The following is a 55,443-nucleotide window of genomic DNA, read 5'->3' on the forward strand; positions in this document are numbered from 1 at the left end:
ATCTACATCCATACCTAAGATATTGATTATTTCATCTCCTACTTTTATAAATAAAGTTGAAAAGAGTTTTTTCAGTTTTTCTATAACATTTATTTGTTCTAGTTTTTTAGGGTTATTATTGCTATCTAAACTAGAAAAATAAACTATTTGAATTAGAGTTCTATCTTCATATGTCCATCTATTTCTATCTTCCTGTGTATTACTTATAATGTAAATAAAAAAAGAAGGTCTTATTATACCTTCATTTAAATCTTCAATACATGCTGGATATTGAAATTCATCATATATTTTTTTTGATATTGTTGTAAGCAGTTCCTTCATACATTCACCTACTATCCAAGTTCATTTAACAAACTTGCCATCCAATTGTCTAATTCTTCTAAAATCATGGGTTCTGAAGCTTGCAATCCCTTTTCAATGAAATGTTGTCCAAGTATAAATTTATACTCCTTAGTAGAATCATCATAAATAATATAGCCATTATTAATTTTTTTACCATTATCCATGTCAACTAATATTTCAATTGAGTTACTATCTAAAACTTTGCTAACTATATTGACGTCTTTTCCATAATATAACGCAAATTTTTTAATATTTTCTTCTACTATATCATTTAGTTTTCTTAATTCTAATATTTTTTCTTCAAAACTTATTTTTCTTAAATGTGTTTTTAAATCTTCTTCCCATAACTTTAGATCTTCTGTTTGAAAAAAATCGTACATAAAATTTAACTCCTCTTTTTAATCTAAGTTAAACTTTCTTATAAACATTCAATTTAACCACCTCCCTATAAAATAAATCTCTAGCATTATAATAAACAGTATTACTAGAAATTTAATGTAAAAATAAAAGCACCTGCTTTTTGCTAAGTGCTTTTGTTTTTTTATAATCTTTTACAATACTATAATAACACAGATTTTATGGCTTTTTGTCTTATCTTAGTCTCACTTTTGTCTTATCTATTTTAATATGCCAATTAACCTAGCCATATGGCTTACTAAATTATCTTTCTTCCTATAAGCTGTAGCTCTAGACATATTAAAAATAATAGATATCTCTTCTACAGATTTATTATCCCCATATTTATATCTTAAAAGTTTTCTATCATCTTCTTCTAATAAATTTATATTGTAGTCAATATCTCCTATAATCACTTCTATTTCTCTTATTCTAGTATGTAACTTTAATATCTTTTGCTTTTTATATACTAATTCCTTTTCTAATTTTTCTATAGCTCTTATTGCTTCTTTTTCTGCATAGCTTGTACTATCAAATGAATTTTGTACCTTTTCTCCATAACTTATACTTTTAATTCCACCTTCTAAAGTAATATTAGTATTTTGAATATCTTCTTCTATATCTTCTTTTTGTTTCCATAGAATCACTACTTGATTTTTAAATTTTTCTATAGTTTTTATATGATAATAATATCTGCATAATATTTTTTCAGTTCTTTTTAAAATTTCCTTATCCATAAATTATTCCCCCTTACCTGTAATATTGATTATTTCATTAAAAATCCTTTGTAATTGTAATTTAGATTTCAATTTCATCCCTCCATATAAACTTAAAAATATAAGTAAGTTTCAAAACTATAGTAAACTTTAAGTTGACTAAATTGTTAAAAAACTCCCTCCTAAATGAAATTTTCATATACTTTCAATAATTTATCTTTATCTCCATTTATATAATTCAATCAAGTAAACTTCCCGTTGTCCTCATATTTTTTATTATAGTCAACTTTTAGTTGACAGTCAACATTTTTAAGTGTTTTATTTAAAAATAATATTCGTTAAGTTGACACCAATTTTAAAAAGTAAACATTTAGTTTATAATATATACTAAATAGGTGGTGATATTATGGATGAATTAAAAGATAAGCTAAAAGAAGAAAGATTAAATAAGGGATTAAGTCAACCTGAATTAGCAAAGATAATGAATGTCTCAAAGCAAACCATATCTAACTGGGAAAATGGTAATAGAATACCAGATGTATTAACATTAAAAAAATTAGCAGACTTTTTTAATGTTTCTACAGATTATCTTCTTTGCAGAACTGATCAACCACAAGGAATAATACAAAAAGCCACTATAAATGGAAATGAAATTGAATTAGAATTAGATAGAACAGTTTTTCCTAATGGATTAACTTATAAAGAAATATTAGAAAAATTAGAAGCTCTTGAAAAACTTGAAAAGGCTGGTTTTAAATTTAATCCTGATACATATAATGAATAACTAAAAATGGTACTATACTAAAATAGCATAGTGCCATTTTTTTATTTTTAAATCTTTATACTTTTAAATTTCATATGGAATGTAATTATATAAAAAATATTTTAACATTTTTTATAATTATGTTATAATTAAATTAGTTACAGAACATATGTTCGAGTATAATTGAAGGAGATGTATTATATGGATCTAAATGGCATATTCTCCATAAAGATAAATGGTTCTATTGTATACATAAATAATTCATTAAATGCAAATAAAAGTTCTTCTAACAAATCTGAAGATATTAAATCAAATAAAGATACCAATAAATAGTTATTTGTAAAAATATAAATCCTATCTAGTTATAATTTTATTTAACCAGATAGGATTTAAAATTATTTTTAACACCTAATATAAAACATTTCGATCTTCCTATTCCCCCATTTTACTACATTTAAATGAGGTTATATTCTATTTTCTTTTAGTAACTTCTATAAATTATGATACCATGTATTGTAATTTGACACCATTAGCTTCATAAATATGTTACTCTAATTAACGAAATAGCATATCCTAATATGATAATTTCCTCCTAATAATAAATTATTTCAATAATCTATATGGAATTTACTTCAATATTATTATATAATATATTATGTTTTAAGTATTTATAGAAGGGAAAGGGATAATTACCTATGACTTTGTATGATGAAACCAATATAAATATAATAAAAGAAGATTTAAGATATTTGAAATTATTAAGCACTAAATATCCTACCATTTCTTCTGCTAGTGCAGAAATTATAAATTTACAGGCTATTTTAAATTTACCAAAGGGGACAGAACACTTTATAAGCGATATTCATGGAGAATATGAATCCTTTACTCATATGCTTAAAAATGCTTCTGGCGTAATAAAAAGAAAATTAGATGATATATTTGGTACATCCCTTATGGAAAAAGATAAGGCTAGCCTAGCTACTTTAATTTACTATCCAGAAGAAAAATTAGAAATACTAAAAGAAGAAGAACAAGATTTAGAAGAATGGTATAAAGTTACTTTGTATAGATTAATTCAAGTATGCAAATCTGTATCTTCAAAATATACACGCTCTAAAGTTAGAAAGGCGTTGCCTAAAGATTTTGCATATATTATTGAAGAATTACTAAATGAACAAGCAGATAGAATTAATAAACAAGAATATTATACTGGAATTATTAATACTATAATAGATATCGAATGTGCTAATTCCTTTATAATTGCTTTATCAAAAGTAATTCAAAGACTTGTAGTTGATAGACTTCACATTATTGGTGATATTTATGATAGAGGTCCTGGTGCTGAAATAATTATGGATGCCCTTATGGATCACCATTCTATTGATATTCAGTGGGGTAACCATGATATCCTATGGATGGGAGCAGCTTCTGGTTCAAAGACTTGTGTAGCTAATGTACTAAGAATATGTTTAAGATATGCAAACTTAGCTACTGTTGAAGATGGATATGGTATAAACCTTTTACCTTTAGCTAGCTTTGCTATGGGTACATACGCTAATGATCCTTGTAGTGGTTTTATACCTAGAACTTTAGATAAAAAGTTAAGTGATTCAGATATGTCTTTATTTGCAAAAATGCATAAGGCTATATCAATTATACAATTTAAATTAGAAGGACAAAAAATATTAAGACATCCTGAATTCAAAATGGATTATATGCTTCTTTTAGATAAAATAAATTTCGAAAAGAACACTGTAATAGTTAATGGCAAAGAATATAAATTAAATGATACTAATTTTCCTACAATAGATCCAAAAAATCCATTTAAATTAACCAAAGAAGAAGATGCTATTATTAGTAAAATTACAAACTCATTTATAAATAGTGAAAAACTTCAAAAGCATATTAGATTTATGTACAGCAAAGGAAGCTTGTATTTAGTTTATAATTCAAATTTACTTTTCCATGGCTGTATACCATTAACTGAGGATGGCTCCTTCAAAGCACTGCAAATAGAAGGAACTAGCTATAAAGGGAAATCACTTTTAGATATTTTTGAACGCTATGCAAGAGAAGCTTACTTCTATAAAAATGACTTAACTATAAAAAATTATGCTATGGATATGATGTGGTATCTATGGTGTGGACCTTATTCTCCTTTATTCGGAAAAGAAAGAATAACTACATTTGAAAGATACTTCATTGATGAAAAAGAAACTCATAAAGAAAATAGAAATGCTTATTATAAATTAAGAGATGAAGAAGAACTTTCTAATAGGATATTTGAAGAATTTAATTTAGATTCTCAAACCTCTCACATAATAAATGGACATATACCAGTGAAAACAAAAGATGGCGAAAGCCCTATAAAAGCTAATGGTAAGCTACTAGTTATAGATGGCGGATTCTGTAGAGCTTATCAACCTGAAACTGGAATTGCAGGATATACCTTAATTTATAATTCATATGGTTTTTTACTATCATCTCATGAGCCTTTTGAATCAACAAAAAAAGCCATAGAAGAAGAACAAGATATTCTTTCCTCAACAGTTATATTAGAACATGTTGCTACAAGACAAAGAGTAGAGGATACAGATATAGGAAAAGAATTAAAAACACAAATTAAAGATTTAGAAAAATTACTTGTAGCTTATAGAAAAGGCTTAATTGATGAAAGAGAAAATGTTTAAAAAAAGTGCATCTGCACTTTTTTTAAACTCTTTTTAAATATTCTTCTGGTATATACTGAATTAAACGGCTTTCCCTTTTGCCACCTTCCCTTGAATATGTTAAAAACACTTCCTTTTTCCCTCTAGTCAATCCTACATAAAAAACTCTTTTTTCCTCACTTAAATCTTCATTCTTAATGGCATTATAGGTTGGAAAAATATAATCTTGGAGCCCTGCTAAAAACACATAGTCAAATTCTCCACCCTTTCCCTGATGTATTGTTATAATTGGAATTCTAGCATGCTTTTTTAGCATTCTATCAATTTCTGAATTTGATAAAGCGGTTGTCTTTAAAAATTCTGATAAAGCATATTTAGTTGATAAGCTACTATTATCTAATTCCTTAGCTATCAAATACAATTCTCTTACATTGTTAATTCTTTTAGGTTCAGTTTTATAAACCTCTTTTATATTAGATAAAGCTACTATTTTTTCTATCAGTTCATAAGTTCTTCCTGTTTGGGCGCTCTCTGTTAATTTTAGATCTCCTTTATCTATACTATCTTTTAAGAGCTTTATATGATTAGATATATTGCTGAATTTATCCAAATACTTACTGGAAATATTTATTCTCTCCGTACTTGTATTCTTTATTTTTTCTTCTACCATTTTTATCAAAATGTCTTTGGTAGCTAATACATCGTCCATAGCGTTATGACTTGATCTTACCTCTGTTTTGAATACATTGCTTAGAGTTTCCAATTTATGATTATGTAATTTGGGGTAAAATCTTCGAGCTATGTCTAATGTATCATAGTAATCAATAAATTGTGCCTTTTCCATACTTGCTCTATTAAGTTCACTATTTAAAATCCCTATATCATATCCTACATTGTGTCCAACTAGTAAAGCGCCTTTTATAAATTCTAGAAAATCCATTAATACTCTTCTTTTTTCTTCTCCATTCTGTTTTAAAAATTCATCACTAAATCCGTGTACCAATTGGGAATCCCCTACAGACTTTGATGGGATTAAAAATCTTTCAAAGCTGTCCATTAACTCTCCTTTATAATTGATTTTAACTCCTGAAATTTGAACTATTTCATCTTCTAATATATTTACTCCTGTACTCTCTACATCGAATATGACTACATTATTATCTTCTAATTCTTTTAATAACAATCCATAAAATTCACCATATTTATGTGTACTACTATCTATAAAATCTGTAAGTCTTACTCCTATATTCCTAAAACTTTCACTTTCTATATTTTCTACAGTTTTATCTCCTATTCCACTTACAAATCTTTTTAAAATCCTTTTAAGACTATTATTATCAAATTTATTTTCTATTAACTTTAAATAGGCTAGTACATCTTTTATTTCTTGTCTTCTAAAGAATTTAAATTGATCTATTAATAAAAAACTTAATCTATCCTTAGGAGAAAGTTTTTTATTCAATTCTAAAAAAATATTACTTAAATTACTATTGATTCTATTATTACGAGTTAAAATTGCAACTTTAGATAAATCTTCTACTTCTAGTCTCTTTATTTCATTAAATATCCATTTTCCTTCTTCTTTTAAACTAGAGAAAGATTTTACTAATATCTTCTTTCCTTTATCTATACTCTTAGGACAGACTTTACCTTTATATATACTATTTACTTCTTCTCCAAAAGCTCTTTCTAGAAATCCTGAAGACGCATTTAATAATATTTCTGTAGCTCTATAATTCTCATTGAAAAAAATAATATTTGGATTAAAATTCTTTATATAATTATCTAATATTATTTCTGGCTTTGACCCTCTCCATCCATATATAGTTTGAAAATAGTCACCACACATAAGCACTGTATTCCCGGGAAATAATTTAGAGATAATATTATATTCTACTATACTTGTATCCTGTACCTCATCTATATGTATATATTTAAATGCTTTTCTCCATTTTTCTACTATATCTCTATCCTTAAAAAGTTCAAATACCTTTAGCATTAGATCATTAAAATCCAAGGCATGTCTTTCTAAAAGTGCTGAATTATACGCCTCTACTATTAAGTATCCGTAGTTTCTTATGTATTCCATCAACTCATAATCAAATCTATTATTAATAGAACATATTTCTTTCATTTTATTAAAATTATACTTAATTAAATTATTTATTATTTCTTTATAATTAGCCTCACTATATATAAAACTATTTTCCTTAACAAAATTTATAAATCCTTGCAAAGAACTAGCATTAAAATTATAATTATTAAGCTCATTTATCAGCTCCTTGCAATCCTCTTCATCATATATTATAAAATCTGAAGAAATATCTGTGTTCCTAGCTTCTGTTTTAATAATATGAAAACAAAAACTATGGAAGGTTTTAATAGTTATATTAGAAGCCTCTTTTCCTACAATAGCTTGTATCTTTTCCATCATTTCTTTGCAGCCTTTATTGGTAAAGGTTAAACAAAGTATTTCTTTCCCCTTACCCTTATCTAAACTTATAATATTACCTATTCTTAAGGATAAGGTTTTAGTTTTTCCTGTACCTGCTGGAGCAAGTAGTAAAATATTTTCTTCTAGACTATCTACAACTAATTTTTGATTTTCATTTAAACTATTATATTCTATTAAAAATTCTTCTCTATCTTTATTTAGCATATCTATAGTATCTCCCTTTTTATAATTCCTTGCATTTGGATTCATATGACAATTATACCCCATTAATATACATTTTCAAATTCAGTGTAAATCAATCCATTTGTTAGCTTTTCTTTATGTGAAAATTTATTTTTTTATAAAATATAAAATCTCCAAACCTAAATATAGGTATTGGAGATTTTATTAATTGTTATTATTATTTTCTAAATGAACTTTAAGTTCTATTTTTTCATCCTTTTCTTCATTATTTTGACTATCATTTAACTTCTTCATATCCCTATATAAAAAAGTTGCAGTTATCATTGATGATAAAACGTCAGCAATAGGACCAGCCATCCATACTCCATCTAATTTAAAAAGTGGTGGAAGTATAATTAACATTGGTATAAGAAGTATAACTTGTCTAGAAAGACTTAGAAATATAGCTATTTTAGCCTTTCCTATAGCTTGGAAATAGTTAGAACTTATTACCTGAAACCCTATTATAGGTAATACTATCATATCTATCCTTATTCCATGTGCTCCTATTGCAATGAGCTCAGCATCCTTTTTATTAAATATGCTTATTAAAAATTCAGGGAAACACTGTATTACTATAAATCCTACTGTAGCAATAGTAACTCCCGCAATTACTGCAAGTTTTAAGGTTTTTTTAACCCTATCATACTGCTTTGCCCCATAATTATATCCTATTATTGGTTGAGCACCTTGATTTATACCAAACATAGGCATAAAGAATAGCATAATTATACTATTTATAATTCCCATAGCTCCTACTGCTAGGTCTCCACCATATTTGATTAAATTATTGTTATATAAGGTTGTAACTATACTTGCTGCAAGCTGCATAAAGAAAGGTGACATTCCAATTGAAAATATAGTTTTTACAGTAGTTATGTTTAATTGTAAATTCTCTTTTTTAAATTTTAATGTACTTTTATTGCTAAAGAAATAATATAAAACCCATATTGAAGATACCGCTTGAGATATAATAGTTGCTATAGCAGCTCCTTCAACTCCCATATGAAATACAAATATAAGTATAGGATCTAAAATAGTATTAATTATAGCACCTATTAGCATAGTTGCCATAGCAATTTTAGGATTACCTTCTGAACGTATAATATTGTTCATACCAAAACCTATATTTTGAAGTATGGCTCCTCCTATTATATACTTCATATAACTTCTAGCATATGGCAAAGTCTCTGTACTAGCACCAAATATTTTTAATATCTCATCTAAAAATATTGTTCCTACTATACTTATAATTAAAGATATAATTACAGTCAATGCTAAAGCATTACCTAATATTTTTTCTGCTTCATCCTTCTTCTTCTCTCCAAGCTTTATAGAAACCATAGTAGAAGAACCTATACCTATTAGCATTCCAAATGCCATATTTATTATAGAAAGCGGAAAACCTACAGCTATACCTGATATAGCTAAAGAGCCTACACCTCTTCCTATAAATATTCTATCTACCATATTATATAATGCATTAACTAACATTCCTACAATAGCAGGTATAGAAAATTTCAATAGTAATTTTCCAATCTTCTCTTCTCCCAATTGTTTTGATCTATCCATTTCTCATCCCCCTTACTAATTTAAAAAATTACAAAGTAATTTTTTTAGTTGACAGTTGACAGAGTACAATTGACAGTTAAAGATGCTTTTCCTCCTAGAAAAGCTTTAAATAGAATTTTTTAAAATAATAAATAAAAAAGAATAAATGTGGAATTTATTAAGTTAAAATTTTTTCGTAATGACAATGGAGAAAAATTATCCTTATCTGTAACCTGTTCTCTGTGCTCTATTATCTAAAAATATTGCGAAGCAATATTTTAAAATGCGTAATCATTTCATTATATACAAAATGAAACCATTTTTCAATGATAAAAATATTTAAAATCTCATTTTATATGTTAATTTTCAGTATAACTCTCAATTTTTTCTAAAGTATTACCAATAAAATATGCAAAGCAATTACTATAACTTGTAATCACCTTGCATCACATTTATACTTCTAAACCTTGAACTTTTCTACTATTTCATTTAAACCTTGACCCATCTTAGATTGATCTTGTGCTATTTCTGCCACTTGTATCATGCCCTCAGTAGTTACCTTTACATTTTCAAGTACTATTCCAGATTGCTCAGAAACATTTTCTGCCCCTTTAGATATATTTTCAATAACTGCACTTACTTGACCTATATTTGCACTAATTTCTTCTGTCATAGCAGCTAATTCTTCTGATAACTTGCTAACATAGTCAGCATCTTTATAGTATTGTTCTCCCGCCTCAATAAATTTTTTAAACTGACTAGATATATTTTCATTCATAAATTTTAATATTTCGTTACTATTATTTGAAATATCTAGAAATGCATTCTGCACTTGAACTATGATATTTTTAATTTCCTTAACTGCATCAGCTGATTGTTCTGCAAGCTTTTTAACTTCATCTGCAACTACTGCAAATCCTTTACCATTCTCGCCCGCCCTTGCTGCCTCTATAGTTGCATTAAGTGCTAAAAGATTAGTTTGACTTGCTATATCTGATATAGTATCAGCAATAACTTTAACTTTTTCAACAATCTTTCCCTTCTCAATAGCACATAATATTCCCTGTTCTTTTTCACGGTATATCCTTTTAGTTTCACTAAATGCATCTTCACTGCTTATTTTAACTTCACTAGCTCTATTCTTGAATTCATTAGAAGTATTACTACCATCAGTTGCTTTTTTAGCAAGATCTTCAACAGCTAAGTTTATTTCCTCAACAGATGCTAATAATTCCTGCCTTGAAGCGCTTAAATTTTCATTTTCCTTTGTTATTTCTTGTATAGATTTATCTATACCTTCAAGCTGTGCTGCCATTTCTTCTGTAGCTGCCGAAAGCTCCTCACTTCCTCCATTTAAATATTTTATACTATTTAGCATTTCTTTTATTATTGTTATAAACTCTTTTTGCAACTTATTTAAGCTTTGGCTTAAATCTCCTATTTCATTTTCATATCCTAGTAAAGCTATTTCATTCTTATAATCTTCATAAAAAGCTAAATCATATTGAGACAATCTTTTTAGTATATTTGATACTGTTTTTATTGGTGTTAATATTACCTTTATTATAATTATACTAAAAGCTATTACTAGCAGAAACCCTAGCATTATAAATAAAATAATCATTCTACTAACTAATATATACTCTTTATCATTATTATTATCCTGTTGCATTGCTACATTATCATTAATTTTAACCAATGTCTCAATTTCACTTATTACTTTTTCTCCACCACTTATTAATTCTGGTATTGCTTTTATAGCCTCTTCATTATTTCCAGATTGAACATTACTTATTATTTTAACATTTATAACATTTCTCCATTCTTCCAAGTATACTTTAAATTTATTAAAAGCTAATTTTTCTTCAGTTCCCCAATCAAAAGGTATATCCTCGTATTCTTTTATGAGCCTATCATCTTTGTCTATAGTATCTTGTATTAACTTAATTAACTCACTTTGTTTTTTCTTATCTTTTTCATATATAAATAAATTTACATTAGCTCTTATTTCATGTAAATTGCTTCTCACTGTTGATATAATTTCTGTTGACTTAAGGTTATTATGATATATTAAACTTGCGTTTTTATTAATGACTCTTGTACTTTTAATTCCTATAAATCCAGCTAAACTTATAACAAATACTATAAATAATAATATTATTATAATTAACTTCTTAATTTTAACATTCTTTAACATTAATTAACCCCTCTTTTCTCTAAAAGCTTTAACTAGAATTTATTCTAATAATATAATATTCACTTTAGTAAAAATTGCCTTAGAGAAAAGATTATAAGTAAACTTCTAATTAATCTGAAATTCTTATTAAACTATTGATGCTAAAAGTAATAACTCTTCATTATCATTATATATTTTATCAAACTGTGAAATAGGAAGAGGATTTTTACCTTTACCTACTTCTATTGTATATCCTGGTCTTCTATATTCTTCTATAAACCAATCCTTATAACCTGCGTATGCAGTTATACCAGCTGCCTCTGCTAAACTATATCCACTAACTTTGGAGAATAATTCCCCAATTCTTCTTGAATCAGGTGGAGTTATACCATCATATTGCCAATATATAACTTCTCCTTGACTATGATATGCAAGAACCAATCTAAAATTATGATCTCTAGTAAATTTCACTACAGTTTGGGTTTCAGGTTCTGATTCAGGATAAGGTCCTGAATATCTAGTAGGCCCTGGTCCATAAACTCCATACATTTTTTCTGCCTCTTTTGATTTTTGCCATGAAGCATTATAATTATGATTTAAATCTACTCCCCTATTGTTAGCCTCCCAATCCTTTGAGAAATCAGTACTTCCTTTATTCCATACTATAAGTTGATCATAGTATGGATTGTCTTTACTAAGGCCATTTAACACTAAATCCACTCCATCAGGATTTACCATAGGCATTATATAAATACTGCTCCTGCTCCATATATCAGCTACATCATATCCCCTCATCTTTCTTCCCAAGGCATAGTTATTAGCAAAGTTTTCTGCGAACTTCATTAAAAGAGGCGAAGTTATCCATTCTAATGCATGATGAGCAGCATTATAAAAAACCTGATTAGGTCCAACACCAAGTTTTAAATAATATAAATTTTTTCCCAAAACACTTTTTCCTGCTACCCCAACAGTAATGAAAGGATATCTAGTTTTTAATCCTTCTATATCTCTCCTTAAAACATCGTAAGTATAATTAATATCTGTTTGTACCACATCTATACCATAAGGCACTATAATTCTTTGTCCTGGTTGAATATCAAAAGGTTCTATACCAGGATTGGCTATCAATATTTTATAAACTTGTGTATAATATTTTTTAGCTATATTATATAATGTATCTCCTGGTCTTATAGTATAAGTATCATATCCTATTAAAAGCCTTTCTAAGATTCTATAGGTATCTGGACCAATAACACCATCTGGATTTAATCCATTATTCTTTTGAAACTGTCTTACTGCATTTTCTGTTTTAGCTCCATAGACACCATCAACGGGTCCTGGATCGTAACCTATCTTTTTTAATACTGATTGTATCTCCATTACATCTGATCCTTTAGAACCTAGTTTTAAAATTCTCATAAACCCTACCAACAATAAATATATTATTATCACTAATATTTTATTTATATAATTCATATATGTGATTAAAATAGATACCGTTTTGTAACTATTTTTCAATAAAAATGTACTACAATACTTTTGTATAGTATAGTATAATAAAATTCAGCTGGAGGTATAATCATGAAAAGACGAAAAAAAAATCACAAAAAAAAACCAACCTTTTTACTAATAATATTTACAATACTCATATTTGCTATAGGCATACCAATTAAAAAATTTATTACTAATAAATATAACTTAGCAAAAAGCTCAGCAGCTTATGCTACCACAAAGAATACTCATGATGATAAGTCTACTTCACCTAATACTACTTCAAAAGAAGGTAATAACAAAGACAATAAAGTTGTAAAAAATGAAACAAATAAAAACAATATAGATACCTCTAACAATAAATCTACCAATTCTATTGTTAATACTAATACCCCTGTAAAAGATAGATCTTTTTTTAATAACTCAGTATTTCTTGGTGATTCTATAACAGAGGGTATGTCGTTTTATGAAGTTTTAGATGAATCACATGTAGTAGCTAAAAAAGGACTAACTGTCTTTAAAGCTGAAAAAGAACTTGCCAAAGTAATGAATTTAAATCCCAAAAATATTTATATATTATTGGGAAATAATGATTTATTTGAAGAAACACTTACAAGCAAGCAATTTATAACTGAATATACTAAAATGGTAAAAACATTAAGAAAAAGCTTGCCACAATCAAATATTTACATTTTATCGATTTTACCAGTTACATCAAAAGCTGAAAAAGAAAATCCTTTTCTTAATAACCATCGTATAGATGACTTTAACAATACTATTAAAAATATGGCAAAAGATCTAAACGTAACTTACATTGATATAAAACCTGTATTAAACAATAGTGAACAATTGTATGAACCAGATGGAATACATTTTAAATGTGATTTTTATAATCTACTATTAAATTATTTAATAAACTATCTAAAAAATAATTAAATTAATTATGTGAGGGAGCCTGATGTAAAATGATAAACTACTTAAAAAAAATAACTAAACCTACTTTATTATGTATGTTTTTAATCCTACTTACTGTAGGAACATTATTTGGATGTTCTTCTAAAAAGTCTGCTGCTAAAAATCCTTCTGTTAAAGAAATAAGCGAAAAAATTGAACAAGCTATTGATATATCTAATATGAAAACAGGAGATAGTGCTAAACTACAAAAGTTATATAAAATAGACTCAAAAGATCTAGAAGAGTTTGCTATTTATGCCCCTACTTCAAATATCAAAGCTGATGAATTGCTAATATTAAAAGTAAAAGATGCAAATAAATTAAATGAAATTAAAGACAAAATATCTAAAAGGGTTGAAAATCAAGGTACTAGCTTTAAAGATTATCTTCCTAATGAATATGCATTAATAGAAAAACATGTATTAAAAGTAAATGGAAACTATATTATTTTAGCAATATCAAAGGACTCTGAAAAAATCGAAAAAATATTTGATGAATCTTTTAAATAACATGTTAGGGGGAGGCCATCTTGGTTTTTAGCAGTTTAATATTTATTTTTCTTTTTTTACCTATTACAATTTTAACTTACTATATTTGCCCAAGAAACTTAAAAAACTTTGTATTACTTATAGCAAGTCTTATATTTTATGGATGGGGCGAACCACTATATATTTTCCTAATGATATTTTCTACCATCTTTAGTTATATAACTGGTTTGATTATAAATAAGTTTAGACATTGCAAGAGAATTTCTCTTGCAGTTTTTATGTTGTCTGTAGTTGTAAACTTAGGTATACTATGCTTTTTTAAATATTATGGTTTCTTAATAGATAACATAAATTCAATATTTAATTTAAATATAGTTGTAAATAAACTTCCTCTTCCTGTGGGAATATCCTTTTATACATTTCAAACTATGTCTTATATAATTGATGTGTATTTGGACAAAGTATCTGTACAGAAAAATATTATATCTTTTGGTACATATATAACTATGTTTCCTCAACTTGTAGCAGGACCTATAGTAAAGTACGGAGACATAGCTAAACAATTAGATAATAGAAAAGAAAATTTATCCTCCTTTGGAGAAGGTGTAGAAATATTTATAATAGGTTTAGCTAAAAAAGTACTTCTTGCAAATAATATAGGAGTTCTTTGGAGCAGTATAAAATCTACACCTTTAGGAGAGATTTCAATTATTTCTGCTTGGCTCGGAATAATCGGATTTACCTTCCAGATATATTTTGATTTTAGTGGCTATTCTGATATGGCAATAGGACTTGGAAAAATGTTCGGATTTGAACTAATGGAGAATTTTAACTATCCCTATATATCTAAGAGCGTAACAGAGTTTTGGCGTAGATGGCATATCTCCCTAGGTTCTTGGTTTAGAGAATATGTGTACATTCCCCTTGGCGGAAATAAAATAGGAAAACTAAAGCAATATAGAAATTTATTTATAGTTTGGTTTTTAACAGGATTTTGGCATGGGGCAAGTTGGAATTTTATATTCTGGGGACTATATTTCGGTTTCTTTGTAACAATAGAAAAAATATTTCTATTAAATTGCCTTAAAAGCAAACCTAAATTTATTAGCCATGTGTATACTCTATTAGTTATAGTAGTGGGTTGGGTTTTATTTGAATTTGATAGCATGACTGTATGTGTAAACTTTATAAAAGTTATGTTTGGCTTAGAAGATAATATGCTATTAGACAGTACTGCTATTTATTATATTTACACCAATATAGTATTATTTGTAATTCTTATAATTTGTTCTACTCCTCTACCTAAAAAAATTATTTTATATGTGAAAAGTAATTTAAAACTTTGGAGTATTATTATTATCCCTTTAATTTATTTATTATTGTTATTTATTTCTACAGCTTACTTGGTAAATGAAAGTTATAACCCTTTCTTATATTTTAAATTTTAACAACTTTAATATTTAGCTAATTCAAGCTAGAAAGAGGTGCTATCCTTTGAATAGATATGACAATATATATAAATATATCATGGCATTATTACTACTTCTGTACATAGGCATAATGATATTTTTCAGTATAATAACTCCTGATAAAACTTTTTCTCAGTCAGAAAATAGACCCCTTGAGCAAAAGCCTAAATTTTCTTTACATAGTTTAGTAAAAGGAAAATTTATTTCTAACTTTGAAAAATATATAGCTGATCAATTTCCTTTTAGAGATTTTTGGATAGGAGTAAAATCTGAAGGAGAAAGAACTTTGGGTAAAAAAGAAAATAATGAAGTTTATCTAGGAAAGGATAACTATCTTATACAAAAATTTAAAAAGCCTGAAAATGATAGTTTAAATAATAGAGTAAAAGCTATTAATTCCTTTGATCTATCAAATCCTCACATGAATAAATATTTTATGTTAGTGCCTAACTCTATAAAAATACTGGAAAATAAACTTCCTTCTTATGCTCCTAATACTGATCAGCTTGCTTACATTGATAAAATAAAAAAAGGACTAAATAAAAACATAAAATTTATAGATATATATAATACATTATACTCCAAGAAAAATGAATATATATTTTATAAAACCGATCATCATTGGACAAGTAAAGGGGCATATTATAGTTATGAAAAAACAGGTGAATATATGGGCTTTGTTCCTCATAATAATAACTATTTTAATGTAAAAAAAGTTACTGATAGCTTTTATGGTTCTCTTTATTCTAAAAGCGGATTTAGACATTTAACACCTGATAGTATAGAAATATATCTACCAAAAGAAAATGATGTTCAGTCAGTATATTATTCAGATACAAATAAAAAATTTAATTCTATTTATTTTATGGACAATCTTGATAAAAAAGATAAATATACGATTTTCCTCAATGGAAATCATCCATTAGTAAAAATAAATACTAATGTAAAAAATAATAAAAAACTACTAGTGATTAAAGATTCCTATGCAAATTGTTTTATTCCTTTTTTAATGGGACATTATAGTGAAATTTACATGGTAGATCTTAGATATTACAATGAGGACATAAATACATTAATAAAGGATAATAATATAGATAACTCCCTTATTCTTTATAATGTAAATACTTTTTTTGAAGACGAATCTATTTGTAATATCTCTCAATAACACAAAACAGATGTTATCTAACTTAGGAGTAATTATTCATTTTGTGTAACAAGTGTTTTTTTAATGAATAACTGCTCCTAAAGCATATATTGCTATATTTAAATATTTATTTCATTAAAATCTACACTTTATTTTAAGCTAATCCAAGGTCGTAATGCATAACTTACCCACTTCAATAAATCAAAGTTAGTTTCATCTCCATGCAATTTATCAATTAATTTATCAAAAAGCTTATTATCTAAATTTTTAACTATCATATCAAAGTTGCTATCATCTAATTCTTCCAATGTTCTTCTTAAAACAAGGGAATTTTTATAATTTTCTTTTAAAGGCTTAGTTAAAGTTTCATAATCATCTATTCCACATATATCATAAGCTGCATATATTCCTGTAAGTATAGCCGTGAACTGTCCAAATCCAAGTCCAGGTGATATAGTTCCAAAACAATTCCCTGCAAAATATGTAGTATCTATTTTAGGCTGATCACAAATTCCCATAATATAGTCTTTTACTTGAAATCTATCTGTTATCCTAAGCTGTTGACTGGTGTCTTTGCAAACTTGTTCATAAAATTTTTTCCACATATCATTTACATCCTTACTACTATTTTCAGGATAATCAGGATAAGCAATAACTATATGAGCCTCCTTTTCTGAAAATGGAATCAGATATGCATATCCTTTAGGAACAAAATCATAATTAAACCATGTGGTTGCCTCATCTGATTTAAAATTTCCTTCTACAGTAGCTCCTTTAAGATTAGCAAGGACATCACATTTATAGTTATTTAATCTACAAGCATAAGCCCCATCTCCAGTAGCTAATACAACATGGGTAAATTCTTTTTTCAAATCCTCATAGGTGTATTTCGAATTAAAATTTATTTTCGATTTAACTTGCTTAAATAATTGATTTTCAAATGATCTTTCATGTCTTCCTCGTATATTTGAAATTCCTAGATTTCCTTTAATAGTTCCTACTTCATTTTTAGAGTGAATAATCATCTTGCTAATATAACTAACAGGCTCTAAATGTATATCATAGTTATCTTCAAAATAACTTAAACAATTATTAATAGGCTTATTGAAAATGTTGAATATAGTTTCACAATTTACAAATCTATCTCCAACCATATTTCTGTCTTCAAAAATAGTAGGTCGAATACCATATTTCTCTAATGTTATAGCACAGGATAGCCCTGATAATCCAGCTCCCATAATTGCAACACTCATATAAACACCTCCCATTTTTTAGTATTTGTTTATATAAAAACTTTATACTAAAATTTAATTTATATTTTATCTCTTTATATAAATAACTATGTAATGATTAGAAAATAATGTTTTAGTATTTTATGTGATATCCAGTAAAATATTATTGACAAAAAATTATAAAGCAATTATAATGAACATTGTTCATATTGATTTAGGGAGGTGTTATTATTGGGAAAAATGCTTGAAAATCCAAAGGGTCTTATATTAGAAAAATCCAAAGAAATTTTATATACTGAAGGATATTCAAAATTAAGTATGCGAAATGTTGCTAAAGCCTGTGATATAGCTATTGGTACAATATATAATTATTACCCTACTAAAAAAGATCTAGTTATGGAAATGATGACTGAATACTGGCAAGAGTATTTTCGTGTGCTTGAAAAACTAATAAATTCACAGGATACCTTTTATGTAAAACTAAATAAAATTTTTAATGAACTTAGCATTTTTATTAAGACTTTCAAGGAAGTATGGTTAAAAAGCGATTTTTACGATACTCCCGACTATATAGAAACAGGATTAAAAAAACAATATATTTTTATAGAAAAGTTGATACGAAAAATTGAAGATATTTTAATAAAAGAAGCTACTAGAAAAGATTCTAAAATTCATATTAAATTTGATTCTTATGAAACAGCTAAATTTATACTTATGAACTTTATTTCAATGATTCGTATGCCCTTTTTCCAATATTCATCCTTTGAAATTTTTCTAAAAGAATTACTTAAATAAGGGCTGTCTCAAAACGAAAAAATAACACAACATATTGATTAATTTTCAAATAAAAATGTCAATATATTGTGTCTAAAATTCATTTTGAGACAGCTCTCTAAAACATCTTAAAATGAACATAGTTCATACACCTTTAATCTTTACTTTAACACAACTTATTCAATATGTAAAAACTATAATCTAAAAATCAATTACTTATTACTAAGGAGGATTATTAATATGTTAATTTATGCAATTATATCTATTAATTTAGCATTATTATTTTATACAGTGGGAGTTTGGAGTGAAAAAAAACAAGGTGAGCTAAAAAAATGGCATGTAATTATATTTTGGACTGGATTAGTATTTGATACTTTAGGGACAACCTTTATGGAGAAAATAGCTAGTGGAGGATTTAAATTTAACTTCCATGGCATCACAGGTTTGCTTGCAATAATATTAATGCTTTTACATGCAATTTGGGCCTCCTTTGTTTTAATTAAAAATAATGAAAAACTAACAACTAATTTTCATAAATTAAGTATTTTTGTATGGTGTATTTGGTTAATTCCCTTCCTATCTGGTGCAATTTTTGGTATAACAAGATAATACAACTTTAAAAAGGAGCAAAAATTTGCTCCTTAATTATTTTTTAATTCTTGAAAATTAATTTTTTCAAGTTCACTTATAAGTATCTTTTGGACATTATCTAATCTCTTATGAATAATACATTTTGAACTTCTATTTGCATTACAAAAACTATCACTTTTTAAACAGCGATTAATAGCTATAGGACCATCCACTGCTTCTATAACTTCTTTTAAATTTATATCTTTACTATTCTTTAAAAGAGCATATCCACCATTCACTCCTCTAAAAGACTTAATTATCTCGGCTTTTATTAATTTTCTTAATAATTTCAGTAAAAATCTTAGGGGTATACATCCTCTTTCAGCTATAGTCTTAGCATCTAGCTTTGCTTCTTCCCCTTCTTTTGCTAATATTAAAATAGCTCTTATAGCATAATCTGCCTCTTGAGTTATATTCATAAAATTCATCACCTTATTATTTATATTTTATATTAAATTATATCTGCATAGTCCTTTTCATATTATTATCTACACAAGTAAATGTCAACACTATTTTTTCATAGTACCCTTTTGATAGAAAACAGAACTATTATAAATTATTAAAAATAAATAGTAAATAATAAATTTATAATTCAAAGAAAATATCATAAATAAAGCGTAAACACAATATATTGTATATATAAATATGATAAAATACTATATGTGGCACTAAATGGTACTTTTATATTTATAAAAATTATTGTATACTAAATAAGTATTATTTTACAAGGGGGTACTATGCGTTGGAATTTTTTAAAGAAATAGATTCTATACACAAAATAATAAAAAGATATTATACTAAGGAATTAGAAAAAAATAAAGATTTAACAGTTTACGATTTATTTAATTGGAAGAAAGTTGATGTATTCTTAAAAGATCACAAAACAGGAAAAGTTCTAGTAGATATGAAAGATTTGGAGTTTCCTGAACATTATTCACAAAATGCATGTGACATTATAGCCTCAAAATATTTTAAAAAAGCTGGTATTCCAAATGAATGCGGATACGAAAATAGCATGAAAATGGTAGCTCACAGAATGGTAAACTTTTGGTGTGAGTCATTATCTGATGAGGGTATTTTAAAATCTAAAGATGAAAAAAATATATTTTATGATGAAATGATTTATGCTTTGCTTGCTCAAATGTATGCACCTAACTCACCACAGTGGTTTAATACTGGACTGTATACATCTTATGGTATACATGGAAATAAGCAAGGAAATTATTACTATGATAAAACTTTGCAAAAAGTTGTAGAAAGTGAAGATACTTATACAAGGACTCAAGCTTCGGCCTGTTTTATACTATCTATAGAAGATAAGCTTTTAGGATCTCACTCTATTTCGGATCAATTTGTTACTGAAACAAAACTCTTCAAAGGAGGTTCAGGAACAGGTACTAATTTTTCTTCACTAAGAGCTAAAGGAGAGCTTCTTTCTGGTGGTGGTGTCTCCTCTGGTCTAATGAGTTTCTTAAAAGGATTAGACCGAAATGCCGGAGCCATAAAATCTGGTGGGACTACAAGACGTGCAGCTAAAATGGTATGTCTTGATGTAGATCATCCTGAAATAATGGATTTTATAACTTGGAAAGCTCATGAAGAAGATAAAGTAAGAGCTCTTGGTAAAATGGGATATGACACGGATATAGATGGGGAAGCTTATGAAACTGTATCAGGCCAAAATAGTAACAATTCTATAAGATTTTCTGATGAATTTATGAAAAAAGTTAAAAATTTACATAAGAATCCAGAGGCTACTATAGAACTCACTGGTCGTGTAGATAACTCTGTGAACAAAAAAATTAAAGTGCAAAATTTATGGGATGCTTTTATTAATTCTGCTTGGCAGTGTGCTGATCCTGCTCCCCAATTTTCAGATACATTTAACGCTTGGCATACCTGTCCAGCTGGAGAAGATGGTTTATTCAATGCTAAACATAATAGAATAAATTCCACAAATCCATGTGGTGAATATGCTTTCTTAGATGATAGTTCCTGTAATTTAGCTTCTATAAATATATATAAATTTTATAATGATGAAAAAAAAGGAATAGATTTAAATGGATATCTTCATGTAATAGGTCTTGTACAATTAATTTTGGAAGCTTCTATTCATTGGGGTCAATTTCCTACTGAAGATATTGCTAGAAAAACCTATATGTTTAGAGCTACAGGTTTAGGTATAAGTAACTTAGCTTCATTACTTATGGTTATGGGCTATCCTTATAATTCAGAAGAAGCTAGAAACTTATCTTCGGCTTTAATTGGAATTTTAACAGGATACTCATACTATGTTTCCTCTTTAATGGCTAAAGAAATTGGTACCTTCCCAAAATATGAAATAAATAAAGAATATATGTTAAAAGTTATGAGAAATCATGGTAAAGTTGCTGGTGCTTTACCTAGTCTAAATGATTCTACTAAAGACCTTGAAGAAGAAGTATGTAATTATGAGGATTTACACTATAATCCCATAAAAATAAATCATAATATATTAGTAAAGGAATCTTTTCAAAATGTAAGTAACCTTGTTAAAGATTGTTGGATTATGGCTTTACAATATGGAGAAAAATTTGGATACAGAAATGCTCAAGTTTCCGTAATTGCACCTACAGGAACTATTTCCTTTGCTATGGATTGCGGGTCTACTTCCATAGAACCATTCTTTAGCCATATTGCATATAAAAAACTCTCTGGTGGTGGAATGATGACAGTACTTAATCCTGTTATTAAAGTAGCGCTTAAAAATTTAGGTTACACTAAAGAACAAATAAATGATATTTTAGAGTATGTATTAAGAAAAGAAACTATTGAAAACAATGAATTTAAATATGAAAAAATAATTGATGGAAAACTAGAAGGTGCTCCCCATCTAAAAGAAGAACATCTGCCTATATTTGATACAGCAAACAAATGCGGCAGCGGAGACAGATATATTGATCCTATGGGGCATGTATTAATGGTCGCAGCAATAACTCCTTTAATTTCTGGAGCTATATCTAAAACCGTAAATCTTCCAAGAGAAGCTACTATAGAAGACTTTAAAAATGTAATTTTAACTTCCTGGAAACTTGGTATAAAAGGAATTACTCTTTATAGAGATGGCTCAAAAGCTAGTCAACCTTTAAATACCAGCTTAAACTCAAATAAAGATTTGAAACTTGAGGATTTAACCTATGACCAGCTTTTGGCTAAAGCAAAAGAATTACAAAAGGGTATTAAATATTCTCAGAGAGATAAACCTATAGGAATAAGAAGAGGAACTACTCATCCTGCTCAAATAAGTGATGTAAAAATTTATACTACGGTAAATAGAAGAGAAAATGGTGAAATATCCGAAATATATATAACTACAGATAGAGAAGGAACTATAATTATGGGACTTTTAAATTCTCTTTCAAAAGCTTTATCCGTTATGCTGCAATATCATGTGCCACCAAAAGATATTTCACGCATGCTCAGGGGACAAAAATATGAACCTTATGGATTTGTTCAAAAACATCCTTATATAAAATATGTAAGTTCTATTTCTGATTTGATAAGTAAAATAATTGACATTGAGCTTGGTGATTACTCAACATGTCAAGTTAAACCTGAAAATTATGATTCAAATACCAATAAAATAAATATAATTTCCACTGAAGAAATTATAGAAGATCAGCTAGTTACTGATGGTTTAGATGGTGTTGAAGTTCCAGAAAATGATGAGCATAGTTATGAGCATGCTGGCTTTTGTAGTGATAAAACTGAAATAAAAGGTGAAAGAGTGTATGGTTCTACTTGTCCTACTTGTTCTAGCACTAGAATGGTACGAAATGGTACCTGCATGGTTTGTTTAGATTGCGGTTCTACTACTGGATGTAGTTAAAGCCAACACATAAGTATAAAAGTAAAAAAAGTTATCTTAATAGCAAACTTACTATTAAGATGACTTTTTTTCAACCTACAATTAAATTTAATTTATTGGTTTTGAGTTAATAAATTCTTTAGCTATTTCATCTGAATTTCCATTACCTTCTAGTATCGAAACTTCACAATAAACTCCATTTTCTTTCCAAATGTATATATATTCTTTTAATCTTTTATTTTCTTTAGATTCTTCTTCATAAAGCTCATATTTAAAAACTTCCTTACCGTCAATTTTTATTGAATTAACTTTTTTCCTTGCATCATCATAATTTTTTGAGTCTTTTCTTTGTGAAAATGATACTGCTCCAATAAGAAATAAATTATCTACTTTTGAAATGTAACTCATATTCAATTCATAATTAAACTTTTCATTTTTTATATCACAATCTTCTAAAAGTATAACTTCTGCTCTATCTATAGTTATATTTTTATTAATATTTAATGGAAATTTAGGCGTAAATCCTAATAGTTCTTTTGCTTTTTTTAAATCATCTTTATCGTATATTAATAAAGGTTCAATCTCTGTTAGAAACTCCTTCTTCACAGAATAATCTACATTTTTTATATCTTCAACATATTTTATTGACGAGGCAACTTTTCCTATATCATCTATAGAAAGTTCCAGTACATCGTCAGATTCGCCACAGCCATATTCTATGCTATACCATATTCCTTCATTTTGCCATACAAAATATTTTCTTATATTTTGGGAGCCGTTAGAGCATATACTCTTTATAGTGATATTATATCCATTTATTCCTCCTAAATTTATTTCCATTTTACTGATTTGAACTTTTGTATCTTCGCTTATCTCCTCTACATCACGTTTTAAAACTTTTTCCATGTTTTCTTTGGAAGCTTGAAAAGAAAAGAATTTATTATCAAGTACCTTATGTGCAGGTTTTTGAAAAACAATTCTTAACAGATTAGCTTTGTCAGAATTTCTCATAATATTAAACATACGTAGTGCTCTATAGTTTTCTGGAAGATAATCTGGCACCTTAAACTTAAACCCTGCAATTTCTTCTGCCTTTTTTAAATTATTATACAATTTTATTGGTGAATCAATAAGAAACTTATCTTCTTCCTGTTTTTTTATTGAATTCTTATTATTAACTGCTGTAACAATGTTATCAGTTCTAATATCTTTAGCTGTTACACCACTTGTAAATATAATACCTCCAGCTAATACACAACATATAGCTGCTGCTGCTGACATTTTATAAGACCCTTTCTTAAAATTTTTTATCATTTCTATTCTCCTTCTAATTTCACTCTTTGTTTCAAAAAAAATTGCTAATTGCGGTACTTCTCTGCTACTTGAAATCAACTTTGAAAAATTAATTAGCGTCATGCCATATTCTATGACCTCTTCTTCTCCTAAAGTTTCAAGTACATAAGCATCACAAGCGCACTCTCTTTGAAATTTCATTCTCTTTATTAAAAACCATACCACTGGATTAAACCAATGTATTAAAAGAGCAACCGTTCCAAGAAAATTATAAAGCAAATCTTTTCTTTTATAATGTATCAATTCATGTAAAAGTATATGTGATAGATTCTTATAATTATTTATGCTATACTCATATTTAGGAATATAAATCTTTGGTTTTAAAACCCCTAATATGCATGGAGTTTTAAAATTATCACAAGCATAAATAGGTATGTTTCTATTTATGCTTACTTTCTTTTTATACTCTTCTATTAGCGATACAACTTTTAACTCTGTAAGCTGCTCTAAATTTAAAGTTTTCCTTTTAAATTTCCATACAACTATTATGAAAAATAAAGTTATACTAAAAACACCTATTAACCATATACAAGAAACTATGCTCAAAGCATTAGTAATTACATTTTCCATTGTTATTTTTTCGTGCTTATAACTTATTTTTTCTGAAGATAAAACTGAAGATGACTTGTTGTCTTTTCTGGCATCATTTAAATAAACTTTTCCTTCCTTAAAAAAGTCATGAACAGCACTAGAATTACTTTTGCTTTCAGTTTTTAATATTTTATTTTCGCACTTCTTAAATAAAGAACCAAATAAATTTATATTACTTGGAATATTCACGGGTATTATAAGTCTTATCATAATTATAAGCAACAAAGCATGTTGAAGCCGCACTCCAATATGTCTATTAAATAGTTTTAGAATTAAATTTATTAATAACGCTGCAACACTTGCCGTTAGAGAAACTTGTAGAACACATAAAAATATTCTAACTAAAATATCCATATTTAATATCCTCTTACTTTCCTTCTTTCTTATTTTTAAGAAGCTGTTCTAATTCCTCAATTTCCTCTTCAGACAAAGGTTTTTCCTCTAAAAATTTTGTAAAAAGCATCCCTACAGCTCCATCATATACCTTTTGAAGAAAAGATTCATTTTCAGCTTTTATACATTTGTCTCTAGATATTAATGGATAATAATTATAGGTTCTACCTACCTTTTCAAATCCTATTGCTTCTTTTTTTAAAAGTCTAGTTATAAATGTTTTTACTGTTTGTGTTGACCAATCCATTTTACTTGTTAATGAGTTAATTATTTTTTCAGATGTTAAAGGATGCTCCTTCCAAAGAAGTTTCATTACTTCCCACTCAGCTGCTGAGATCTTGGGCATATCTTTCATATCCTATTCCTCCGTTCTAAGTTTACATATGTAGATCTACAACTATAGTTTACATTTGTAGATTTTCATTGTCAAGTTAAATTTTGTATTTTTCTATATTACTATTTTTCACTACCATATAAAAGATTTAAATCAAAAAGAAGCCTACATAGATTGAATCTACTCCAATCCATGTAGGCTTCCTTTAGTTAATATTAAATCTATATTTGAAATAAAATTTTGTTTCTTATTATCTCCAATCTGATTAAAACTATCTTCTTATATTATCCAAAACCCTGTATATGGCTATAGATAAATCTGTCCAAGTGGCATTAGCTTTTGGTCTTATCTTATTGTCCTTAACCTCTAAAATTCCTAAACCTTTAGCTATACCCATATATCCTAAGTTTTCATTTTTTATTTCTTTTGCATCATTAATCTTTAATTGGAATATATCCTTGGAGTTTGCTAATTTTTCATATCCTAAAAATTTAACTAAGGCTTTTGCCATATCTTCTCTAGTAACTTTTGAATTTATATCAAACTTGCCTTCTTTATTTTCAACTATTCCATATAATACCGCTAACTGTAAATACTTATAATTAGTATCGTTTTTAGATGTAGCAGTTTCAAACTTTAAAGCACTAGCTTCTTTTAATAGATATGGTCTATATCCTTTTGCGTTAACTAGCATTTTTATAAAATCCATTTGAGTTATTTCCTTATTAGCTTCAAAATTAACAGTATCCATAACTCCATTATAAGCAAGTATAGTTAATTCATTTTTGTAAGGACTTACTTTTATCTTTTCCATAAACTTATCTATATTTTCGTCTATTTCTTCTCCCATGTCATTTAAAATTTTTCCTGTAAAAGCGTCTAATGTAGTTAAAGGTGAATAATAAACTGAAGCAAAATTATTCCACTTGTATACTAATTTCGTTTCAAATTCTGGCTTTTTCGGATCATTGTTTTTGCTTATCTTCATATAATTAAGCTCTGGTTTATACTTACTAAATAATGTGTTCTTTCCTTCTTCTTTATTTATTAAGTTGTTAGCTTCACTAAATTTAGCATCTTCATTCCAATTAATTCTAAAGTCACATAACTCCCCTTTTACCGCATCAATTGATATATCTATATAATTGCCATCATAAGGTATACCATTAACTGTTCTTACAAAATTGAAATGATACCTTTTATCATACATATTATTGTTATCAGCTATATAATTTGTTTGCTTAGTATTTATATCCTTAAATTTTTCCGGAGCATATTTTACTATAAATTCAATAGCCTTATTATAAGCCTGCTCCCAAGTCATTGTAGTAGCTTCTTTTTCATTTTCTCTAAAGTTTTTATATAGATTAACTATATTTTCATTTAAAGCATCTATAGCTATCTGTCCACCATCATATACCTTATTTTTGTCTTGCTTCTTCTCAAAGTCTATAGACCAAGTATTTTTTGCACCAAAAATTGCCTCTCTATTTTCATTATATCTTACATTATTAATTTCATAGCCTTCTCCATATAACTCTTTTATTTTTTGCCTAGCTAATTCTACTGCTCTATCTTTACTTATTTCTTTATCTAATGGCTTATTTATTTTTATCTTGCTTAAATAATCTTTCTTTTCTTTATCAGTTAAATCTTTTTCTACTTTTTTGCCAAAAGTATCATTTATGAACTTTCCTTCTTTAGCATCCAATAATCCACCATTAGAAAATTTAGATCTATAAACTAGTTTAGTTTTATTTCCATTCTCTTCAGATTCATATTTATCCCTATAAGGAATATATAATAGTTCCAAACTCAAATCTTTTTTTATAATTTCATCAGCTTTATCTCCTGCAATTATCCCTTCGGTAGAAGGTACTTTTGCATTAGCATCCCAATTAATATAGTAGCTTATTACTTCTCCCTTAATTCCATCTACTTCAACTACCAATGAATTTTCATTATATTTTACTCCATTAATGTATCTTGAATAAGTGTAACTATAAGTGTTATCCCCTCTTTTATACATATAATCTGTATTAGATTTTACATACTTTGTTTCTTTAAATTCCTTTGGATTAATTTTCTGTAGAAAGGCTTCTGCTTTCTTTCTTCCTTCCTCTTCTGTTATTTTAGCAATATTATTTGTTTGACCTTCTATATATTCTCGTTTTGAAGCTCTTAATATTTTTCCGTCAAAGGCATTCACGAACACTTCCATAGTCGTATTACTGTTACTGTCATTCTTTCTCCAATAAATTTGCCAAAAATAATTTTTATCTTCATATGACTGTGAAAATTCTACTGAACATTCGTATTTCTTTTCATCTATAGTTACATTAAAATAATCTTTTAATATTTTTTTAGAAAGATTTTTAGCTTCATCCTTTGAGATTTTTGCTTCCTTTTCAACAGCTGCTATATTTGCATTATTTTTATTTTCAACTGGCTTAACATCGCTAGCAAAAACTGCTGAGTAATTTGTTATTGTCAAAACTGTACCCAAAACTAATGCAATTAATTTTTTACTCTTCATAAAACTCTCCCCCATCATTTAAAATAATTTCACTGTTAACTAGATATACGTAAAAGTTGTTTGGTTAGTTATAATTATCATTAAATTAAATAATTTATATAATAAACCTTTAATTATATGACATTCATATATTTTCCTAATTATTATATAAGACGATACATCTTTTGAATCCGCTTCAAAAATTTCACAACTTTCTAAAATATAAAAAACTCTGTCTGCAAGTCCAATTTTCAAACCATAATCTGAACTAAAATGCAAACAGAGCAATATGTTTAATTAACTCTTATTGAAGATTTATATTGTCAGGGAGTAATAAAAAATTTAAGTTCTTAAAACTATTTTTATATGAAATATTATTAGCTATATCCTTTGCTTCCTTTAAACTTCTTGCTTTAAATGTGAAATGTCCACCTTCTTTATTGTAAAATCCTCCTCCAATTAAATATCTAGAATTCACAGTACCTTCATTTGTTTCTTGTCCATTAACATTATAGTATATTTTTATAAATAATCTGTTATTCATAAAGTATACCTCCCACTAAAATCTCAACTTAACCTTTGTAATCTATAATAATTATATTAACCTTTCACATCAAATATTCCACTTTTATTATATCGAACATGTGTTCTAGTGTCAACTAAAAAATTATCTCCCACTTTTTCAGATGACAGAGGTAATTATAAATTGTGAAAAATGAATAGTATATATTGAATTAAAATTTTCTACATTTCATTTGGCAAAATTCAAAATAAAAAAACTTACCCTAAGGGTAAGCTAAAACTTAATCATTTATAATATATTTGGGGCTATTTTAAAATATTTTTTCATAATAATTTATTTTGAGACAGCCCCTTCTTTATTTTTCACTATTCACTTTTAACTTTCATTAACTACTTTCCCAAATATTCAATTATAGCTCTCATATAAGCTGGCAGATCTTTTGGTGTCCTTGATGTAATCAGATTTCTATCTATTACTACCTCTTTATCCACATATTCTGCTCCAGCATTTTTAATATCATCTATTATAGCATTTACACAAGTCATTCTATAACCTTTTAAAATTCCTGAAGATATAAATACCCAGCCTCCATGACATATAGTAGCTAATAACTTACCTTCTACTGAAAAATCTCTAACCAGCCTTTTTATACTATCATATCTTCTAAGTTTATCTGGTGCCCAACCTCCTGGTACTATTATTCCATTAAACTCCTTTGTAGAAATTTCCTCTGGGTTTTTATCCACTTCCACAGTTAAACCGTATTTTCCTTTATATGTATTGCTGCTTCCACTACCTATAATTAAAACTTCACAACCCTCTTCTCTAAGTCGTAAAACAGGGTACCATAATTCTAAATCCTCAAATCCATCTTCTGCAAGCATTATGATCCTCTTTCCAGCAAGTTTCATATAAATATCACCCTTTCTTTTTAACTTTGGAACTATATAGCAATTACACTTTGCAATATATTGTACTTTCTTACTATAATATTTTTAATATATGAGTCTTTTATACCTCATTAATATTTGTAAAAATTTCATTTGTAAATTCATTAATTTTATTTATATAATTTTCATCTTTAAAATCTTTACCATCTATTTTCAATGTAGCAACAGGACTTTTACCTATTAACTCTCTCATATCATCAAACACCTTATTAGAAGCGGAGCCTTTCTGAGTATAAAAAAATGCTACATTTTTAAACTTTAAATGATTTTCATTTATGTAAGTTCTTATAGCTGGTGATAGATGAGATGCCCATACTGGAGTGCCTATAATAATTAAATTAAACATTGATGGATCTTTTTTTATAGGCTTTATGACAGTGATATTCTTTTTTAATCCTTCTCTTCCACCCTTTAAAAATCCCATTAACCCATCTCTATTCTTCACGTCATATATTTCTTCTATGCTGCAAGATAGTTTTTCTCCAATAATTTTTGATATATTTTTAGTAGTACCTGTTCTTGAGTAGTATACAACTAATATTCTTTTATCCTGCATATTTTTTCCTCCCTTTTCAAAATTACTCTGATAAGTACTTATTTAATTTTGAGATTCTTTCATAAGCTATCTTTAAAAATTTTTCAGGAGTTATGTGTTTATCTTCTCTCCTCACAAATACCTCCATACTTAAGTATCCATTATAATTATCTACAGGAAAATGTTTTTTAATCTCTTTCCATTCTATATTTCCATCATAAGGCAACCAATGTCTATCTTTTAATCCGTCACTATCAGATATATGGGTAGCAAATAACCTATCACCATAAAGTTTCAATAGATTTATATCTCTATTCATTGCAATAGTGTTATGTGAAGAATCAAAACAAAGTCCTAAATTAGGGGATTTTATGTGAGATAGCAAATAATGTATTGAAAAATTATCATCTGTATTCTCTATAGCCACTTTCACACCATTTTTCTCTCCTGCTTCAACTATTTTTTCTATTGACTCTATACCATAGGAATTAGTTTCCTTCAATCCAAAATCTTCTGTTACGTGCATTACCATAATTGGTATATGAAAATTACTACATTCCTCTATATATCTAATATGTTTTTTTACTATGCTATCTCTTAAATTTTTATCATGACTCCAAAAACCGTTGCAATTACTAAAAGGAGCATGTATATTTTCAAATTCCAATCCATTTTCTTTAACAAGCTTTGATATATCTTCCTTTCTTACTGGCCAATCTCCTTCTTCATCTTCCCACCAAATTGACACTGCATCAAATCCCGCAGCTTTTATGAACTTTAATCGCTGTTCAAGTGGCATTACAAATCCAAACCAAGAAAATATACCTATCTTAAGCTCATCTTTTGTCATTTCCTCTCATCCCTTATCTTAATATATTTTTAATAACTCTTTCTATATTTTTATAACATATCATTTCAATTTCTTCCTCTGAAAAACCGTCCTTTTTTAAGGCTATTACTAACTTTTCCATATGAGAAATATCCTTAACCTCTACTGAACATGATATTCCATCAAAGTCAGTTCCTAATGCAATGCATTGGATTCCACCTACATTTTTTATATGCCTTATATGTTTTATCATATCATCTATTCTACTTATATCTCTTGTATTTTCTGGATATTCACTTCCCGTATCTAAAAAATAATTACAAAAGTTTATACCCATTACCCCTCCCTTATCAGAAAGAATTTTTATCATTTCATCTGTTAAATTTCTTTTATGAGGTGTAATCTTTCTAGCATTAGAATGAGATGCTACAAATGGATCTTTGGAATATTTAGCTACATCATAAAAACCTGCATCAGAGAGATGTGATACGTCTATTATCATTCCTAATCTATTCATTTCTTGTATTAGCTCTATACCAAAAGGTTTAAGTCCATTTTCCATATACTCCTCTTTACAATTAGGAAATCCTATTTCATTTTCATAGTTCCATGTAAGCGTTATAAGCCTTACTCCTAATCTATAAAAATTTCTAAGATTACAAAGCTGTCCTTTTAAAGCTCCACCCTCTTCTATTGTTAAAAAAGCTGATATTTTTCCTAATCTTTTATTATTGCATAATTCTTCATAATTTCTAGCAAGTCTTATATCATCTGTATTTTCTTTTAATTCTAAATAAAATCTATCTAACATCTTAAAACAAGTTTCTAGGGAACTTTCACATTCTTCTTTATCTATAAATAGTGCAAAGAATTGTGCTAAAGAGTTTCCACATTTAAGTTTCTCTATATCTATAGAAAGATCATTTTTTCTTAAGTTTTTATCTTCTTTAGAATTTATTAACTTATAAATAGTATCACAGTGCATGTCTATTATATTCAATACTTTCACCCCCCTTTAATCATATTACAGTATAGAATAAATTACCATACAATTATAAAAATAAAAAACCCTACAGTTGTAAGGTTTTTTATATATTTAAAAATTGTTTAAAAATTATTAGCTATAAATAATTCTAACTCTTCAATCTTGCATGAATATGATTTTAAATTATGTTTTTCAAATGCAGCCGTATATTTTAGTCCACTTCCTGTTACAATACAAGCTACAGTATCAGTTTCTTTTAAAAAACCTTCATTTTTTAATTTTTTAACTGCTGCTAGTGGCACACAAGATTCTGGTTGTGCAAAAATCCCCTCCTCAGCCATTTCCTTTTGAGCTACTATTATTTCTTCATCAGTAACAGCTGTACAAACTCCTCCTGTTGCTTTTATTTTTCTTAACACTTCATTACCGCTTGGTGGAAATGGGTTTTCTATTCCATGAGCTATAGTTTTATGATCCATAACCCTTTCTATAATTTCTACATCTTTTACAAATCCATTATATATTGGTGAGCATCCCGCGGCCTGAGCACAAATAAACTTAGGTACTCTATCTATTAAACCCACTGCCTTAAACTCCTCAAATCCTTTCAATATTCCTCTTATATTTCCGCCAGCACTAGTTGGAACTACAATATAATCAGGTACATTGAAATTTAACTGTTCACACATTTCAAAAGCTGCAGTTTTATACCCCTCAACTCTATAGGTAACATCTGAATTTATAAAATAAATTTCATGTCTTTTACCTATTTCTAAACTTTCATAATAAAGCTTGCCATAATCTCCATCTACTTTTATTAAATTTGCCCCATATATAGCCACTGGATTTAATTTTTCTTCAGGTATATCTTTTCCTACAAATATAAAAGTATCAAAACCTGCTCTCTTTCCATAAGCAGCAACTGAAACTGCCATATTTCCAGTTGAAACCGCTCCAACCTTTTTATATCCTAAACTATAAGCATGCTGAATTCCAAATAAAGTTCCTCTATCCTTAAAAGACCAAGTTGGATTTTGGCTTTCATTTTTAAAATATATATTATTTATTCCTATCCTATTGGCTATTCTTGATGAAGGAACAAGAGGTGTAAATCCTTCATTTAATGAAAGGTCATTATTTATTTCATCAAAAGGAAAAAAATCTGCATATCTTTCTAATATAGTTTGTGTTAGTGGATTTCCTTCTTTAATTTTCCCATTAGTTATAAATTCCATTTCTAAAGGTTCATTGCAAACCTCACATCTTGGATTTACACACTTTACTGAATATTCCTTACCACAACCAGTACAAATTAATTTTAAATCTTTCATATGTAATAATTCTCCTCTCTATTTTTATACTGTTGCTATTACTTCAATTTCAATCATGGCATTTCTCGGAAGCTTAGCTACCTGTATGCATGATCTAGCTGGCGTGTCATTTTTAAAGTATTCTGCATAAACTTCATTCATAGCACTGAAATCATTCATATCTCTTAAAAATACCGTAGTTTTTACTACACTTTCCAAAGAAGCTCCTGCATCTTCAAGTATTACTTTTATATTTTCAAGTGCAATTCTTGTGGCATTTTCAATATTATCATCTACTAATTCTCCAGTTTTAAGATCACTAGGTGTTCTTCCCGATACAAAAATTAAATTTCCAATCTTAACTGCATGTGAGTAAGGTCCTCTTGCTGGTGCTGCCTTTTTACAATGAATAATTTCTTTTTTCATGTTTTCTCTCCTTAAAAATACAATTTATATAATTTTCTTAATTTTGTTTATTCTCCACAAAATCCAAAAATCCTTTTTTATTTATTAAAGTAATTTTTATATAAATTTAATAAAAAAGTATAAGTAAAGGTTATAGCAATTTAAATGAATAAATTTTTATAACCTTTACTTATACTCCTTTAATATAAAAAGACATCGGTTATCTTGTTCCAATGTCTTTTAAATTTATTTTACTTTTTTTTCTCATCTTCTTTATTATTTTTTGCTCTATTTGGTTTTGCCTTAGGTTTAATTTTTACATCATTCTTTTTATTTTTTGTAGTCAATCTATCATCATTAAATAAGTCCATAAACCATAGGATTAATACAACAAATACTCCTGAAACTACCATACCACCTATAGTAGTATTAAATCCTGGTTTAATCATTGTTGGAGTTGTTAAAATTGCTATGGCTATAGCAAATATAATCCACTTATTAGGTTTATACTTTGATAATACAAAGACTTTTAAAAGATTATAAGCTATTATTACTACAAATGAAAAAACTAACAGTTTCGCAAAATAAAGCCAAGACATACATATTTCCCCCTTTCATAATTAAGCCTACTATATATTATTGTATATTTTTTTAAATATATCAACAATAATTTAAATTTATTTTGTATAATAATTATATCACATTAAATTTACAGGGGTGATTTTTGTGGAATTCACTAAAAGTCAACAGTTAGACTCACTTGATATTGATATATTAAGCATAATGCTTAAGGACTCTAGAACTCCATTTTTAGAGATTGCTCGTCAATGTCATGTAAGTGGTGGCACAATACATGTTAGAATGAAAAAAATGGAAGAAATAGGTATAATAAAGGGATCTAAACTTATAATCGATACTGCCAAACTTGGTTATGATATATGTTGTTTTATAGGAATTAATCTAGAAAAAGCATCTTATTTAACCGATGTAGCCGAAAAACTTGAACAAATATCAGAAATAATAGAGTTATATTATACTACTGGTCAATATTCAATTTTTCTAAAAGTCATATGTCAAAACATATCCCATCTTCAAAAGTTATTAGCTGAAAAATTACAAACTATTGAAGGAGTTCAAAGTACCTCCACTGTAATATGTCTACTTCAAAAATTGGATAGAAACATAAAGCTATAAAAAAATTCAAACCAAACAGGTTTGAATTTTTTTATTGGTTATATTTTTTAAAATATTGGCAAAAATATAAATATATTAACATAATTAAATTAGTAAAGGAGATGTATAAATATGAGAGCTTTAGATGCAACTGCACTTGTATTAGTTATTATAGGAGCTATAAATTGGGGATTAATAGGATTTTTCAGCTTTGATTTAGTAGCTGCTCTTTTTGGAACTATGACCGCTTTTACTAGAGTTATTTATGCTCTTGTTGGAATAGCTGGACTTTATGCTATCTCATTCTTGGGAAGAGATAGAGAAGTTAGGGATGTTAAATAAACATGCTTTACACTTTTTTAAAGTACAGATAGCAGAGTACGAAGCACAGATGAAGAAGTTTTTATGTGCATAAAAGAATTTACTAAATTAAAGATTTTATTTAGATCAAGATATAAAAATTATCTTTAACTATCAATTGTCCTCTGCCAACTGTCAAATAAAAAAAGAAATGTTGTCAAAACAACACTTCTTTTTTTATTTTAATTCACATTTGCAACCTTTTTATGAAATAAATTACTTTCATCAGCTACTTCTACTGATTTTCCAAATATAAATAAACTTAATACAGTTGCCACCATACATAGTGGTAATACTATAACAATTGGTAAACCAAATCCTGCTGGTATATAGCCAAATACGATAGTAATAGCAGCTACAGTTAAGGAATACCACATTTGTGTTTTAACATGATCTAAATGATCACATGCAGAACCCATTGATGATAATATTGTTGTATCTGAGATTGGAGAACAATGATCTCCAAAAATTGCACCTGTAAGCACTGCACTTGCATTTATTAATACATAATGAGGATCTCCTGCACCTATACCATGTGCTAAAGGTATTGTAAGTGGCATAAGTATTCCCATAGTACCATAAGAAGTTCCAGTAGCAAATGAAATAATTGATCCCATAATAAATATAATAGATGGTAAAATAAACTTTGGTAAAGAATTTGAAAGTACAGTAACTAAGAACTTTGCTGTACCAAGTTCTTTAATAACTGAACTTAATGACCATGCTAAAAGTAATATTACTCCAGTAATTACAAGAGATTTCATTCCTTCAATCCAAGTATCTATGGCTTCTCCTAAAGTAAATATTTTCTGATAAAGCCCCATTATAATAGCTACTATACTTGCAAATAATGCTGCCTGGAATAAAACTATACTAGCATCAGATGCTGAAAAAGCCTCTCTTATAGCTGCGAAAGAAGCTGGACTGTTTATAAATAAAGCCTTTAATGTCTCATCTTCCCCACCCATTATGCTATTATATCCATTAAAATAAAATCCTGCAAAAGCGCCTATTAATAACACACCTATTGGAATTATAGCATTCCATATTGTTAATTTAATTCCTTCCTTTGGTTCAAGATTAGTTGCCTCAGAAGAAACCATAGGCTTTGAACCATCCCTTAAAACCTTTCCTGTAGTTCTTGCTCTTCTTTCAGCTAAAAGCATAGGACCAAATTCCCTTAAAGTTAATGCTGATGCAACAATAAATACAAGAATTAATATATTATAAAATCTATATGGAATGGTTTGTACAAATAGACCATAAGCATTAACATTTTCACCTATTGAAGAATATGCATCCTTTATTAAACTTATTTCATATCCTACCCAAGTAGATATTAAAGCTATACCAGATATTGGAGCTGCTGTAGAATCTACTATAAAAGATAACTTTTCTCTTGAAATTTTCATCTTATCACATACTGGTCTCATTATTGGTCCTACAATAAGAGAATTGGCATAATCATCAAAGAAAACAAATAATCCTAAAATCCAGGTTATTATTTGGGCACTTACTGGGCTCTTTGCTTTTTGGGCAAGTCTTTCAGCTACAGCCTTTGCACCACCCATTTTTGAAACTAATGCTATAAGTCCACCTATAGTCATACATTGAAGTATAATACCTGCATTCCATGGATCAGCTAAAGAATTTCTCAAATTATCTATTACACTTAAAAATCCATGTAAAATAGCATTAAGAACACTATGTCCTGATAATTGTATTAAAAAAGTTCCGGAAAACACTCCTAAAAAAAGTGATAGAACAACATTTTTAGTTATAAATGCCAATACTATAGCCACAAAAGGTGGTAATATCGTTAGTATCCCGAACCTCTGAGAATTTAATGTAGCTGCATCTGGTTCTGCTGCTAAAACAGTAGTTGTAAATAAAAAGATAAACATTAAAGAAATTGTTAAAATAAAAGTTTTTTTTGTAATTTTCATCTTGTCTCCCCCTCATTTTTATTCGTTAAACACTAGTTTAACTAAATAAGTGAATATGATCTTTTAGGAGAAAGAGTCCATCATCATAACAAAAAAGCCCTTAAGCTTTTCACTCAAGGGCTTGTATACACTGATATATGTATGTGTATGCACTGTTGAATGATAGCTCTCCACAAAATACCTTTGTGACAGTCTTACCCATATTATGGACTAAAACCAGTTACACAGTCTTAAAGCATTAACTGTATACTTCGGCAATATTTCCTTTCTCTACACTTCATCCTGCTTACATCTGTGTAGGTACTATTAAACACTGCACCTCTATCTTTAAATATTCACTTGTATACAACTATATCATATACAAGGAAATTTATCAACATTTTCTAAAATTATTTTAATTTTAATAAAAATTTAAAATTAAAATATACTTAAATTTAACTTTTTTGATAAATCCTCTAATACCTTTATACCTGCTGAACTATTTCCTTTATCATCAAGAGCTGGTCCTACTACTCCTATTCCTAACTTAGATGGTACCGCAGCCATTACTCCTCCACCTACTCCAGATTTAGCAGGTAATCCAATATTAACTGCAAATTCTCCTGATTCATCATACATACCACAAGTTGTCATGATAGCTTTTACTATTCTAGCAATTTCCTTAGGAACTAGCTTTTCACCATTCCAAGGTATAACACCATCGTTAGCTAAAACAGCACCTATTCTTGAAATATCTCTACAAGTTACTTCTATGGAACATTGTCTAAAATAAGCATCTAGAACTTCATCAATGTCTTTAGTAATAACACCTGTACTTTTCATAAAATAAGCCAATGATCTATTTCTATCACCTGTACTTTTTTCACTTCTATAGATATTTTCATCTATATGTAGGTTTTCATTTCCTGTCATCTTTTTTGTAAAATCTAAAATTTTATTAAATACACACTCTGAATTTTCGCCTTCTATAAGTGAAACTATAGCTATAGCTCCTGCATTGATCATTGGATTCAATGGCCTATGTAGATTCTTTGTTTCTAAGTTTGTTATAGAGTTAAAAGCCTCTGATGTAGGTTCAACTCCAACTTTTGAAAAAACCTTTTCTTTACCATTATCCATAAGGGCTATAATAAGTGATATAACTTTTGATATACTCTGAATAGTAAATTTCGTTTCACAATCTCCAGCACAAAATTCTTGTCCATCAAGAGTAGTAACACATACTCCTAGTGCATCTTTATTTGCTTTTGTAAGTTCCGGTATATACGCAGCTAATTCTCCCTGCTTTGTATATCTTCTATTACTTTCTATTATATTATTTAATAACTCCTTCATATAGTTGTCCTCTCTATATAAAATGTTTAAATGTCAATTATTTTCTAGCTAGCTTTTTCCATACTTCCTTTAACCTCATCACTGTTAAAGTATCTTTCAGTTTCATAAACAACATCTTTTCTAAGTTTTAAAAGTACTACAAGATTTATAATAACCTCAAAAGCCATAAAGAAATCAAATAGTCCCCATATAACCTGAAGTCCACCTACTGCTCCAACGATTAATCCTAAACAATATACAACTCTAAATGGAATTAAGAATTTAGTAGTTTTTATTGTATATACTAGTCCAGTTTCTGAATAATATCCATCAACTAGTACTGTAGTAAATGCAAACAATACTATACATATAGTTACTATTATGTCTCCACTAAAACCTAAGGAATTTCTAAATGCCATTGCTGTTAACGCGGCTCCACCTTTTCCTGTTTCTAATACTCCACTTGTAAGTATTACAAGAGCTGTCATTGTACAAATTACTACTGATGACATAAATACTTCGAATAATCCCCATATTCCCTGCTTTGCTGGATATGAAGTAGTTGCTGATGAGTGAGCAACTGGTGCTGTTCCCATACCAGATTCATTTGAATAAATTCCTCTTGCAAATCCATTTCTCATTGCGGCAATTATTGTAGCTCCTGCAAATCCACCTACTGCTGAACTACCTGTAAATGCATCGTGGAATATACTTTTAAATGCTGGAATTATTCCTGCTGCATTCATAGCTATAATTATAAGACTAGCTCCTACATATAAAACCGCCATAAGTGGAATTACCTTTTCAGCAAATTTTCCTATTGTTTTTATTCCACCTATAATTACTATACCAGATATAATTGCTAGTATAATACCAATTGTGATTTTATTAACCTTAAAGCTTTCATATACAACTTCTGCCATAGAATTTGATTGAACAAATCCACCTATAAACATCATAAATGTAAATACTACAGACCATGCTATTGATACCCAGTTATATTTTTTACCTAAACCATTCTTTATGTAGTACATAGGTCCACCCTGAAATTCACCATTTTCAGGATTTTTCTCACGGTATTTAACGGCTAGTGTAATTTCTGCGAATTTAGTAATCATAGCTATAAAAGCAACTGCCCACATCCAGAAAACTGCTCCCGGACCACCTATTGCAACCGCTACTCCAACACCTGCAATACTACCTACTCCAAGTGTTGCAGCCAAAGCTGTTGAAACTGCTTGAAAAGGTGTTACTGTTCCTTCTCCTGAAGTACTCTTCTCAAATATCTTACCAAAAGTGTTTTTCATTATAAAACCAAATCTTCTAAACTGAAGAAACTTAAGTTCAAAACTATATATTAAGGATACACCAAATATTAATATTATTAATGGCCATCCCCATAAAAAATTTGTTATACTTTGCATTACCGCCATTGCATTTCCTCCTATGCTCCTATTTTCTAATATATGTAATCGTTTCTTTTTTAGATTAAAAGTGCACACCATTAACTATTTACATTATATTTCCCATAAGTAAATTGTTCAACTTTTCTCAAATATCACTTTTTAAAAAATCAATTATTCAAATTTATAATTCATCAATTTGTAAAGGTTTTTTTTAATAATTCATTATTCATAATAAAATTTTATTATAAATTACATATTTTTTTGGCATATTTTAAACTTTTTTATATATTTATAATTAAATTAAATTAAATTTGTAATTATCATCATATAAGCCTAATAGCTTAATTTATCTAGTTTCATAAAAAAAACAGCATATATAACATGCTGTTTAAATCTATTTTTACTTAAATTTGGTTATGCAATTTTAGAAATATTTCTTCTTAAATTAAATTTCTTTTTATTCTTCATTAAAAGCTTCACTTACCTTTTTAAATTCTTCAGTACCCTCTATGCTATCTGGATTATTTTCTAGACTATCCTTTTCTTTTCCTTCCTTGTCTATCCTTATTTTTAAATTATTCATCTCTTTTTGTAAGTTCATCTGCATTTTTAATAAAGATTTTATCATTTTCAAGTTGTTTTCTTTCATGCATTTTTTAATATCTTTTTCTAAACTATCATATTGACTTGATAAAGAAGCATATAAGCTCATTAGCTTTTCTAGTTCATCTTTATAATTATTCATTACATGTTTATATGTTGATACTTTTCCATAAGCTCTAACATTTTTTCTTACAGATTTCTTTAGGTTCTCTTTTATATTATCTGACAGATCCGATGAATCTATTAATTTATCTGCACCTTTTCTATAATTTTTTATAATATCTTTTATTCCATCAATGCTATCAGAAAAAGAAAGCCTAGGTAACTTGCTCAAAATTGAGTCTACTTTCTTTATATCTTCAAATCCCATTTTCTCTAAAGAGCCATTATTTTCTTTTGATGATAAAATTGAATTTATTTTTTCATTTAAATCTTCTTTTTTTATATTATCTGGTGAACTCTTTATTGTATCTACTACACTATTCATTAAAGAATCTAAATTCTTCTTAAATTCTTCTTTATCAAATGTTTCTTCATCTGTTTTCATACCATAAACAGATAACATATTTGATGAATAATTAAAAAAAGCATCAAATTTATTAGATATTTCCTCTACACCATAATCTATAACATCCTTCAAAGTTTCATCTAGCATATTTATATTTTCTTTTGTAATTTCTGAACAGTTTTCTCCTTTAATTTCCTGCTTAATCTTCATATATTCATTGGCCACATTTTCAATAAATTTTCCATCTTCTTTTCCATTCTTAAAAGCTTCCTTTAATCTATTAGAAAACTCATATTTTGAAACGGCTGTACTTGAAATTTCTAAATTATCTCCATTATTAGATTTAGCACTCACATTTTCCATACTACTATGAGATTGAGCACCTATGCTTTTCATACTACTATGTTTAAGATTTATCTCTATAAAGTTATTTTGAAAATTTGCTCTAGAAATGTTATTGATATTCATAATTCCTCTCCCTTCCATGTGATAAAATATTTATTTTACATATATTATATAATTTTCTAGTTATGTTATCGTTTATGTTTATTAATTCTTTTGCCAATATTTTATTAATATACAAAATATTATTTTTAGATAAAAATAAAGGCACTTTCACTAATAGCTTTAATTAAAATAACTATATAATGAAACTGCCTTTTATTTAATATTAATGATTTTTTTCTTCAATATAGAAGGTTTCCTTACCTTATTTCCTTCTTTATTCCTCTGCTTAATGTATTTTCATAATCTATAAACGAATATACATCTTCTTCAAATAGACTACTAAATTTTTTCAATTCATCTAAATTCAAATCTTCTATAGCCTTACTATTCTCTTCTGAGTAAAGAACAATTTCTCCTATGACCTTATGTGCATCCCTAAAAGCCATACCCTTGTTAACAAGATAGTCTGCAGCTTCTGTAGCATTTAAAAATCCTTTCTTAACAGCCTTTAAGGTATTTTTCCCTTTAACTTTTAGTGTAGATAACATACCAGTCATAACTTTTAAACAGGATAAAACAGTATTTACAGCATCAAAAAATCTTTCTTTATCCTCCTGCATATCTTTATTATATGCAAGAGGGATACCTTTCATTGTAGTAAGTAAAGAAATTAAGTCTCCATATACTCTACCAGTTTTTCCCCTAATCAATTCAGCAGCATCAGGATTTTTCTTCTGTGGCATTATAGAACTACCTGTAGAATATGCATCGCTTATTTGTATAAAATCAAACTCTTTACTACTCCATAGTATAAGTTCCTCACTTAATCTACTTAAATGCATCATCACAATAGAACAATCCCCTATTAGTTCTATTGCAAAATCTCTATCACTTACACCATCCATAAAATTATCTACTGGTTTCTTAAAGCCTAGTTCTTCAGCAGTAAACATTCTATCTGTACTATAAGTAGTTCCTGCTAATGCACAACATCCTAACGGACTTTCATCCATAATATCTATGGCATTTTTCATTCTCTTTTTGTCCCTTTGAAGCATACTATAATAAGCCATAATGTGATATTTAAAAGTTACCACTTGTGCTCTTTGAAGATGTGTATATCCTGGCATAAGTACATTATTTTCTTCTCCAAGCTTTATAATGGCTTGTTGTAGTTCTTCAATAGCTTCTACTACATCTAATGCCTTCTCTTTAGCATAAATCCTTAAATCCACAGCTACCTGATCATTTCTACTTCTAGCTGTATGAAGCTTTTTGCCCACTTCTCCTATACGAGAAATTAAATTCATTTCTACAAAACTATGTATATCTTCATAGTCCCCTTCTATTAATAAGCGCCCCTCATTTATATCTTTTAAAATAGAATCTAATCCTTTAATTATTTGATCTTTTTCATCATTAGTTAAAATACTACATTTAGCCAACATATTAACATGAGCTATGCTACCTTTTATATCATGTTTATATAACTCTTTATCAAAGCTTAATGAACTATTAAAATCTTCCATAAGCTTACTTTCTTCTTCTTTAAATCTTCCGCCCCAAAGCTTCATTCACTACACCGTCCCTTTATTAATTAAGAATTAAGAGTGAAAAATGAAAAGTAATGGAAGCTTTTTCTCAGTAAAGCTAAGAAAAAGCAAATATTTAAATTCTTTTGCTATTTTTTAACTAGTTAAAAATAGCTTCCTTTACTCTTCTCTATTCACTCTTTACTCTTCATTACTTGTTTTTTAGTGCTTTTATCTTGTATGGTAAGCCAAATAGTCTTATAAATCCTTCTGAGTCCTTATGGCTATATAGCTCACTAGCTCCAAAGGAAGATATTGTTTCATCATAAAGAGCATTTTCTGTAAATATTCCAGCATTCATTACATTTCCTTTATACAGTTTTAATTTAACTGTACCTGTAACATTCTCTTGAGTAGTATCTACAAATGCATCTAAAGCTTCTCTTAATGTTGTAAACCATAAACCATCATATACAATTTCACCATATTTATGTGCAATTCCTTGCTTATAATGATAAGTTAATTTATCTAAAGTTAATCTTTCAAGTTCTCTATGAGCTTCATAAAGTATAGTTCCTGCTGGTGTTTCATATACTCCTCTAGACTTCATTCCTACAAGTCTGTTTTCAACTATGTCAACTACACCAATACCATTTTCTGCCCCAATTTTATTTAAAACAGTTACAATTTCTACTGCATTAAGCTCTTCTCCATTTACTTTAGTTGGAATACCTTTTTCAAAATAAATTTCTACATAAGTTGATTCATCTTTTGCCTTTTCCGGTGATGTTACTGTAGAATACATTTCTGCATTATGTTCATTCTCTGGATTTTCTAGTTCTCCACCCTCATGACTTACATGCCATATGTTTTTATCAACAGAGTATATTTTTTTCTTTGTTACAGGAACCTCTACACCCTTTGAAAGAGCATAGTCTATAGCATCTTCTCTTGATTTAATATCCCATATTCTCCATGGAGCAATTATTTGTATTGAAGGATCAAAAGAAGCTATTGCTACTTCAAATCTTACTTGGTCATTTCCCTTTCCAGTACATCCATGACATATATACTTTGCTCCTTCTTTTTGTGCAATTTCTACTAATCTCTTTGCCATTAATGGTCTTGCAAGAGAAGTTCCAAGCATATATTTATCTTCATATAATGCATTAGCTTTTAAAGCTTTAAAAACGTAGTCTTTTACAAACTCTTCTTTTAAATCTTCTACATATATTTTTGCTGCTCCAGTTCTTATAGCCTTATTTTTAACTTCCTCCATATTATCATCCTGGCCTACATCTATACAAACTGCTATAACTTCTAAATCATAATTTTCTTTAAGCCATGGAATAATTATAGATGTGTCTAGTCCTCCTGAATATGCTAATACAACTTTATCTTTACTCATAATTAAAAGCCCCCTTATATTATTAAAAATATTTACAATATTTTGAACTCTATACTTCTATTTTTAGACCATAGAGCACAGATTATAGACAATAGGTATAGTTAAATCTTTTTATAATATCTATTATCCATGCCCTATAACCTTACTAAAGTACTTTCTTTAAAAATTCTCTTGTTCTTTCTTCCTTTGGATTAGTGAATATTTCTTGTGGAGTATTTTCCTCAACTATTTTTCCACCATCCATAAAGATTACTCTATCTGCCACATCTTTAGCAAAACCCATTTCATGAGTTACCACTACCATAGTCATTCCTTCACTAGCTAATTCTTTCATAACATTTAGAACTTCCCCTACTAGTTCAGGATCTAATGCTGATGTTGGTTCATCAAATAACATTATATCTGGCTGCATAGCTAAGGCTCTTGCAATAGCAACCCTTTGCTTTTGACCTCCAGAAAGTTTTGATGGATAATAATCCATTTTATCTCCTAATCCTACTTTTTTTAAAAGCATTTCTGCTCTAGCTTTTGCTTCTTCTTTATTTTCCTTTTTAACTGTAACTGGAGCTTCCATTACATTCTCCAAGGCAGTCATATGTGGAAATAAATTAAAGTTCTGAAAAACCATTCCCATTTTTGTTGTTACTTTTCTAAGAAGAGTTTTATTCTTAGGATCTAACTCTTCTCCTTCTATAATTATTTTCCCATTATTTATAGTTTCTAAATGATTTAAGCATCTTAGGAAGGTACTTTTTCCTGAGCCAGAAGGCCCTATTATAACAAGAACTTCTCCCTTACTTACTTTTACATTTAAATTTTCAAAAACCGTTAAATTATGAAACTTCTTTGTTACATCTATAGCCTCAATCATATACATAAACTTATCCTCCTAATTTTAGTATCTAGATACTTTCTTTTCCCAAATAGCGAAAAGAGTTGTGAAAACTGTAGTTAATGCTAAATATATACAAGCTGCAATGAAGAATGGCTCCATTGGTCTAAAATTAGCTGAATATATTTGCTGAGCTGCTCTCATAAGTTCTTCCATAGCTATTGCAGAAACTAATGATGTATCTTTAAGCATAGTTATGAACTCATTTCCTACAGGAGGTATCAATACCTTTACTGTTTGAGGTAATACTACTCTTGTCATAGTTTGACCATAGGTAAAGCCTAATGCTTTACAAGCTTCAAACTGTCCCTTATCTACAGCTAGTATACCACCTCTTATTATTTCCGCCATATAAGCACCAGAATTTAAACTTAATCCTATTATTGCCGCTGTCATTGGTTCTAATTCTATTCCCATAAAAGGTAAACCATAATAGAAGAAGAATAATTGTAACAGCATAGGAGTTCCTCTAATAATCCATGTATAAAATGAAGCTACTGCATAAATAACTTTATTCTTTGACAATTTTAATAACGCTACTATTATACCAATTAAACTTCCTAATATTACTGAAATAATTGTTAATTCAATTGTTTTTCCACTTGCCTTCAATAATATAGGAGCTATTTCCTTTAAAAGATTCATATCCAAAGCTCCAGTCCCCCTTTTTATAAACACCTTTATTTTCTACTTTTTATAAATATCTGTTCCAAACCATTTAATAGATAACTTTGACATTGTTCCATCTTGTGTTAATTCATCAATTGCCTTTTGTACTGCATCTTGTAATTCCTTGTCACCTTTTTTGAAAGCTATTCCTATTGGTTCCTGATTTAAAGTTACTGCTATATCAAATTTATTTTGCTGTTTTGCTAAATAATATCTTCCAACAAATTCATCTACTACTACTGCATCTATTCTTCCTATTTCAAGATCTTGAAATGGTTGAGTTGCTTTGTCATAAGTTTTCAAATTCTTTAATCCTTGTATCTTTTTAGCTGCTTCTTCTCCTGTTGTTCCAAGCTGACATCCTGCAACCTTACCTTTTAAATCTCCCTCAGTCTTTATTGAAGTGTTACCTTTTTTAACTATAACTACTTGACCACCTTTAGCATAAGGTTTTGTAAAATCTACTTCTTTTGCTCTTTTTTCAGTTATACTTATAGCTGATGCTGCCATATCAAATTTACCTGAGTTTAAAGCCATTGTTAATCCACCAAACTCAGTAATTACAAAGTCTGCTTCTACACCAAGCTTCTTAGCAACTTCTTTTGAAAGATCAATATCAAATCCTACTAATTCATTTTTATTATCTCTAAATTCCATTGGAGGATAAGTATCTTCAAGACCTATTCTTATCTTTTTTGCTTCCTTTACTTTTTCCAAAGTACTAACATTTTTCTTTTCTTCACCTTTTTTAGTTGAACTACCACACCCTGTAAACAATGTTCCTACAAGTACAAGGCTTAATAAAACTGATACTGCTTTTTTCATAATTATTTTCTCCCCTTTATAAATATTATTTTATTAGTGAAGAGTTAAGACTTTCTTTGCCCTTCACTAAATCAATCTTATTTAATAATTAATGCTTTAAATTTACAACTTACAAGCATTCCCCTTAACATCATCTCTTTTATGGTATTTATAATCTGACCACTGTCAAAGGTGTTGCCCCCATGGGAAAGCTCACATAGGGGCCATATATATTAATATTTATAAAAAGGGGTCTGCATTAAATTGTAATTATGAATGATTATTATTTATAAACATCTTCTCCAAACCATTTTTGTGATAGTTTAGAAAGAGTTCCTTCCTGCTTTAATTCATCTAACGCTTTATCTATTGCTTCTCTTAGTTCCTTATCTTCTTTTCTAAATCCAATTCCTACAGGTTCATCAGTTAATTTTGCATCAAGGAGTATTAAGTCTCCTCCTCTTTTCTTTAAGTAATATCCCCCTACCTGTCCATCAGCTATAACTGCATCTATTCTTCCTACTGATAAATCGTTAAACGCTTCAGTAACTCCATCATATTTCTTAAGTTCCTTTATTCCTTCAATCTTGCTAGCTGACATTTCTCCAGTAGAACCTAACTGGCATCCTATTACCTTACCTTTTAAGTCTTTCACATCTTTAATAGTATTATTCCCTTTTTTAACTACTATTCTCTGTCCTCCAACAATGTAAGGTTTAGAAAAATCTATTTCTTCTTTTCTTTTATCTGTTATACTCATAGTAGATAATATCATATCAAATTTTTTAGATTTTAAAGATAGTATAATGCCTTTCCAATCATTTGTTTTAACTTCAACCTTAACGCCTAATTTCTTTCCAATTTCCTGCCCCAAATCGATATCAAATCCTACTAAATTATGGTTTTCATCTCTAAATTCCATTGGTGGATACGTATCATTCAGCCCCATTGTAAGTACGCCATCCTTTTTTACTCTTTCCAAGGAATTTAAATTTTTACTTTCCTCTGTCTTTTTATTTCCACTGCTGCAACCAACAAAAGTTCCTGCTGTTAAAATTACTGCTGTAACTAATGCTAATATCTTTTTCATAGCCCCAATTCCTCCTACTTTTATTTTTTTATTGTTTAGTTATTTGTTATTATGATTATACAAAGTATTCTATAATTATGCAATACCTTTTTTAAAAAAATATTATGTTTTTCGTATTTTTTTCTTTAATAAACCCTTAATGTACCCATGTATTTATTGTAACCGTTTGTAATTTTAAATCCTATTTAGAATATACTTTATTTTTTAAATTTTCTAATAATATCATGCATATTTATACATACATGCATAAATAAAATGCATACTTTTTATGCAGATCAGATATTTTATTATAGTATAAAAATTTTTTAATAAATAAATAAATAAATAAATAAATAAATAAATAAATAAATAAATAAATAAAGAAAGAATAAACAAGAAGTCTTTTACTCCTCATTTATTCTTTACTATTTAAAACTTATTATTTATTTTCTTTCCCTAAATTTGTTTCCTTCCTCAATAGCTTTTTGCACATATCCTCTGTTATTTTGTAAAAGCGTTTTACATACTTCTTTATGAAGACATGTTTTTGAAATAACTATGCTTAATTTTATGTCATAGTCCGTTTCCTTTAAAAGTTTCTCTGCTTCTTCTAAACTTATACCAGTAGCTAGCATAAGTATTCTTTTTGCTCTAGCAATCAATTTATCGTTACTTGCTTTTAAATCAACCATTAAATTCTCATATACTTTGCCTAATTTTATCATGGTACCAGTGCTTATCATATTTAAAATCATTTTCTGAGCAGTTCCAGACTTCATTCTTGTAGATCCCATAATCACTTCAGGTCCTACAACTACAGAAATGCCCACATCTGCTATCCTAGTCATCTCACTTTCAGTATTCATTGTAATAGAAATTATCGCTGCACCTATTTCTTTTCCATATTTCATGCCACCTATAACATAAGGTGTTCTTCCTGAAGCTGCTATACCACATATTACATCTTCTTTTCTTATGTTTAAATCCATTAAATCTTTTTTTCCTAGCTTTTCACTATCTTCAGCTCCTTCTACCGCTTTAAATATAGCAGAATTCCCACCAGCTATGACTCCTTGAATTAAATCATGATCTACTCCAAAAGTAGGCGGGCATTCTGAAGCATCTATAATACCTAATCTACCGCTAGTACCTGCCCCTATATATATAAGCCTTCCTCCTTTTAAAAGTCTTTCTGAAACCACATCAACAGCTTTGGCAATATCCTCTTTTGCTTTTTCCACTGCAAATGCTACTTTTTTATCCTCTTCATTAATCATAGTTATCATATCATAAGTATTAACCCTATCTATATTTGCAGTGTTTTTATTTATCCCCTCTGTTATAAGTTTAGATAACCTCTCTACTTCCATATAAACTCCCCCAGTTTCTTTATATTAATTTTAATATTGAAACTTTTATTTATAATATTATAATTATATGATAATATATTTTTTCAATGTATACAATTATTTTTAAAAATTTATTTCAAGGAAAAATATAAAAAATATGAGCCAATCATAAATGTACTTATATGAATGCTCATATTTTTATGGAAATTCTATTTATCTTATATGTAACTTAACCTTTATAGATTTCTCGTCAACTCTTGTAGCTACAAGGCTATGGTTCTTACCCTGTAATAGCTCTTCCAATACTAGAGTTATCTCTTTATTAAATATTTTAACTTCTTCATTATCTTTTAAATATATAGCCAATAAATTAGATCTCTTTTTAAAATAAAGATTGTCCCATTCTTTCACGCTATAACCTTTATTTACGATAGTTATAACTAATCCTCTTTCATAAAATATCTGTTTTAACCTTTCATATTTAATTTTATAGTCTTTATTTTCTTCTTTTAATTTTTCTAGTATGTGTTCATTCTTCTCTATACTTTGCTGAGTATCTTTTATTTTTTTCTCACATTTTTCATTTTTAATATCTAACTCTTTAATCTTATTTTGATTTCTTTTAACATAATATTTGTTTAAAATATTTAAATTATCCTTATTCATTAGTATCATCCTTACTTTTATATTATAATTATTGTATAGATTATTAAAGCGAGGTGCAAAACTTGGAATATATGAAAAAGATATTAGATACCTTAATTCTATTTATAAAAAAATTAGCTAATAAATCTAAATTTATTATAAAAGAAGTAAATAATAAAATTGTATTTTTAAAAAGAAATGGAACAATTATAAAAAATGCTTATGATAATATCTTAAAAGAAAAATTAAAAACCACAGATAACTTATTGAATAAAGTTAATGAACTGAAAATCATAGATAATAATATAAATAAAGAAATATCATATTTAAAAAGCCAAAATAAAAGTCTGGAAAATAAAATAGAAATTTTAAGTGATTTAATTGTAACTAGTAGATCTGAACTTTAATAAAATCCAGCTCTACTATATCTTTATCACTATGCTTCTGAATAAATTATCCTAAGCTTCAGCCAGAGATTTATATTTCTTTTAAATAAACTCCATCTGAAGCCAAGAATCTATTGATAGATTACCATATAGTTAAACTTTCCCCTATTATTTCTTTTATTGTTTCTGATAAATTATTCAGTTCCTCTTTGGTTAATTCGCTTGGATTTATAGGCTTATGTATAATTACATTAACCTCAGCAGGTTTAATTTCATTTTTCTTATTTCCTTCTCTAATCTTATAGGTACCATCAATGGTTACAGGTACTATAGGAACTGCTCCCTTTATTCCTAATTTCATACTACCTTTTTTAAATTCCCCTAAGCTTCCATCTTTGCTCCTAGTTCCCTCTGGAAATATAGCCATGGAATATCCATTTTTTAAATTTTCTACACCTTCATTTATAGATTTCACAGATTCTCTTATATTACTTCTATCCATAAATACACATCGAAGTTCCTTCATCCATCCACTTATTAATTTAACTTTTTCTAATTCTTTTTTAGCTATAAATCCCATAGGTCTTTTAGTAGCTGTTAGTATTACTGGTATATCAAATAAACTTTGATGATTTGCTACATAAAGACAGCTTCCTTCTGGCAAATTTTCAATGCCTTCTACATTTATCTTTACCCCTGCTTTATTCACAAAAAATTCTGCCCACTCTAACACATTTTTATTTATATATTCATCTGCTGCCTTATCTCCATTTTTCTCTCTTATAGATTTGACTTTCCCCTTTTTTAACATAGTTTTAAACATGTACGATGCGTATTTTAAATATAACAAAAAATTCTTCATAAATATTCTCTCCTATCCATATGGAAATTTAAATGTATTTTTATTATAGCACATAAGACCTTATTAATGCATAAGTTTATAGCCATTTGATTTAAAACACCTTTAAAGGATAGACTACAAAATAACTATAAAAAAATTTAGGAGTATAATATGAATACTAAAAAAACTTCTACTTTCTTTTTAATTATTACTTTGTTTTTATGCTTATCAGGATGTACTTCTTTTAACTTTAATAATAAAAAAACAACTAATAATTTGTTAAAAATTCATTACATAGATGTAGGTCAAGGTGATAGTATTTTAATTTCAATTAATGGAACCAATATGCTCATTGACTCTGGTTCACATGAAAAAGAAGAATATTTAATAACTTATTTAAAAAAGCAAAAAATAAAAAAGTTGCATCATGTAATTGCAACTCATCCCCATGAAGATCATATAGGCTCTATGGCTGGTATAATAAAAAATTTTAATATAGAAAATTTCTATGGCCCCAAAGTTGTGGTAAATGAAAAATGTTTTACAAGCATGGTAACTGAACTTAGAAAAAAACATTTAAAAATACAAGTAGCTAAAGTTGGTAAAAAAATTAAAATTCATCCTAATATAATTTGTGAAATAATAGCTCCTAATAATACTAGTTATGAAAATATAAATAATCACTCAGTAGTAATAAAATTAACCTATGGTTATACTAGCTTTATTTTTACAGGAGATGCTGAAAAAATAAGTGAAAATGAAATGTTAAAAGGCAGTATTAATTTAAAATGTGACGTTTTAAAACTTGGACATCATGGCAGCAATACTTCCACTACAGACTCATTTTTAGAAAAAACATCTCCCAAAATAGCTATAATAAGTTGTGGAAAAAAGAATATTTTCCGCCACCCTAATAAAAAGATTGTTAATAAATTAAAAAATAAAAACATTAAAGTATATAGAACTGACATTGATGGCAATATAATATTAATAAGTAATGGTAACTCTATAATGAAAAGTGAACAATGAAGAATAAAGAAGGACTTTCTTCTAGTGATACTACAGAAAAACTTTAAATTAATAAATATATCTTTTTTATAATCAACATTATAAAAAATTTCACTTATATTTAAAATTTTAGACTTTCTGTATATTTGTAAAGAAACTCCTCCATATTTACTCTTTATTATTTCTTATTTTCTTTTAATCAAAAGGCAAATTCCTGCAACTATGAAAACTACAGGCAAGAAATATTTATTTACAGCAGATTTTATAATATAATATATCTCATTGCCTATAAATAATTTATTGGCTATAGATAAAATACCAATTATAATGAAAGCCCAGGCAACAGTTATCCAAACTTTTTTATCCATATCTCCATTATAATTTCCACCACTAGTATTACCTGTATAATTAGCTTTTCCCATATCTAAAAGCTTGCTAATAAAAAAGTCAGAATCTAATATAATCTCTCCCATATCAATTCTTCTAGCAATACTAAACGTGTCAATAAATGTGTAAAACCATAAAATTGTTCTTAAAATGCCACCTATAAATCCTAATCCTAACATAGAAAATACAGGTATTAAAAGCATATAAATTAGCAGTGCCTCTAACCCCTTCCTCATAAGCCCTAAATACATATATCCTACTCCAGGTATTAAGGCAGCTACAAAAGTTAAAAATCCATTTCTTCTATTCACTAAACCAACCTCCTAAAAATTTAATTATATTTTCATCGCCATTATATTTTATTTGGCATACTATACTTCTAATTTTAAATTGCAAATTAAGAATAGTATCAGGCATATTAGATGTATACATAAAAATCATAAGAAAACCTGTTAAAATCAAACTTAATCCTGTAGAATAACTTTTCTTTCTAATAGAACTCAATACTATGTTATTATTGAATATATTTTCTTCTTTTTTCAACTTTTTTAATAGTATTTCATTATATTCCTGTGAAGGTTTAATTTCGTCAAAACAGTTTTTTATTAACTCTTCTACATTCCCTCTTCCTTCTCCCATACATCATATTCCTCCTTTTCTAATACTTTCTTTAACTTACCCTTAGCTCTATATATTCTACCTTCTACTGTTTTTGTTGATATCTTTAAAATTTCTCCTATTTCCTTTTGGCTAAGTCCAACAAAATAATATAGAACAATTGGTATCTTTAATTCCTCAGGAAGTTCACATACCAATTTCCTTATATATCTCTTTTCATCTAAATCTTCTTCAGCATATAAAGTTTCTGCATGAAAAAGCCCTTTCAATAGTCCCTTTATACTTTTCTTTCTTTTATAATCTAAACATTTATTTATAGAAACCTTATAAATATAGGTAGAAAAAGAGGATTCTCGTCTAAATTTATGAATATTTTTATATATGTTTATAAATATCTCTTGAGATAAATCCTCTGCCTCTTGATAATCATAAGTAAAGGAATAACATAAAGAAATAATTTTATTTTTATAATTATTAACTAAAGTAATAAAGCTATTTTCATCCCCTTGCTTAATTCCTTTTATAATATCCTCATCATTCAAACCTACCACTCCTGATTATTAACCTTTATAGATCCAATCTTAACCTTCATATTTAATTTTCCAGCACCACTTCCTAGAGTTTTAACTATTCCAGAATTTACTCTACTATCATCATTTAAACTACATTTTCCTTGAGATACATCTAAATTAACATCTAAATTTCCATCAGAAGTTTTCATTTCTGCAGTACCTATATTTACTCCCACATTTATATTCTTACAAATTTTATTTTCTATCTCTACTTTACCATTATCAACTTGTATATTCCCTTCTTGAAAATCTCCTTTAAAATCTATACTTCCATTACTTACTTTTACTTTGCCAATTTTAATATCTTTTCCATCAAGTTTTCCATTATTCATATTTAGAATTAAAGATTTTCCACCATTCATTTTTAAAATTCCATTATTACCTTTTATATCCCACTCCACAGCAGAGAGTGTATTTTCACTTTCTAATCTCATATTATTAATATTCATTATAACCTTATATCCATCAGGTACATATATATCTCCTTTAACCCCTCTAACATAACTTTCATTAATATCTACTTTAATCTCTTCATTAGATCTAACCTCTTTTAAATTATAACTACTTATATTTTGATTTTTATCAACATAAACTATTAGATCAAATTTTATTTTTCCATCTTGGGACTTCTTAAAATTCACCTCTCCATTTTTAGTAGTGAAATTAAGTTTATTTCCGGATATTTCTAAATTTTTTTCACATTTAATTTCCTTAGCATCATCAAATTTTATATTAAAATCTTTTAAATTTATTTTCATATCATCATTAATGAAATGAATTTCTTTTCCTAGCTTATTACTTAATCCTACAACTGCATTGATTATTAGAAATATTATAATTAATGGAATAACTAAAAAATTAAACCCTAACTTATCCTCTCGACCTTTTCTTCCATATAAAAATATAATTTCTACTCCAAAAAGTATAATAATTATAGGCCACCATTTAAAGAACTCTGAAGAAAAAGCTTTATCAACATTTCTTAATATCATCCATACTCCAATAAATATAAAACCTATAGCTGAGGTGAAAGTTCCAACTTTTTTCATAATTTTCTCTCCTTCTAATATTTTCTTTTCACTTATTTAGACGTAGTTACTTTTAAAAATCCCACAGTTTTTTAAATAATAAATGAAAATATTAATTTCTTATATCATCCCATTAGAAATTCTTTAACTCATTAACAAATACAAAAAAAGTCTTGCATATACAAGACTTTACATTATCTATTAATTTTTCTTTATTGCTCAAAAAATAAAAATGGCTCCGTGGAGAGGATTCGAACCTCCAGCCCTTCGGTTAACAGCCGAATGCTCCACCATTGAGCTACCACGGAACATGACCTGGCGACGACTTACTCTCCCACAAGGCCTCCCTTGCAGTACCATCAGCGCTTCAAAGCTTAACCTTCGTGTTCGGTATGGGAACGGGTGTTACCTTTGAGCCATAATCACCAGATGCTGA

Annotated in this window: 51 protein-coding genes, 1 tRNA gene, 1 rRNA gene and 1 riboswitch (1 of these 54 only partly in view); of the genes, 14 read left to right on the forward strand and 39 right to left on the reverse strand. The window is 27.9% G+C overall.

Annotated elements, in window-relative coordinates; translation table 11 throughout:
- The 3 genes from T514_RS0108525 to T514_RS0108535 all read right to left on the reverse strand — a co-directional run.
- On the reverse strand, window positions 1-321 hold the 5' portion of the coding sequence (locus T514_RS0108525; protein WP_027624393.1) for a phage tail terminator family protein. The gene continues 132 nt to the left of window position 1, outside the view; 321 of the gene's 453 nt are visible here — the first part of the coding sequence; the start codon lies at window positions 319-321; the stop codon falls past the left edge of the window.
- An 11-nt stretch (window positions 322-332) separates the two neighbouring features.
- Window positions 333-722 (reverse strand): hypothetical protein, encoded by a 390-nt coding sequence (locus tag T514_RS0108530; RefSeq protein ID WP_027624394.1) that lies wholly within the window; start codon window positions 720-722, stop codon window positions 333-335.
- 237 nt (window positions 723-959) lie between these two features.
- Window positions 960-1,475 carry a hypothetical protein gene (locus T514_RS0108535; RefSeq protein WP_027624395.1) on the reverse strand — a complete coding sequence of 172 codons (516 nt, stop codon included), beginning with the start codon at window positions 1,473-1,475 and terminating at the stop codon, window positions 960-962.
- 385 nt (window positions 1,476-1,860) lie between these two features.
- Between T514_RS0108535 and T514_RS0108540 the strand changes: the two genes are divergently transcribed.
- The 3 genes from T514_RS0108540 (at window position 1,861) to T514_RS0108550 (ending at window position 4,907) form a co-directional block, all read left to right on the forward strand.
- Window positions 1,861-2,238, forward strand: a complete 378-nt coding sequence (locus T514_RS0108540; protein WP_027624396.1) for a helix-turn-helix domain-containing protein — start codon at window positions 1,861-1,863, stop codon at window positions 2,236-2,238.
- A 180-nt stretch (window positions 2,239-2,418) separates the two neighbouring features.
- Window positions 2,419-2,550 carry a hypothetical protein gene (locus T514_RS27520; protein WP_278246517.1) on the forward strand — a complete coding sequence of 44 codons (132 nt, stop codon included), beginning with the start codon at window positions 2,419-2,421 and terminating at the stop codon, window positions 2,548-2,550.
- Between the two features lie 362 nt (window positions 2,551-2,912).
- Window positions 2,913-4,907, forward strand: a complete 1,995-nt coding sequence (locus T514_RS0108550; protein ID WP_027624397.1) for a fructose-bisphosphatase class III — start codon at window positions 2,913-2,915, stop codon at window positions 4,905-4,907.
- A gap of 22 nt (window positions 4,908-4,929) precedes the next feature.
- Here T514_RS0108550 and T514_RS0108555 read toward each other — a convergent pair whose 3' ends face one another.
- The 4 genes from T514_RS0108555 to T514_RS0108570 all read right to left on the reverse strand — a co-directional run bounded on the left by T514_RS0108555 (window position 4,930) and on the right by T514_RS0108570 (window position 12,709).
- On the reverse strand, window positions 4,930-7,590 hold the full coding sequence (locus tag T514_RS0108555; protein WP_242850574.1) for a 3'-5' exonuclease: 2,661 nt from the start codon (window positions 7,588-7,590) through the stop codon (window positions 4,930-4,932).
- Between the two features lie 138 nt (window positions 7,591-7,728).
- Window positions 7,729-9,135, reverse strand: coding sequence for an MATE family efflux transporter (locus T514_RS0108560; RefSeq protein ID WP_027624399.1), 1,407 nt, complete (start codon window positions 9,133-9,135; stop codon window positions 7,729-7,731).
- 439 nt (window positions 9,136-9,574) lie between these two features.
- Window positions 9,575-11,311, reverse strand: a complete 1,737-nt coding sequence (locus T514_RS0108565; protein ID WP_027624400.1) for a methyl-accepting chemotaxis protein — start codon at window positions 11,309-11,311, stop codon at window positions 9,575-9,577.
- Between the two features lie 126 nt (window positions 11,312-11,437).
- Window positions 11,438-12,709, reverse strand: a complete 1,272-nt coding sequence (locus T514_RS0108570) for a M14 family metallopeptidase (RefSeq protein WP_027624401.1) — start codon at window positions 12,707-12,709, stop codon at window positions 11,438-11,440.
- Between the two features lie 162 nt (window positions 12,710-12,871).
- Here T514_RS0108570 and T514_RS25645 point away from each other — a divergent pair, with 162 nt between their 5' ends.
- The 4 genes from T514_RS25645 to T514_RS0108590 are packed head-to-tail and all read left to right on the forward strand — an operon-like array spanning window position 12,872 to window position 16,857.
- Window positions 12,872-13,717 carry a GDSL-type esterase/lipase family protein gene (locus T514_RS25645; RefSeq protein WP_051541950.1) on the forward strand — a complete coding sequence of 282 codons (846 nt, stop codon included), beginning with the start codon at window positions 12,872-12,874 and terminating at the stop codon, window positions 13,715-13,717.
- A 29-nt stretch (window positions 13,718-13,746) separates the two neighbouring features.
- Window positions 13,747-14,244 (forward strand): DUF4358 domain-containing protein, encoded by a 498-nt coding sequence (locus T514_RS0108580; RefSeq protein WP_027624402.1) that lies wholly within the window; start codon window positions 13,747-13,749, stop codon window positions 14,242-14,244.
- Between the two features lie 20 nt (window positions 14,245-14,264).
- On the forward strand, window positions 14,265-15,671 hold the full coding sequence (locus tag T514_RS0108585; protein WP_027624403.1) for an MBOAT family O-acyltransferase: 1,407 nt from the start codon (window positions 14,265-14,267) through the stop codon (window positions 15,669-15,671).
- A gap of 46 nt (window positions 15,672-15,717) precedes the next feature.
- Window positions 15,718-16,857: a DHHW family protein gene (locus tag T514_RS0108590; RefSeq protein WP_027624404.1), complete on the forward strand. Its 1,140-nt coding sequence runs from the start codon at window positions 15,718-15,720 to the stop codon at window positions 16,855-16,857.
- A gap of 128 nt (window positions 16,858-16,985) precedes the next feature.
- On the opposite strand, the gene T514_RS0108595 is transcribed toward T514_RS0108590, so the two are convergent.
- Window positions 16,986-18,089 (reverse strand): FAD-dependent oxidoreductase, encoded by a 1,104-nt coding sequence (locus tag T514_RS0108595; RefSeq protein WP_027624405.1) that lies wholly within the window; start codon window positions 18,087-18,089, stop codon window positions 16,986-16,988.
- A 219-nt stretch (window positions 18,090-18,308) separates the two neighbouring features.
- Here T514_RS0108595 and T514_RS25650 point away from each other — a divergent pair, with 219 nt between their 5' ends.
- Both T514_RS25650 and T514_RS0108605 read left to right on the forward strand, forming a co-directional pair.
- Window positions 18,309-18,863, forward strand: a complete 555-nt coding sequence (locus T514_RS25650; protein ID WP_242850576.1) for a TetR/AcrR family transcriptional regulator — start codon at window positions 18,309-18,311, stop codon at window positions 18,861-18,863.
- A gap of 219 nt (window positions 18,864-19,082) precedes the next feature.
- Window positions 19,083-19,451, forward strand: coding sequence for an HsmA family protein (locus T514_RS0108605; protein WP_027624406.1), 369 nt, complete (start codon window positions 19,083-19,085; stop codon window positions 19,449-19,451).
- Window positions 19,452-19,483: 32 nt separating this feature from the next.
- On the opposite strand, the gene T514_RS0108610 is transcribed toward T514_RS0108605, so the two are convergent.
- The gene (locus tag T514_RS0108610) at window positions 19,484-19,891 is read right to left on the reverse strand and encodes an RrF2 family transcriptional regulator (protein ID WP_027624407.1); all 408 of its coding nucleotides are present in this window, start codon (window positions 19,889-19,891) and stop codon (window positions 19,484-19,486) included.
- 341 nt (window positions 19,892-20,232) lie between these two features.
- On the opposite strand from T514_RS0108610, the gene T514_RS0108615 reads away from it, so the two are divergent.
- Window positions 20,233-23,340 carry a vitamin B12-dependent ribonucleotide reductase gene (locus tag T514_RS0108615; protein WP_027624408.1) on the forward strand — a complete coding sequence of 1,036 codons (3,108 nt, stop codon included), beginning with the start codon at window positions 20,233-20,235 and terminating at the stop codon, window positions 23,338-23,340.
- Between the two features lie 87 nt (window positions 23,341-23,427).
- Here the strand turns inward: T514_RS0108615 and T514_RS0108620 are convergent, their stop codons facing one another.
- The 11 genes from T514_RS0108620 to T514_RS0108670 all read right to left on the reverse strand — a co-directional run bounded on the left by T514_RS0108620 (window position 23,428) and on the right by T514_RS0108670 (window position 34,641).
- Window positions 23,428-25,617 (reverse strand): M56 family metallopeptidase, encoded by a 2,190-nt coding sequence (locus tag T514_RS0108620; protein WP_027624409.1) that lies wholly within the window; start codon window positions 25,615-25,617, stop codon window positions 23,428-23,430.
- 13 nt (window positions 25,618-25,630) lie between these two features.
- Entirely contained in the window at window positions 25,631-26,011 is a 381-nt protein-coding gene (locus tag T514_RS0108625) for a BlaI/MecI/CopY family transcriptional regulator (RefSeq protein ID WP_027624410.1), read from the reverse strand.
- A 250-nt stretch (window positions 26,012-26,261) separates the two neighbouring features.
- Entirely contained in the window at window positions 26,262-28,526 is a 2,265-nt protein-coding gene (locus tag T514_RS0108630) for a YcdB/YcdC domain-containing protein (protein WP_027624411.1), read from the reverse strand.
- A gap of 283 nt (window positions 28,527-28,809) precedes the next feature.
- Window positions 28,810-29,049, reverse strand: a complete 240-nt coding sequence (locus T514_RS24245) for a hypothetical protein (protein ID WP_034868580.1) — start codon at window positions 29,047-29,049, stop codon at window positions 28,810-28,812.
- A gap of 368 nt (window positions 29,050-29,417) precedes the next feature.
- The gene (locus T514_RS0108640) at window positions 29,418-29,939 is read right to left on the reverse strand and encodes a type 1 glutamine amidotransferase domain-containing protein (protein WP_027624412.1); all 522 of its coding nucleotides are present in this window, start codon (window positions 29,937-29,939) and stop codon (window positions 29,418-29,420) included.
- Window positions 29,940-30,039: 100 nt separating this feature from the next.
- Window positions 30,040-30,534, reverse strand: a complete 495-nt coding sequence (locus tag T514_RS0108645; RefSeq protein WP_027624413.1) for a flavodoxin family protein — start codon at window positions 30,532-30,534, stop codon at window positions 30,040-30,042.
- 22 nt (window positions 30,535-30,556) lie between these two features.
- On the reverse strand, window positions 30,557-31,363 hold the full coding sequence (locus T514_RS0108650) for a sugar phosphate isomerase/epimerase family protein (protein ID WP_027624414.1): 807 nt from the start codon (window positions 31,361-31,363) through the stop codon (window positions 30,557-30,559).
- A gap of 13 nt (window positions 31,364-31,376) precedes the next feature.
- On the reverse strand, window positions 31,377-32,342 hold the full coding sequence (locus tag T514_RS0108655; RefSeq protein ID WP_027624415.1) for a dipeptidase: 966 nt from the start codon (window positions 32,340-32,342) through the stop codon (window positions 31,377-31,379).
- 107 nt (window positions 32,343-32,449) lie between these two features.
- Complete coding sequence (gene thrC / locus T514_RS0108660) at window positions 32,450-33,658, reverse strand: threonine synthase (protein WP_027624416.1); 1,209 nt, start codon at window positions 33,656-33,658, stop codon at window positions 32,450-32,452.
- 24 nt (window positions 33,659-33,682) lie between these two features.
- Window positions 33,683-34,063, reverse strand: a complete 381-nt coding sequence (locus tag T514_RS0108665; protein ID WP_027624417.1) for a RidA family protein — start codon at window positions 34,061-34,063, stop codon at window positions 33,683-33,685.
- Window positions 34,064-34,293: 230 nt separating this feature from the next.
- On the reverse strand, window positions 34,294-34,641 hold the full coding sequence (locus tag T514_RS0108670) for a hypothetical protein (protein ID WP_034868583.1): 348 nt from the start codon (window positions 34,639-34,641) through the stop codon (window positions 34,294-34,296).
- A gap of 127 nt (window positions 34,642-34,768) precedes the next feature.
- Between T514_RS0108670 and T514_RS0108675 the strand changes: the two genes are divergently transcribed.
- Together T514_RS0108675 and T514_RS0108680 are read left to right on the forward strand one after the other, a co-directional pair.
- Window positions 34,769-35,236 (forward strand): Lrp/AsnC ligand binding domain-containing protein, encoded by a 468-nt coding sequence (locus T514_RS0108675; protein WP_423219347.1) that lies wholly within the window; start codon window positions 34,769-34,771, stop codon window positions 35,234-35,236.
- Window positions 35,237-35,347: 111 nt separating this feature from the next.
- Window positions 35,348-35,557 carry a DUF378 domain-containing protein gene (locus T514_RS0108680; RefSeq protein WP_027624420.1) on the forward strand — a complete coding sequence of 70 codons (210 nt, stop codon included), beginning with the start codon at window positions 35,348-35,350 and terminating at the stop codon, window positions 35,555-35,557.
- Window positions 35,558-35,757: 200 nt separating this feature from the next.
- Here T514_RS0108680 and T514_RS0108690 read toward each other — a convergent pair whose 3' ends face one another.
- From T514_RS0108690 to T514_RS25655, 12 genes are all read right to left on the reverse strand, one after another.
- Window positions 35,758-37,479: a Na+/H+ antiporter NhaC family protein gene (locus T514_RS0108690; protein ID WP_423219348.1), complete on the reverse strand. Its 1,722-nt coding sequence runs from the start codon at window positions 37,477-37,479 to the stop codon at window positions 35,758-35,760.
- Window positions 37,480-37,676: 197 nt separating this feature from the next.
- Window positions 37,677-37,853: riboswitch (Lysine riboswitch) on the reverse strand.
- 85 nt (window positions 37,854-37,938) lie between these two features.
- Window positions 37,939-38,856: a glutaminase A gene (gene glsA / locus T514_RS0108695; protein WP_027624422.1), complete on the reverse strand. Its 918-nt coding sequence runs from the start codon at window positions 38,854-38,856 to the stop codon at window positions 37,939-37,941.
- A 44-nt stretch (window positions 38,857-38,900) separates the two neighbouring features.
- Window positions 38,901-40,268, reverse strand: a complete 1,368-nt coding sequence (locus tag T514_RS0108700) for an alanine/glycine:cation symporter family protein (protein WP_034868587.1) — start codon at window positions 40,266-40,268, stop codon at window positions 38,901-38,903.
- Window positions 40,269-40,698: 430 nt separating this feature from the next.
- The gene (locus tag T514_RS0108705) at window positions 40,699-41,820 is read right to left on the reverse strand and encodes a hypothetical protein (protein ID WP_027624424.1); all 1,122 of its coding nucleotides are present in this window, start codon (window positions 41,818-41,820) and stop codon (window positions 40,699-40,701) included.
- A 236-nt stretch (window positions 41,821-42,056) separates the two neighbouring features.
- Window positions 42,057-43,373, reverse strand: a complete 1,317-nt coding sequence (argH, locus tag T514_RS0108710; protein ID WP_027624425.1) for an argininosuccinate lyase — start codon at window positions 43,371-43,373, stop codon at window positions 42,057-42,059.
- A 169-nt stretch (window positions 43,374-43,542) separates the two neighbouring features.
- A complete protein-coding gene (locus T514_RS0108715; RefSeq protein ID WP_027624426.1) occupies window positions 43,543-44,739 on the reverse strand; it encodes an argininosuccinate synthase in 1,197 nt (398 codons plus the stop codon).
- Window positions 44,740-44,884: 145 nt separating this feature from the next.
- On the reverse strand, window positions 44,885-45,616 hold the full coding sequence (locus tag T514_RS0108720; protein WP_027624427.1) for an amino acid ABC transporter ATP-binding protein: 732 nt from the start codon (window positions 45,614-45,616) through the stop codon (window positions 44,885-44,887).
- 18 nt (window positions 45,617-45,634) lie between these two features.
- On the reverse strand, window positions 45,635-46,282 hold the full coding sequence (locus T514_RS0108725; RefSeq protein WP_027624428.1) for an amino acid ABC transporter permease: 648 nt from the start codon (window positions 46,280-46,282) through the stop codon (window positions 45,635-45,637).
- 36 nt (window positions 46,283-46,318) lie between these two features.
- The gene (locus T514_RS0108730; protein ID WP_027624429.1) at window positions 46,319-47,125 is read right to left on the reverse strand and encodes an ABC transporter substrate-binding protein; all 807 of its coding nucleotides are present in this window, start codon (window positions 47,123-47,125) and stop codon (window positions 46,319-46,321) included.
- 262 nt (window positions 47,126-47,387) lie between these two features.
- A complete protein-coding gene (locus T514_RS0108735; protein ID WP_027624430.1) occupies window positions 47,388-48,194 on the reverse strand; it encodes an ABC transporter substrate-binding protein in 807 nt (268 codons plus the stop codon).
- A 422-nt stretch (window positions 48,195-48,616) separates the two neighbouring features.
- Complete coding sequence (murQ, locus tag T514_RS0108740; protein ID WP_027624431.1) at window positions 48,617-49,543, reverse strand: N-acetylmuramic acid 6-phosphate etherase; 927 nt, start codon at window positions 49,541-49,543, stop codon at window positions 48,617-48,619.
- Between the two features lie 192 nt (window positions 49,544-49,735).
- A complete protein-coding gene (locus T514_RS25655; protein WP_051541953.1) occupies window positions 49,736-50,188 on the reverse strand; it encodes a hypothetical protein in 453 nt (150 codons plus the stop codon).
- Window positions 50,189-50,259: 71 nt separating this feature from the next.
- Between T514_RS25655 and T514_RS0108750 the strand changes: the two genes are divergently transcribed.
- Window positions 50,260-50,574 (forward strand): hypothetical protein, encoded by a 315-nt coding sequence (locus T514_RS0108750; RefSeq protein ID WP_156939849.1) that lies wholly within the window; start codon window positions 50,260-50,262, stop codon window positions 50,572-50,574.
- Window positions 50,575-50,695: 121 nt separating this feature from the next.
- On the opposite strand, the gene T514_RS0108755 is transcribed toward T514_RS0108750, so the two are convergent.
- The gene (locus T514_RS0108755; RefSeq protein WP_027624433.1) at window positions 50,696-51,415 is read right to left on the reverse strand and encodes a lysophospholipid acyltransferase family protein; all 720 of its coding nucleotides are present in this window, start codon (window positions 51,413-51,415) and stop codon (window positions 50,696-50,698) included.
- Window positions 51,416-51,565: 150 nt separating this feature from the next.
- Between T514_RS0108755 and T514_RS0108760 the strand changes: the two genes are divergently transcribed.
- A complete protein-coding gene (locus T514_RS0108760) occupies window positions 51,566-52,423 on the forward strand; it encodes a ComEC/Rec2 family competence protein (RefSeq protein ID WP_027624434.1) in 858 nt (285 codons plus the stop codon).
- Window positions 52,424-52,587: 164 nt separating this feature from the next.
- On the opposite strand, the gene T514_RS0108765 is transcribed toward T514_RS0108760, so the two are convergent.
- The 6 genes from T514_RS0108765 to rrf form a co-directional block, all read right to left on the reverse strand.
- On the reverse strand, window positions 52,588-53,100 hold the full coding sequence (locus tag T514_RS0108765; protein WP_027624435.1) for a hypothetical protein: 513 nt from the start codon (window positions 53,098-53,100) through the stop codon (window positions 52,588-52,590).
- On the reverse strand, window positions 53,093-53,428 hold the full coding sequence (locus tag T514_RS0108770) for a hypothetical protein (protein WP_027624436.1): 336 nt from the start codon (window positions 53,426-53,428) through the stop codon (window positions 53,093-53,095). Before T514_RS0108770 ends, T514_RS0108765 begins: the two co-directional genes overlap by 8 nt.
- Complete coding sequence (locus T514_RS0108775) at window positions 53,404-53,949, reverse strand: RNA polymerase sigma factor (protein ID WP_027624437.1); 546 nt, start codon at window positions 53,947-53,949, stop codon at window positions 53,404-53,406. The genes T514_RS0108770 and T514_RS0108775 overlap by 25 nt, the downstream gene beginning before the upstream one ends.
- 2 nt (window positions 53,950-53,951) lie before the next feature.
- Window positions 53,952-55,028, reverse strand: a complete 1,077-nt coding sequence (locus tag T514_RS25660; protein ID WP_027624438.1) for a LiaI-LiaF-like domain-containing protein — start codon at window positions 55,026-55,028, stop codon at window positions 53,952-53,954.
- Window positions 55,029-55,240: 212 nt separating this feature from the next.
- Window positions 55,241-55,315 (reverse strand) — tRNA-Asn (locus tag T514_RS0108785).
- A gap of 5 nt (window positions 55,316-55,320) precedes the next feature.
- A 5S ribosomal RNA gene (rrf, locus tag T514_RS0108790) occupies window positions 55,321-55,437 on the reverse strand.
- Between the last annotated feature and the right edge of the window lie 6 nt (window positions 55,438-55,443).

Source organism: Clostridium lundense DSM 17049 (assembly GCF_000619945.1).
Taxonomy (GTDB): Bacteria; Bacillota; Clostridia; order Clostridiales; family Clostridiaceae; genus Clostridium_AO; species Clostridium_AO lundense.

Excerpts from the sequence above, each read along its gene's own strand:
- T514_RS0108555 (WP_242850574.1), bottom strand. The coding sequence starts at position 7,590 with ATGAATCCAAATGCAAGGAATTATAAAAAGGGAGATACTATAGATATG.
- thrC (WP_027624416.1), bottom strand. The coding sequence starts at position 33,658 with ATGAAAGATTTAAAATTAATTTGTACTGGTTGTGGTAAGGAATATTCA.
- T514_RS0108625 (WP_027624410.1), bottom strand. The coding sequence starts at position 26,011 with ATGAAAGATATGCCCAAGATCTCAGCAGCTGAGTGGGAAGTAATGAAA.
- T514_RS0108620 (WP_027624409.1), bottom strand. The coding sequence starts at position 25,617 with ATGGATATTTTAGTTAGAATATTTTTATGTGTTCTACAAGTTTCTCTA.
- glsA (WP_027624422.1), bottom strand. The coding sequence starts at position 38,856 with ATGAAGGAGTTATTAAATAATATAATAGAAAGTAATAGAAGATATACA.
- T514_RS0108530 (WP_027624394.1), bottom strand. The coding sequence starts at position 722 with ATGTACGATTTTTTTCAAACAGAAGATCTAAAGTTATGGGAAGAAGAT.
- T514_RS24245 (WP_034868580.1), bottom strand. The coding sequence starts at position 29,049 with ATGAATAACAGATTATTTATAAAAATATACTATAATGTTAATGGACAA.
- argH (WP_027624425.1), bottom strand. The coding sequence starts at position 43,373 with ATGAAGCTTTGGGGCGGAAGATTTAAAGAAGAAGAAAGTAAGCTTATG.
- T514_RS0108595 (WP_027624405.1), bottom strand. The coding sequence starts at position 18,089 with ATGAGTGTTGCAATTATGGGAGCTGGATTATCAGGGCTATCCTGTGCT.
- T514_RS0108550 (WP_027624397.1), top strand. The coding sequence starts at position 2,913 with ATGACTTTGTATGATGAAACCAATATAAATATAATAAAAGAAGATTTA.
- T514_RS0108665 (WP_027624417.1), bottom strand. The coding sequence starts at position 34,063 with ATGAAAAAAGAAATTATTCATTGTAAAAAGGCAGCACCAGCAAGAGGA.
- T514_RS0108700 (WP_034868587.1), bottom strand. The coding sequence starts at position 40,268 with ATGGCGGTAATGCAAAGTATAACAAATTTTTTATGGGGATGGCCATTA.
- T514_RS0108705 (WP_027624424.1), bottom strand. The coding sequence starts at position 41,820 with ATGAATATCAATAACATTTCTAGAGCAAATTTTCAAAATAACTTTATA.
- T514_RS0108715 (WP_027624426.1), bottom strand. The coding sequence starts at position 44,739 with ATGAGTAAAGATAAAGTTGTATTAGCATATTCAGGAGGACTAGACACA.
- T514_RS0108630 (WP_027624411.1), bottom strand. The coding sequence starts at position 28,526 with ATGAAGAGTAAAAAATTAATTGCATTAGTTTTGGGTACAGTTTTGACA.
- T514_RS0108730 (WP_027624429.1), bottom strand. The coding sequence starts at position 47,125 with ATGAAAAAAGCAGTATCAGTTTTATTAAGCCTTGTACTTGTAGGAACA.
- T514_RS0108570 (WP_027624401.1), bottom strand. The coding sequence starts at position 12,709 with ATGAGAATTTTAAAACTAGGTTCTAAAGGATCAGATGTAATGGAGATA.
- T514_RS0108770 (WP_027624436.1), bottom strand. The coding sequence starts at position 53,428 with ATGGGAGAAGGAAGAGGGAATGTAGAAGAGTTAATAAAAAACTGTTTT.
- T514_RS0108680 (WP_027624420.1), top strand. The coding sequence starts at position 35,348 with ATGAGAGCTTTAGATGCAACTGCACTTGTATTAGTTATTATAGGAGCT.
- T514_RS0108750 (WP_156939849.1), top strand. The coding sequence starts at position 50,260 with ATGAAAAAGATATTAGATACCTTAATTCTATTTATAAAAAAATTAGCT.
- T514_RS25655 (WP_051541953.1), bottom strand. The coding sequence starts at position 50,188 with ATGAATAAGGATAATTTAAATATTTTAAACAAATATTATGTTAAAAGA.
- T514_RS0108535 (WP_027624395.1), bottom strand. The coding sequence starts at position 1,475 with ATGGATAAGGAAATTTTAAAAAGAACTGAAAAAATATTATGCAGATAT.
- T514_RS0108650 (WP_027624414.1), bottom strand. The coding sequence starts at position 31,363 with ATGACAAAAGATGAGCTTAAGATAGGTATATTTTCTTGGTTTGGATTT.
- T514_RS0108565 (WP_027624400.1), bottom strand. The coding sequence starts at position 11,311 with ATGTTAAAGAATGTTAAAATTAAGAAGTTAATTATAATAATATTATTA.
- T514_RS0108670 (WP_034868583.1), bottom strand. The coding sequence starts at position 34,641 with ATGTCTTGGCTTTATTTTGCGAAACTGTTAGTTTTTTCATTTGTAGTA.
- T514_RS0108755 (WP_027624433.1), bottom strand. The coding sequence starts at position 51,415 with ATGAAGAATTTTTTGTTATATTTAAAATACGCATCGTACATGTTTAAA.
- T514_RS0108560 (WP_027624399.1), bottom strand. The coding sequence starts at position 9,135 with ATGGATAGATCAAAACAATTGGGAGAAGAGAAGATTGGAAAATTACTA.
- T514_RS0108540 (WP_027624396.1), top strand. The coding sequence starts at position 1,861 with ATGGATGAATTAAAAGATAAGCTAAAAGAAGAAAGATTAAATAAGGGA.
- T514_RS0108760 (WP_027624434.1), top strand. The coding sequence starts at position 51,566 with ATGAATACTAAAAAAACTTCTACTTTCTTTTTAATTATTACTTTGTTT.
- T514_RS0108645 (WP_027624413.1), bottom strand. The coding sequence starts at position 30,534 with ATGCAGGATAAAAGAATATTAGTTGTATACTACTCAAGAACAGGTACT.
- T514_RS25650 (WP_242850576.1), top strand. The coding sequence starts at position 18,309 with ATGCTTGAAAATCCAAAGGGTCTTATATTAGAAAAATCCAAAGAAATT.
- T514_RS0108690 (WP_423219348.1), bottom strand. The coding sequence starts at position 37,479 with ATGTTTATCTTTTTATTTACAACTACTGTTTTAGCAGCAGAACCAGAT.
- T514_RS0108610 (WP_027624407.1), bottom strand. The coding sequence starts at position 19,891 with ATGAATATAACTCAAGAGGCAGATTATGCTATAAGAGCTATTTTAATA.
- T514_RS25660 (WP_027624438.1), bottom strand. The coding sequence starts at position 55,028 with ATGAAAAAAGTTGGAACTTTCACCTCAGCTATAGGTTTTATATTTATT.
- T514_RS0108605 (WP_027624406.1), top strand. The coding sequence starts at position 19,083 with ATGTTAATTTATGCAATTATATCTATTAATTTAGCATTATTATTTTAT.
- T514_RS0108720 (WP_027624427.1), bottom strand. The coding sequence starts at position 45,616 with ATGTATATGATTGAGGCTATAGATGTAACAAAGAAGTTTCATAATTTA.
- T514_RS0108580 (WP_027624402.1), top strand. The coding sequence starts at position 13,747 with ATGATAAACTACTTAAAAAAAATAACTAAACCTACTTTATTATGTATG.
- murQ (WP_027624431.1), bottom strand. The coding sequence starts at position 49,543 with ATGGAAGTAGAGAGGTTATCTAAACTTATAACAGAGGGGATAAATAAA.
- T514_RS0108735 (WP_027624430.1), bottom strand. The coding sequence starts at position 48,194 with ATGAAAAAGATATTAGCATTAGTTACAGCAGTAATTTTAACAGCAGGA.
- T514_RS0108640 (WP_027624412.1), bottom strand. The coding sequence starts at position 29,939 with ATGAAACTTGCTGGAAAGAGGATCATAATGCTTGCAGAAGATGGATTT.
- T514_RS25645 (WP_051541950.1), top strand. The coding sequence starts at position 12,872 with ATGAAAAGACGAAAAAAAAATCACAAAAAAAAACCAACCTTTTTACTA.
- T514_RS27520 (WP_278246517.1), top strand. The coding sequence starts at position 2,419 with ATGGATCTAAATGGCATATTCTCCATAAAGATAAATGGTTCTATTGTA.